We start from the raw sequence: 53,959 nt of genomic DNA on the forward strand, positions 1-53,959 counted from the left end.
CTCGGGGTGGGACGGCCCCGCACCAGCCCCGACCTCGTCCTGGCCGACAAGGCCTACACCAGCCACGGTAACCGCGTCTACCTACGCAAACGCGGCATCAAGGCATGCATCCCCAGCAAGAAAGACCAAGACGTCCACCGCAAAGCCAAGGGCAGCCGCGGCGGACGCCCACCGAAGTTCGACCCCGACCTCTACCGGATGCGACACGCCGTCGAGAACGGCATCGCCCGACTCAAGCGCCACCGCGGCGTAGCCACCCGTTACGACAAGTTGGCTGTCCGGTTCCAGGCCGTCCTGACCATCACCATCATCTGCGAATGGCTCTGACCGGACTTATGAAACACGCCTTAGTTGGCCCATCGACATTCATTTGTGGCACGGAGCGTACCTGGAGCAGCACTAGACCAACCTTCACCCTCAATGTGACGCCCAGTTACCCGGCGTTACCCCCGTTGCGTCGGGTAACTGGGGCCATTGAGGGTGAGGGAGCACGCGCATGATCCGGCTACTCCGCCGACTCCGCCGCCGGCCCGGACGGCTGGACGCGGCCGGTCCTGCCACCGTGTATGCGGCGCGGGCCGGTGCCTACTCCTCGCTGCACAACCAGCCGACGGTCATCTTCGACAACCGTCCGTTGCTAACTCCGCTTGCCCGGCAGCGGGCGGACCGCCGATGATGGCCACCCACGCCCGGCCCCGCCCCGGCTTGTCGACGGTCCAGCTACGCAACCGGATGATCCTGTCCGCCCGGCGGATCATCACCGAGCACTGGCCGCGCGTGGACCGGTGCCCGACCTGCGGGTCCGGGTGGCCGTGCCCGCCCACCGACACCGCCTACGACTACCTCGGCTCCGTCGGGCAGGGCAACTGGGCGCCCCCGCAGCGCCGGGGCCGGCGGTGAAGCCCGCCGCCGGATCTTTGACCAACGTGCTGCCCTGGTCAAAGATCCCCGCCCTGGTGCCCTCTATCTTAGGACGGAACCTCGGCCCTGCGGGTGGTCGCGTCTTGCCTCATGACGGCTGAACTGGTCGTACCCAGGAAGGTGTACGTGGTTGGGTCGAACACCAGCGCTTCGCTGCCGCCAGCGGAGATGCCGATGCCGGGCCGGCCGGCACCGTCTTGGACGTCGGCTATTGCCACGATCCCCGGAATTTGTGCCAGCGCCTTGTAGATCAAACTCCGCTGCTGAGGTGACAGGTACGTTCCGGCCAAGAGCAGCTCCCGTGCCTTTTCGAGGGCAAGGAAATCCGATGAGCTGATCGGGCCGGAGCTTGATGGCTGTGGGTTTGGCTCATCCGTCGACCCGTCTCCGCGGAGCCACGCCAGCACTGCTGCCGAGTCGGTAGGGAAGTCTGCTGACAATACGCCGCTCCTGCAGGACGAGAAGCTGTTGTTGGACTGCACCCGATCCTGTTTTTGCGGGCACGGGTCGATCACCGCCCAGGGTTCCCAGTCGGCGTTGCCCTTTTGAGAGCGCTGCCGTTGCTTCCCGCCCTGATTTGGGTTGAGAGGAAGCCAGACTTGAGTGACGACCGGCGCTTCTCTGACGACCTTGAAGGAGCCGTCGGGCTGTTCGACTTGCGCTGGGTAGCTGCTGACCGTCTCCGTGAAGACGTACCCGTCGTCCTGAAGAGCTGCGGTGGTTGACTGCTGAGCGACAAGGGCCGCGTTAGTGAGGACGGCGGCAGCCTGAGGTGTGGCTGCTTGTATGGGTGGGCTGCTCGGGCTATGCCAGGCGCCCGTCACGATTGCAGCGGCGCCCACCAGGGCAAGCATGGCTAGTCCTAATTGCCATACCTGAGGCGACCGCCTGCGAGGCGAGTCGCGGAAGGCCGGTCCGATAGGGGTAGGCTGCTCGTCTCGCGTTGGGGCGAGATCTTCGCCCAACTGCTTGATCAGATCCAGGTCCTTCATGCCAGCTCCAGGGCAAGTTCGTCGGGTAGAGATTTACGGATCTGTTGGCGGGCGCGGTGCAACCGTGAGCGCACTGTGCCCACCGGAATCTTCAGCGCTCTGGCCACCTCTTCATAGGTCAGGTCTGCCCACGCAATCATGAGAAGCACGTCCCGGTCACGGCGAGAAAGTCCGGCGAGCGCCTCGACCAGCGGCTTTCGCCACGTCTGAGCCGACGCTGCGTCGGCGACCCGATCCGCCAGCTCCTCCTCGCCGCGATCGTGAGCCGAACGGAGAAGGGTGCGGTACCTGGCCTGCTCCACCCGATGGTGACGGGCAATCTCCCTGACCGCGATGGCGAACAGCCAAGGCCGGGCATCGTCATGACGGTGGTCGTATGTCCGCCGGGCTCGGAACGCCCTCAGGAAGGTCTCCGCGACGACATCTTCGGCGACCTCCCGCCCGAGTCGCCGGTATGCGTAGCCGTGCAGCACCTCGGCATGCCGCGTGTACAGCACGCCGAACCGGCCGGGTTCAGCCAGCGACTCCGCGATGACCTCGGCATCAGTGCTCCCATCTGCGGCCGGGGGTCCATGGTCATAGCCTGTCTTGTTGATCACCTGTCTCAATCCGCCTCCCGGATCCTCGCTCGACGTCTTATCTATGCAGGAGGGGCCTAGTAGGTTCACGCCAGCGCAGGTACCGGCAGCACCGTTACCAATCTGTGACCTAATACGGTCGGTCACCCCGTCCTATGTGTAGGGCGTCCGACCTGGTTGATTCCAACTCCTTCCCTAGCGCAGCGTGATGGCGGGAAGCAGCACAGGTAGACCGGTTCAAGAGGGGCTTCGCGGGGCCACTTTACGGGTCGCGCAGTGCTAGCCTGAGATCGCGCCTAAGGCGATAGGCGCTCGCCTTATTCGCGAACCATGGCTATTCGCGCGGTGTCAAGCTAATTGCGCCTTTCAAGAGGTCCGACGGGCACGCGGGGAAGGAACCAAATCGTAATGTCCAAGAGGCTTTTGCGCTTTCTGCTGGCAGCCATTGCTGCCATTTCTGTCCTGGCCCTAGCCAGCGCTCCCACCCACGCGGATCCCGCTTCCACGACCGCCAAGACCTCCGGGATTTCCGTGGCCCTCCAGTCACTGATGGAGCTTTACCCCGGCTCGGAAGTGGTCAGCGAGGACACCCTCCGAATCGCTCCTGGAATTCTCCTCAGCATGCCTGCGGACCAGCCCAGGGACAAGCGCGTGCTTTCCAAAGAGGCCGTAAAGAAGGCCCTCGCGTCTCCCAACCCCGTGCGTGCCGCCGCCCCCGCCGAGCCGGCGAGTCGGGTGAGTAAGCCAACTGAAGGCTCGGCTCTCCTGGCCGACGGTCCTACTATCAAGGACTGTGCGTTCTACTACTTGTGCTTGTATGCCGACGCGAACCAATGGGGTTACAAAATCAGGTTCTATGACTGCAAGTTCGTGGACTTGGGGACCATCAACTTCCCGCTCGGCGGGAAGTGGAACGACAAGATGACCTCCTACATCAACAACCAGACGCGGGGGACCGTCAGCCACTTCTACAACTGGGACGGAACTAGTCAGTGGATCAAGCTCTGGTCCGACACTGCTCTCGGCTACTCCGATCAGGTCCTCTACGACAACAAGGTTGACGCCGTACGCGTCTGTTAACGCATGAACCCTCCCTGAAAGGGCGCGGCGTGAGCGCCGCGCCCTTTCAACTTAGCCTCGGCCCTTCGTGCGCCCAGCGGACCTGGAGGTGAGTGTGTAGCCCATCTGGAGTCGTAAGCTCGTCGTCGCCTGCCGGTGTGAGTCCGGTCCGGGTAGCTGCCAGGAGGCCCGGTAGCAGGCTGGCGGCTCGGTCTGGAAACGGGTCGGGTCGAAGCCCAGCGTCGAAAGCCCTGTCAGGGGGAGCGACTGAGCGGTCCGTAGCATGACGCGAAGCCTGCGGCGTCGTTAGAGGTCTCGCCTGTTGGGTGGGGCAGAGGGAGTGCCGAGCCCCCGGATTCAGGGTGAAGGCCATGGAAGCGGTGTAGCTCCTGGACTGCAGCCGCGAAGGACTCTCCGGCGTATGGGGCGCGGAACGTTCAGATGGTGGCGGCGGGAACTGGGGAGGCCCTCCCCGGCCCGGTGTGCTGCGGATGTGTGCCGGAGTGTCGGGTCCTATTCCCGGTTCACGCCGGGAAGTGGATCTCGTGTCGGGAGGGAGTCGGAGGCGGCCGTAGTACTGCTGGAGCCGGGCGGACAACATAACCGCCGGTGAGGGAAGGGCCGCTACTTTGTCGATGCGTGCCGCTGGTGAAGGGGAGCCCGGTGAGTGCCGGTTCGGCTAGTTCCGCCGCGTTGGGGTCCGTGTTGGACCCGGTTCGTGCTTTGCAGCATGCGCTGTACCGGGCGGCCAAGGCTGATCCCGGGCGTCGGTTCCATGCGCTGCGAGACAAGGTTTTCCGCAGGGACGTCTTGTGGCGGGCGTGGGTCGGGGTGCGCCGTAACAAGGGTGCACCGGGCATCGATAGGACCACTCTGGCCCAGGTTGAGGAGTACGGGGTTGCCCGGCTTCTTGACGAGGTGGCCGTGGAGTTGCAGCGGGGCCGGTATCGGCCGTTGCCGACGCGTGGGGTGTTCATCCCGAAGCCCGGCACGACCGAGCGGCGTCCGCTGTCGATTCCCGCGGTTCGGGACCGTGTCGTGCAGGCCGTGGTGAAGATCGTGCTCGAGCCGATCTTCGAGGCCGACATGTTGCCGTGCAGCTTCGGGTTCCGCTCGAAACGCTCGGCGCACGATGCCTTGCAGGTACTCGTCGATGAGTCCTAGCGGGGCAGGCAGTTGGTGGTGGAGACGGATATCGCCAACTGCTTCTCGGCGATTCCGCATGACAAGTTGATGCAGGCGGTTGAGGAACGCGTCTGCGACCAGGCCATTCTGAGGCTCCTGCGGGCGATGCTGCGCGCAGGGGTGATGGAACACGGTGTGGTCCGGCGGGAAGTGACCGGCACCCCGCAGGGCGGCGTGGTGTCGCCGTTGCTGGCGAACGTCTACCTGCACCGTATCGATCGGGCATGGTCGACGCGTGAGCACGGGGTACTGGTTCGATACGCCGACGACGCGATCGTGATGTGCTCGTCCCGGCAGCAGGCCGAAGCCGCCCTCGGGCGGTTGACGGAACTGCTGGCCGACCTTGGGTTGGAACCCAAGGCGGCGAAGACCCGCATCGTGCATCTGCAGGTCGGCGGGGAGGGCGTGGACTTCTTCGGCTTCCACCACCGGCTGGTGCGCGCGTGGGCGCGGACCGGGACCAAGCAGGTCACCTTCCTGGCCCGCTGGCCCGCGAACAAGGCCATGCAACACGCCCGAGACCGGATCCGGCAGGTAACCGACCGGTCCCGGCTGTTGCTGCCCGTGGAGTGGATCGTGCAGGACATCAACCTGTTCCTGCGCGGCTGGGCCGGGTACTTCAAGTACGGCAGGGCCATACGCCGGTAGTGCGCCGTCTTGAGCCGCTGCACGGCTGCGGCGAGTTCGTCGGGCGGTAGGACGCCCTGCGGGTCGGCCTGCTGCTCCCACTGCCTCAGCCGTGCTATCCGCGCTGGAGCAAGGGCGGCCGTCCGTGCCTCCGCGCTGGTGATGCGTGACCAGCGCGTCAGGCTGCCGATAGATGCGGCGAGCTGCCGCTGAGCCGGACTGGCCATCAGGTGGCCCGCCGGAGCTGTGACGGATCAGCTTCGAGGTCGAGTGCGTCGGCAAGGCGTCGAAATAGGGGTGGGGAGACAGTCGGTTTAATTCCGCGCTCAATCTGGCTCAGGTAGCCGAGGCTAAGGCCAGCACGCTCCGCAAGTATGGTCAACGTCAGTCCCGCGAGCTTTCGGCGCTCCCGTAGGGCTGCCCCGTCGATCTCCACCCCGCTGGGTGCGTAGTTTGGTGTTGCTCGGGTCATGCCGGCGACGCTACCATACTGAGCCAGAATGAGCCATTCGAAGGGCTGAGGTTGAAATGAATGAATGATCCGTGAGCTAGATTGAGCCGGAGTGAGCTGCCATGATGGCGCGTATGGAAGACCGACGCGCCGCGCTAGGAGCCGCGATCCGGCAGCGACGCCTGGCACTCCGCCGCACCGAGCGCGAAGCCGCAAAGCTGGCGCAGATCGCACGTAACACGTGGTCAGGTGCGGAAAAGGCCACAGTCCGTACGTCTGAGCACGTCTGGCCTGGCATTGAGCATGCGCTCGACTGGGAGCCGGGTAGCGTCGCTGCGATCTTGAGCGGTGGCGATCCAACCCTCCGCGCCCGAACTCGGCCGCAGACCGCCGCCCTGTCGAGCGGTGATGAGCTCGCTGAAGAGGTAGACCGCATTCGTAACCTCAAGATTTCCGCCACGGCTCGGCGGCGAATGATCGAGGCACTCATCGCGGTCTACGAGGAAGCCGCGGAGGAGGAAGATCTCGGCCACGTTGACCGGGCTACCTAGAAACCACTCGCTTATCGACTTTGTGCACACGAGCTACCCGCAGAGCAAGCGTGACCGAACGGTGCAAGGACGGTTTCTGCTTGTAAGCGAGATGTCGCCGGTTCGATCCCGGCCGGGGGCTCCAACCTGGCGCTACCGGCGAGTTTGCGATCGTGCCCCGCACCCGCCGGCGACCTCTGACCTGTCACAGGCAGCGACGCCCCGCCTGGCCATGAGGCCGGGTGGGAAGTCGTCAATCGGATGTGTGCCGTCACCGGCGTCACGCGCCCGTCCCCAGACCGCCAGGGCGATGGGGCGGCCGCCCGGGCGAACGGCCTCGATCGGCTCCGGCAGGTCGGGCGGACGGGTGGTGGTGTGGGCTGGTCGCACCGTGTTTCTATGTGGCCCGGTGTGGCGGGCGTCGGCGTGCGGCGTAACTGAGGATGACACCGGCCAGGATGAACAGGACGGCAGCGCCGGTGGTGGTGGTCAGGTTGGGGCCGGTGATGGGTAGGTCGGGCTCATCGGGCTCGTCGGGTGGTGGGGCGCTGGGTAGGTCGGGCTCGTCGGGTGGTGGGGCGATGGTGATGGTGGCGGATGGGGATTGGCTGTTAGGGCAGGTGTTGGTGCTGGTGTAGTGGGCGGTGAGGGTGTGGGTGCCGGTGGGGAGTGTGGTGGTGTGGGCGGCGGTGCCGCTGGCGGTCAGGGGGACGGTGGTGAGGGTGGTGGTGTTGGTGTTGAAGGTGATGGTTCCGGTGGGGGTGTCGACGTTGCAGGTGACGGTGGCGGTGAGGGTGAGGTCCTGATCCGCTGCCGGGTTGGCGGGGGTGACCTGCAGGGTGGTGGTGGACGTCGGTGGTGCGGCTAGGGCCAAGCTGTGGTCGTCGCCGGCGGCGATAGCAGTGATGGTGGTTCCCGGGGGCAGGTTGACGGTGACGGGTGTGCTGCTGTCGGTGGTGGTTCCGTCGCCCAGCTGGCCGTCGGGGTTGTCGCCCCAGGCGAGGACGGTGCCGGTGGAGGTGATTGCCAGACTGTGGTCGCCGGCGGCGGCGATGGCCGTGGCCTCGGTTCCCGGGGGCAGGTTGACGGTGACGGGTGTGCTGCTGTCGGTGGTGGTTCCGTCGCCCAGCTGGCCGTCGGAGTTGTAGCCCCAGGCGAGGACGGTGCCGGTGGAGGTGATTGCCAGACTGTGGTCGCCGGTGGCGGCGATGGCCGTGGCCTCGGTTCCCGGGGGCAGGTTGACGGTGACGGGTGTGCTGCTGTCGGTGGTGGTTCCGTCGCCCAGCTGGCCGTCGGAGTTGTAGCCCCAGGCGAGGACGGTGCCGGTGGAGGTGATTGCCAGACTGTGGTCGCCGGTGGCGGCGATGGCCGTGGCCTCGGTTCCCGGGGGCAGGTTGACGGGTGACCGGGTGGCTGCTGTCGGGTGGGGTGGGTTTCCGTCCGCCCAACTGGCCGGTCGAAGGTGTTCGCCCCAGGCCAGGAACGGTGCCCGGGGGAGGGTGGATGGCCCAGACTGTGGGTGCGTCCGCGGCCGGGGGCCGGCATAGCAGTGGATGGTGGTCCCGGGGGCAGGTTTGAACGGGTGTGCTGCTGTGGTGGCGGTTCCGTCCCCACCCCTGGCCGTCCGGGAGGTTGTTAGCCCCAGGCGAGGACGGTGCCGGTGGAGGTGGATTGCCAGACTGTGGTCGCGTCCCGCGGGCGATAGCAGTGATGGTGGTTCCCGGGGGCAGGTTGACGGTGACGGGTGTGCTGCTGTCGGTGGTGGTTCCGTCGCCCAACTGGCCGTCGGAGTTGTCGCCCCAGGCGAGGACGGTGCCGGTGGAGGTGATTGCCAGACTGTGGTCGCCGGTGGCGGCGATGGCCGTGGCCTCGGTTCCCGGGGGCAGGTTGACGGTGACGGGTGTGCTGCTGTCGGTGGTGGTTCCGTCGCCCAACTCGCCGTCATTGTTTTCTCCCCAGGCCAGGAGGGTGTCCGACGCGGTGCCGGACGGTGCTGGCGTGTTCCGTGCGGCCGCAGGCCACACGCCAGCGACTGCCTGCGTGGCTGCCACCGCCAACACCAGAAAGAACCAGCCGAAGATGGCCCGACTCACCCGGCCTGCGCCGGCGTTTCGGCCTGGCCGCTGGCAGATTCTCCGCATCACTCCGACCTCCACGCAGGCAAGCATCGCCAATAGGACAGACGCTAGTATCAACCAGCTATCCGGCATTGATATGGAGAAACGCCCTTAAAAGGACATCCAGTTGGCGCCGCCGTTCGACAACTGACAAGGTAACGACGGCGAGGGGTCGTTTGGCAACCAGTTCGGATCTGATCTTGGCGGGTGCGCGGAGTGGCGGTGACGCTCCTCTACTTCGCTGTTTTCGCGCAGGATTCGGTACCTGCCCGACACCGACGCCACCTACACGCCCTCGTCGAGCAAGGTGTGGTAGCCGGTTTGGCGTTAATTGGTGGCGAGGCGCGGTAGAAATCAGGGTGGGCCGTTCGTCGGTTCAGGACTGAGCACCGGCATTGAGGCGGGCCGGGTCGGCGTAGGCGGTCGCCACCGCCTACGCCTGCGCCTGCGCCTGCGCCTGCGCCTGCGCCTGCGCGAAGTATCGGCACCCACCTCGTAGGAGGCTGTCCCACACCGGCTGGGTAGTGGGCGCTCTCCTGCGGGTGGCCGTCTTGCCGGTTACGCGGACAGCAACAGCGGCATCGTCAGCACATATGCCGCGAGCAGCACCGAGCCTTCCCGGCGGGTGAGTGAATAGCTCCGGCGGAGCAGCATCCACGCCGCCACCGCGGTCAGGCCCATCACCAGTGCGAGTGCGATATTGGTGCCGGGGACACGGCTCGGGGCGGCCAGGGCGATCACGGCGCCGCCGACGAGGCTGTTGAACAGGTTGGAGCCGAAGAGGTTGCCCACGAGCAGGTCCGACTCGCCCTGTCGCTGAGCCTGAATCGTGGTGACCAGCTCCGGCAGTGAGGTGCCCACCGCAACCAGGGTGATCCCGATGATCAACTGGGGGACCCCCAGGTCGGTGGCGATGGCGGCGGCGTTGACGACCAGCAGCTGCGCCCCGGCCAGGACTCCGATGAGGCCGAGTACGGTGCGGACCGGCTCCCACCAGGCCAACGGTCGTCGCTGCGTCGTCTCGCCACGACCAGCCGGAGCGACCGCGGCGATGTTCTCGCGCTCCACGTGCTCGACCACGTCCCGGCCCAACGGGGTCGCTTCGCCCTCACCCGCCCACCGGACCAGCAGCCACAGCGCGCCAGCGGCGGCGACCAGTAGCACCGCACCGGTCATGACCGTCAGTCCGGTCCAGGCCAGGAGGCCGAAGAGCAGCACTGCGCCGACTGCGAGCCGCGCCTCGCGGTAGATCACCGTCGACTTCACGGTGACGTTGGCGACCAGCGCCGCGACGCCGAGGACCATGGTCAGGTTGAGAATGTTGGAGCCCGCGATGTTGCCCAGGGCGATACTCGTGTCGCCGCGGGCCGCAGCCACTCCGGAGACCAGCAGCTCCGGTGCCGAGGTGCCGAGACCGATCACCACGACGCCGACGACGACGGGTCTGATCCGTAGCCGGTGGGCGAGCCGGGAGGCACCGAGCACGAGATGGTCGGCGGCCACGGTGAGCAGCAGCAGACCGGCGACGGCGAGGATAATTCGGAGCATCATGATGGGCTCATGTACGGCGTTGTCCTCGCTATCCCATTGACCCGGCGCCCGGCGTACCGGAGCCCAACCTACTGCCTGGGCGACTCGTGCGGGGTGTGGGCGGGTGCGGCGGCGACGCGCCCCCTCCGGCCGGTTCCGGAGGGGCTAGCCTCAAGCTGTGATCGAGGCGGTGTTGTGGGACGTTGACGACACCCTTTTCGACTTCTCTGGCTCGGATCGGCGGGCGTTGTCGCGGCACTTCCACGCGGAGGGCCTGCCCGCGTCAGTGGCGTTGGTTGAGCGTTGGCAGCAGGTGACCGAGGTCGCCTACGGTCGGTTGGCTGCCGGGGAGCTCACGTACGAGGAGTGTCAGCGGCAGCGGGTCAACGGGTTCCTGGGGCGGACGCTGGACGACGTGGAGGCGGACGCGTGGCTCCGGCGCTACACCGCGCTGTTCGAGCGTGCGTGGACGGCATTCCCGGATGTCCCGGCGACCCTCGTGGCGCTGCCGTACCGGCACGGGATCCTCTCCAACTCCAGCACCGCGCATCAGGAGCGCAGGCTGACCGTCCTGGGGCTGCGCCACCACTTCGAGGTGTTGCTCTGTGCGGACCGGCTTGCCCGGGCGAAGCCGGACCCCTCGGCGTTCCTGGCCGGCTGCGAAGCACTTGGGCTGCCTCCGAAAGCTGTCGCCTACGTGGGCGACCAGTTGGACACGGATGCGATGGCTGCTCGGGACGCGGGCCTGGTCGGAATCTGGCTTGATCGGGCACGATCGGCGGCCACGGCGACGTCGAGGTCGGCCGTGTCGGTGCCGGTGGGTGTGCACCGGATCCCGGGCCTCGCCGATCTTCCCCGGCTGCTCGCCACACTGAGATGAATGAGGTCACGGGCTATCCGTGTCCACGATTGGAGCCCTCGCGATGCCGTTCGAACTTCAGCCCGTCCTGACCGACGACCTGCTCACAGTAAGGCCCCTCCGGCCGGCGGATTTCGATGAGCTGTTCACTGTCGCCGCTGACCCGCTGCTGTGGGAACAGCATCCGCAGCCGGACCGGTGCCGAGAGGAAGTCTTTCGCGCCTTCTTCTCGGATGCTCTTGCCTCCGGCGGTGCGTTGGCAGTGGTCGACACCAGGGAGTCTCGCCTTATCGGTTCATCGCGGTATCACGGCTACGATGCGGATCGTCGCGAGGTCGAAATTGGCTGGACCTTCCTTGCGCGTTCCCACTGGGGCGGGTTTTACAACAAGTCACTCAAGCAGCTCATGCTGGATCATGCTTTCCAGTTCGTCGATACCGTTGTGTTTCTTGTCGGTACGGATAATCGCCGTTCTCGGCGGGCGGTGGAGAAGCTCGGTGGGGTCCTGACCGGGCCGGCCCAGGACCGGGCGGGGGAGCCCCACGTCCGCTACCGGATCGAGGTTGGTAACTGGTCCGGTGAGCGTGCAGGCGTCGACGGTTCGAGCGGCGTCGGCGGTCTGAGCTGACGGTGGGCTGGAGTGACGGTGGTATGAGCTGACGGCGTTCCGGGGTGACGGTGGCAGGGTGAAAGCGGGCTAGTCCTTCGGTTGGTCCACTCCTATACTCCCCAGTAATGATCTATCTATTCATTGCTTGTCGGCGGGGTGTGGAGTGTTGGACGAGCAGTCACAGCCAGTAGCGCCATCGCGAGGGGCGACCGAGGGGGCGCGGTGCGACGGGCGCGGCTGAGTCGCCGGTGTCGGCGGCTGATCAACGAGCTCAGGATTCCGGTTCCATTTGACCTGGATAAATTTCGGCAGGGTTTGGCCGAGCAGCGGGGTCGTTCACTGAACGTCACCCCGCTGCCGGTATTGGCGGAGCCGGGATTCGCCAGCGGGGTGTGGGTTGCGACGGACGCCACTGATTACATTCTTTACAACGATCGGACAAGCCCACTACATCAGCGGCACATTATTTTGCACGAAGTGGGGCACATGATCTTCAGGCACAACGAGCGGAGGTTGTCGGACCACGTGCTACTGGACGGCGGGTTCCCGCACCTCGACCCGCAGTCGGCCCGGCACCTCATGGGCCGCGTCCACTACTCGGAGCCGGAGGAAGCGGAGGCGGAGATGGCGGCGACGCTCCTGTTGGAGGCGATCGGCGAAGTTCCGGGCCCGAGCCGATTCAGCGGTCTACTCGCCGAGGCCGAGGCGCTGCTTGGCTTTCGGAAGCTGACGGGGGCTCGGTCGTGATGGCGATGCTGCAGGTCGTGGGATTGGGGTCGATGTGGGTGGTGGCGGCCCTGCTGCTCCCGCAGGCCTGGCAGGACGCCAAGCGGCGCATGCTGTGGGCGGTTCTCCTGCTCTTCGCGATCGAGTTGACCCTGTACCGGCCAGAGGTGCAGGCCCCGATCTACGACGTCATAAACGGGCACATCGTCTTCGTAGCCGTGCATCTGGTGAGCGTCGGCAAGGGGATCGGCGTGCTGTACCTGCTGCTCATGCTGGTGCAGCGCCCCCGTTATCGGCTACCGGTCGCGGTAGCGGGGGTGGCGGTCTCCGCCGTGATGATCGCCATCTACGCTGCGGCTCGGCCGGAGCCGGCCACAGTTGACATCCCACCTGAGATACCGCTGATCTATTGGCACATTCTGGCGGTGTTCCACACGGTCGTGCATCTGCTGGCGGTTGTGCTGTGCTGGCGTGCCAGTCGCCTTGTCGCGCCGAAAGCGATGCGCGTCAGCCTGATGGCGTTGACGGGCGGGCTGATGCTGGCGTGCCTGCCGTGGGCGTTCAACCTTGGCTGGCTCCTCACCGATGACACCGCCTGGCTCGAGCCGATCGGGCCAATCGACGCGGTGACCGGTCTCTTCCTCGCCTTCAGCGCCGCGTTGCCGCTGGTGGCGTCGGTGCATCGGGCGGTGCGGCACCGTCGGGCAATACGTGATCTGGAGCCGCTGTGGACGGAGCTGACCACTGCGGTGCCCGACATCGTGTTCGCTCCGGTCCGACCCGGGCTGGGTGTGCGGCAACTGCGGCTGCGGCTGTACCGACGGGTGGTGGAGCTCCGCGACGCGATGCTGACGCTGCGCGAACATGTCACTCCTGGGGAGCTGCGTGCGGCGCAGGAACATGTCGCCGCCGAGGTCTCCGACGAGCAGCGACAGGATGCCGCGGCCACCGCCTGCTGGCTGGCGGCAGCCGTTGCCGCGAAGTCCCGTGGCGACGAACCGATGGTGCAGCAGGAGGACCTGACGAGCGCTCCGGGGGGCGATCTCGACGAGGAGGTCAGGCAGCTGTTGGAGATAGCGCAGTGGTATCGCTCACCGCTGGTTGACCGGTATCGAGCCGGATTGCCGCCGGTCACCACGGCCCAGTAGCCGAGTTACCCGGCAGAAGCGAGAGCTGTATGGGGCTTATCCAGATAATCGAGGCTGTCGATGAGCGGTGACAGCCCCACCATCCCGCTGCCTCGTCACTGAATCGCCCCCTCCCAACTGGAGGAGTAGTGATCGGCCGCTGAACCCACCAGGGCGTCAGCGTTGGTGACAGATCGTGGGTTAGGCCGGGTACCTCTGGTAGTGGCGGGTGGTCGGCAACGGCGTTGGGCAGCCTCGACTACACGACCCGGCTGCGGATCGAGCTGTAGGCAGCTTCAGCTGGGCGCACGTTCCCGTAGCGCTTGCCGGAGACTGTCGGGGAGGCCCTCGACCTCCGCCAGCGCGGGTAGCAACTCTGGCTCGGTCAGGTAGGCGTGGAACACCGCCGCGATTGTTACGCCGTGGGCCGGCCGGTGGAGCACAGAAACCGGATCTCCGGCTGTAACCTCTCCCGGCCTGACGACCCGAAGGTAGGCGCCCGGCCGATTTTCCCGGGTGAACCGCTTCACCCACTGCGGCTCCGCCATCTTGGCCTGGAAGGTGGCGCACGGGATGCGGCCAAAGGTCGGCTGTAGTTCGAGCTGGTCGCCGATGCGCCAGATCTCGCCGATCACCGCATCGTTGACGTCAACGCCGACCGTGGTCAGGTTCTCGCCGAAGATCCCACCCGGCAGCACTCGGCCGAGTTGGGCTTCCCACCAGTCATAGTCCTCTCGGGCGTACGCGTACACGGCCTGGTCGTCGCCGCCGTGGTGCTCGATGTCGAAGATCTGGTCGCCGACCAGGCCGCTGTGGAGACCGGTGGTTTTTGGTCCGGGGGCCCGGACCGCCACGGGTCCGTCAACTGGCTGCTTGTTGATGCCGGTGACCCCGACTCGCTTCGCGGTGCTGCGCTCCGGGACCGCCAGGTTGACCGAGAGGATGCTGCCCATGGGCACAACCTATCGAACGTCTGACGTGGAACGAAGGAGCTTCCGGGCGCGGGTTTATGACGCGGCTTCCAGTACGACGACGGGGATTTCACGCGTGGTCTTGGCTTCGTACTCCGCGAAGCCGGGGAAGGCGTCCTTCTGCGCGCTCCAGATGCGCTCCCGCTCGTCTCCAGCGGCGACTCTGGCCACCAGGTCGAGGGTGTCCGTGCCGATCTCCGCCTTGACCTGCGGATGAGCCCGCAGGTTGTGGTACCAGTCGGGGTGGCTGGGGGCGCCGGCCTTGGAGGCGAAGACGGCGTAGCCACGATCCAACTTCTGGTACATCATCGGGTTCAAGCGGGGCTGGCCGCTCTTGGCGCCCACCGTGTGCAGGAGCAGGAGGGGCGCGCCCGCGAACTGGCCGCCGACCTGCCCGCCGTTTTCGCGGAACTCTTTGATGATCTTTTCGTTCCAGTCGTCCATGATCTCTCCTCGCTGGCGTACGGTCCGATTATCGTCAATCATGCGCCCCCGCAGTGCCATCCGTTGGGCTACTATCCACCCGATATGCGAGTGTCGACTGCGTCGCAAGCGGCGTCGGGGTGTCTGTTCGGGCTGGCCTATGGTGACGCCTTGGGTGGACCGACCGAGTTCATGGCGGTCCCCGACATTCATGCCCGCTATGGGCCCGATGGCCCGCGCGCGTTGGCGGGCGACCCCGCACCGGTCACCGACGACACCCAGCTGACCCTGGCGGTCGGGATGGCGCTGTTGGATGCGCCCACGCCGACGGCCGAGGTGTTGGAACCGCTGCTTCGGGAGCGGTTCGTGCAGTGGGCGGCCAGCCCCGACAACAACCGCGCACCGGGAATGACCTGTCTGCGCGCCTGCGGGAACCTCGCCCTCGGCCAGCCGTGGACCCAAGCCACGATGGTCAGCTCCAAGGGCTGTGGCGCGAACATGCGGGTCGCGCCGGTCGGGCTCATCGCCAGTTACGATCTGGACACCCTCGCCGGGGTGGCGCAGCTGCAAGCCGCGATGACCCATGGGCACCCGACCGCGCTCGTGGCCAGTGAGCTGACCGCGTACGCCGTGCGGCTGCTGCGTGACGGCGTGGAGCTGCCATCTCTGCCCACGCTGCTGCGAGCCCGCACCCACGACCAGCGCACCGTCTATCGTGACGAGTGGCTGGGTGCGCTGTGGCAGCAGCCCGGCGCCACCAGTCCCACCGACTACCTCGCCCGAGGCTGGGATGAGTGTCAGCACATCCTGGATCGGCTCGATCTCGCGCTCGCCTCGGCCGACGACGGTGCGGATGCCTGCCGGGTCACCGGTGCCGGTTGGATCGCCGAGGAGGCCCTGGCCACCGCACTGTTTTGTGCGATCCGGCATGCCGATGCTCCGGTGTCCGCGCTTGCCCGCGCCGCCACCACCTCCGGCGACTCCGACTCCATAGCCTGTCTGACCGGCGCGTTCCTCGGTGCTGCCTTCGGTATGGCCGCCTGGCCGGAGTCCTGGCGTGACCACATCGAGTACACGGGCGAACTCGCCGCGATGGGCGCAGCCTGGGACTGATTTCTCAGCTCGTGATCAGGCTCATCTTGTGCCACCCAGGCACTCTATTTGTAATGATCGATCAATGTGTGCGGCGGCATTTTTGCCGTGCGGGTATCAGCCCGGAGGCGGGCCGCCTCATCTCTATCAGCGATGACGTAGCGAATTGGTAGGAGCCGCCACCAGGTGTCAGCCCCCGCCGCATCGGTGTGCTGTGGGGTCGTCCAACCCGCGTCCACTCCCACCGGTTCGCGCGCCAGCGCGGCTGATTCGTCCAGTTGAGAGGAAGAACCGGCATGCACACCGTCGACCTCGCCCTCCGAACCCGGCCCAACGCCAGCACTCCGTGCAACCACCAGCCGATGTGTCCCGCCGCGAGCGCGGTTGATCACGAGGCGGCCCGCATCATCGCCTCGCACCCGGAGCAGGGCTGGAACCTGCGCTGCAATGGCGTGATCGCATTCGACGACACCGGCGAGTTGATGCCCGACAACAGCCCGGTCGCCCCGCACCGTGGCCCGGCTCGGCACTGGGGGAACTGTAGCGGAGCATGACCCGATGCCGCCGCCCGTACGGCCGGGTCAGGCGCTCGGAACCCAGAACCGAAGCTTCCCGCCGCGCTGGTCGGCGCAGACCCCACCGTTACGCTCGATCACCTTACACGGTGCGACGTTGTCCACGTCGCACGTCACCAGGGCAGATGTTATGTCCAGGTGGTGCGCCACGGAGCACCGCCGCGGTCGGGCTACTGGGCGATCCCGTTACTTTCGGGTGGAGCCCGACTAATCGTGTGCTCCGATGTGGTCTCATCCCCCCGTGGGTGGACGCCCGGGCCGGCGCAGTGCTGGGAGGATCCACATGATCTGTAGGGACGCCACCGGCGTCGGTGGCGATAACAGGAGGATGAGATGGCAGACGGAATGGTGCTGGCCTCCGGCCCACGCATCGGCGTGTTGGCCGACGCGTGGGGTGGCTCCCTGGCGCGGGAGGTCGCCCTGGTTGTCGGTGGGGCCGCTGTCGTCGGTGCCGCCGCGCAGGTGTCAGTGACGATTCCCGGGTCTCCGGTCCCCGTCACCGGGCAGACCTTCGCGGTGCTCCTGGCCGGGACCGCGCTTGGGTCGGCGCGTGGGGTGGCGAGCATGCTGTTCTACGTGGTGGCAGGGGTGCTGGGGGTGCCCTGGTTTGCCGACGGTGCGCATGGCTGGCCATCCGCTACGGCGGGCTACCTGCTGGGTTTCGTGTTGGCCGCGGCGGTTGTCGGCCGGCTGGCATCGGCGGGGGCGGACCGGCGGCCGTGGCGCATGTTCGGGCTGATGGTGTTCGGGAACATGGTGATCTACGCGGTTGGTGTTCCCTGGTTGACGGTTGCCACCGGGATGGACGTACCGACCGCGCTCTTGCTGGGTCTCGTTCCGTTCCTGGCGGGCGACCTGCTCAAGGCGCTGCTCGCTGCGGGCCTGCTACCGGGCTCGTGGCGTCTGGTGCGCCGACTGTCCGGCAGCGCGTGAGCGAGCTCGTGGACCCGGGTGCCGCTCCTCGGCCCAGGACCTGCGCAGGGAGACCGTCGGTCAGGCCGTGACCGTGATCGCTGGCGTCAGTGTGAGAAGGGCTCCAGGCACCCGAACTCGGCAGCGGAGCCGGTAGCCCTGACCATGACTCGCTCGGGCCGCGCATCCCCGATCACGCAGCCCTTGCTCACGAAGTGAACCGCGTACACCGCACCTGGTGGCGGTGTCTCCTGCCGATCGGCGTTCGCATGGCGGTCACCTGGATCGCGTCTGCCTCGATGCCCAGATCGAGCAGCGCTTTCCGGGTGGCCGCTGGCGCGAAGTCCCCAGCCGCGCGTAGCGCCTCGAGCTTGGGCCGGATCTGCGAGTCTCTGCCCGGCGCGTTGGTCCGTGGCGGAGAGTTCGTGCCGTCGCTTCCAGCGGTTGTTGTCGGCATGGTGGGAAGGTGGGTCTGCCCTCACCCCGGTCGATCAGGCCGGCACCGCGGTGACCACGAGGTTGTCGCGGTATCGACGGGTGTCGGCGTCGAAGGGCCCGCCGCAGGTGATGAGGGTCAAGCGCTGGTCGCCGTCGCGGGCAAAGTATCGGTCCAGCGGAATCTTTGTCTTCTGGTACTCCTCCCGGGCAATCACGCGGTAGGCGCGTTCCTGGCCGTCGCTGCCGGTCACGGTCAGCTTGTCGCCCTGGTCCAACTCCCGGAGCCGGAAGAATGCACCTTCGCCCTGCGTGGAGCTGTCCACGTGGCCGGCGATCACCACTGAGCCCGCCGGCGCCGCCAGCCCCGGGCCGTAGCGGTACCAGCCGACCTGGTCCACGCTGGGCGGTACCTCGAACTCATTGGTCTGCGGGTTGATGCCGACAGCGTTCACCGTGGCGGTCACCCCGATTGTCGGGATCCGCAGGCCGACCGGCGGAACAACCTCGGCGCCGGTGGGCAGTTCGCCCTTGCGCACCGGCACTGGCGATCGATCGCCCGCCGCGGAGGGGGTGGTGCTGGCGAGGGCGGTCACCTCGTCCGCGCCGACCTCCGCCGTGGGCCGAGAGGCAATGGTGACCACAGCCGCGACGGTGAGGGCGGCGGCGCCGGCGGCCACCGCCGCCAGCGCCCCGCGGTTGCGCACCGTCACCGGTTGCTCCTCCGGGCGGTCGCGACCCGAGCTCCCCCACCGACCAGCAGGAGGGCACCGGCACCGGCCAGGAGGTACAACCAGGTGTTCGTCCCGGTGGCGGCCTGGCCACCGTTGCCGCTGGGAACCCCGGCCGGGGCGGAGTGCAGGCCGGTGATGGTCTGCGCCACGACCTCGAGGTTGTTCGCCTCAGCGGAGCCGATCGCGTAGACGATCGTCGCGGTGCCCTCACCCAGGTCCAGGTCGGCGGGGCCGATCGCGACGGTCTCGGTGCCGGCGAGCACGACATCGGCGCTGACGCCGCCGGCGTCCACGTCCGCCTTGGCCTCGTTCGGGTTGGTCAGCTCGGTGAAGACCGGGGCGCCGCCGGCCCGGACGTCCACCGCCGGAGCGGCGGCGGTGTGCCGGACGATCAGCCGGGACTTGCCGGCGTCCACCTTCGACGTGTCGTTGACGAACGGCGTGATCTTCGGCTGACCGCTCGCGTCCAGGTGGGCGGCGAGGCTGATGTTGGTTCCGCCCGGCACCTCCGCGTCGTCAACCGTGAGGATCGCGCTGTCCACCGGCTCGCCCGGCTTGGTCAGCGCGATGTCGTACGCGCCCTCCGCCAGGCTCAGCGGGCCCGCCACGTCGCCGGGAGCGAAGTTGTCCAGCGTTTTCTCCCCATTGACGTACACGTCAACCGGGGTGTCCGGGATGCCGTGGACCACCGAGACCTCGGCCGTCGCCGCGTACGCCGGGGTCGCGGTGAGCGCACCGACTCCGACGAGCGTCAGCGCGGCGACCGCGCCGCCGGCGGCGACCCGACGAAAGTACGAGCGTTGCATGTCTGCCTCCTGGTGATTCGTGGTGATTGGTCAGGCTCGGTGTTCGGAACGGGTTACGTCCGCTCCACACCAGCCGGATGCGGCCGGAGGAAATTTTGTTTTTCCGGCGTCGCTGCATCCACGAGCGCCTGAGTCGACGAACAGCCCTGCGAAAGACAGGTACTAGGGGAGTGAGGCGAGGGCTGTGGGGGTTACAGTCGGGCATGCCCCACAGAAGGCGACCCGTCCGGTGACGGCGGCGACACCCCAGGAGCCTCCGGGCCCATCCGAGGACGACCTGGCCGCCCGCTTCCGTTCCGGCGATGAGGCGGCACTGCGGGAGGCGTACGACCGGTTTGGTCGGGCGGTGCTGCACCTGGCCATCAGCACGCTGTCGAATCGCAGCGACGCCGAGGATGTGACGCAGGCGACGTTCGTGGCTGCCTGGCTGGGGCGGGAGACCTTTGATCCGACGAAAGGGTCCCTGATCGGCTGGCTGCTCGGCATCGGCCGTCGTAAGGTGATCGACCGGCTCCGGGCTTCCGCCCGGGAGGCCCGAGTGGTCGAGACGGTGCGTCAGCACCCGGACCCCGCCCCGAGCCGCTCCGACCCGGACACCGTGGTTGACCGGCTGGTGGTGGCCGACGAGTTGGCGCGCCTCCCCGGTGAGCAGCGACGCATGCTGGAGTTGGCGTTCTTCGACGACCTGACCCACCATCAGATAGCGACCATGACCGGCGTGCCGCTCGGCACGGTAAAGAGTCACATCCGGCGCGGCATGCAGTGCCTGAAACGCAGATGGGAGGTGGACGGTGCAACACATGGACCACGACCGGCTGGTCTTCCTGGCGCTCGGTGAGAGTGAGCCGGACAACGGAGAGCGCGCCTACCTCGAGGCCTGCGAGCACTGCCGGTCCGAGTTGGAGAACCTTCGGCGCGTTGCCGACCTGGGTGCCGAGGGGCAGGGTCTGCACGACCTCCCCGACCCCCCGGACCACCTGTGGCAGGGCATCGTCGCGGAGATCCGGGCGGCTGAGCAGTTGCCCACGCTCGTGGAGCCACGTCGGCCGGTCACCGCCCCCGACGCCTCCGCCGATTCACCCGCACGGGTCCTGTCACCACCGGCGCGAAAGCGGGCCCGGTGGTCGGGCTGGATGACGACCGTCGCGACCGCGGCGGCGGCCGCGCTCCTCGGTGTGGTGGGCACCGCCGCCGTGCTGGGCGGGACGGAGCCCGCGCCCGCGCCGTCGCCGCAGCAGCAGACAGTGCGGGCCAGCGCGTCGCTCACGGCGTTCGGTGAGACCCCGCCAGAGGTGAACGGCGCGGCCCGGGTCCTCGACAACGGGCAAATCCACCTTCATGTGGTGAATCTTCCCGATGTGTCGGGTTACTACGAGGTGTGGCTGATCGACCCCGGAACCATGGAGATGTTCTCGGTTGGGGTGCTCGGTGGCGGCACCGACGCGCTGCTGCCGCTGCCCCCGAACGCCGACCTCGAGCGGTACTCGGTGGTGGACATCTCCGCGGAGGGGTACGACAACAACACCGCCCACTCCGGTGACAGCCTGGTGCGCGGCACGCTGACGGGCTAACTCCCACCGCCGGTGGGGAAGAAGATGAAGACCCAGGCCGGCCGTGACATTGCCCGCCCGCCATATGGTGGTCGATGATCGCTGTCTGGCGCAGCGGGCAGCACGCCCCAGCAGCGGGTTCGAGTAGACTGGTCCTGCGGCCCTTCCAGCATGGCGACGGGGCTCGATGCCCACCTCGCGCGCCGCGACCACGACGGTCAGCGCCAAGCGGGACGCCCCCTTCAACCTTCGGAGCCTTCATGGCGGCAAGCCGCCCACGCCAGAACACCCTGCCTGACTCGCTGACCTTCACTGACCTCGGCGTCCCCGACCTGCTCAACCGCCAACTGGCCGCGGCCGGGGTGGAACGGCCGTTCCCGATCCAGGCCGCGACTCTGCCGGACGCGCTCGCGGGACGGGACGTGCTCGGCCGTGGCCGTACCGGTTCGGGTAAGACCTACGCCTTCGTACTGGCGGTGCTGACCCGCCTGGCCGCGACCGCCACGCGCCGTCGTCCCGGGCGCCCACGGGCGTTGATCCTCGCGCCGACTCGCGAGTTGGCCACACAGATCGACCGCGTGATGGCGCCACTGGCCGAGGCGCTGTCGCTGCGCACGATGGCGATCTTCGGCGGCGTCGCCGCCCGGCCCCAGATCGCCAGACTCCAGGCCGGGGTTGATGTCCTGGTGGCCTGCCCGGGACGGCTGACCGACCATGTCGAAGCCGGACACGCGCACCTGGACGCTGTCGAGATCACCGTCCTCGACGAGGCCGACCACATGGCCGACCTCGGCTTCCTGCCCAGCGTACGGCGGCTGTTGGAACGAACCCCGCGCGGCGGGCAGCGGCTGTTGTTCTCCGCGACCCTGGACTCCGGCGTCGATGTCCTGGTGCGGCGGTTCCTCACCAATCCAGTCGTGCACAGCGTTGACTCAACTTTGTCGCCGGTCGCCGCGATGACCCACCACGTGCTGCACGTTCAGGCCGAGGACCGGTTCGCCGTGCTGGTCGAGTTGACTGCCACGTCGAACCGCACCGTGGTGTTCACTCGTACCAAACGGGGTGCGAAGACCTTGGCTCGACGGCTGGCCGCAGCCGGGGTCAGTGCGGTCGATCTGCACGGCAACCTGGCCCAGGGTGCCCGTACCCGGAATCTGCGGGCATTCGCCACCGGGGAGGCGCATACGTTGGTCGCCACCGACATCGCCGCCCGGGGCATCCACATCGATGATGTGGCGCTGGTCGTGCACGCCGACCCGCCGGTGGAGCACAAGGCGTACCTGCACCGATCGGGCCGTACCGCTCGGGCTGGTGCGGACGGGACCGTCGTGACCCTGATGACCGACGCGCAGGTGGCCGAGGTGCGGGCATTGACCCGCAAGGCGGGTATCACCGCGACCACGAGCCGACTGCGCCCGGGTGACGCGCTGCTTCACGAAATCGCCCCGGGCGAACGGCGGTTGGTCCCCCAGGTTGTAGCCGCCCCCGGTGGCCCACGGCCGGAGGCGCGACCCGCTCACGGCAGCCGGAAGCAACGCAGCGGCAAACCGGCGTCGACCACTTCGACCCGGTCTGCACCAACCCGGTCCGGGGCGGCGGCCTTCTCCACCCGGGCCCGTCCGGGCACTCGCCGCAGCGGACGCTAACCGCGGATGTCAGTCGGGTGGCTGCTGGATGTGTGCCTCCACCGCAGGACAAGCATGACTGTCAGTGGCCCTTCCGGTGGCTGCCGCCGAGGGCTTGCAGGCGGGCGACTATCTGTTCCACCAGCCGAGAGTCAGCCGAGGACAAGCCGGTGTCCGCGAGAACCTGCCGCAGTGCCACCTGCGTGACGCCCATTCGTCGCAGCTCACTGAGGAGCCGGATCTGGTCCTGAAGGCGGTGAGTCGCGGCATCGTCCACGAAGTAGCCCGGGTGGACGCCAAAGGCACGGGCTAGGGCGCGGACGTGTGAGGTACGCGGATCACACGCCACGCCCCGGCGTAGCTCTCCGATGTAGGCAGCGCTGATAGACACGCCCGTCTCCGGCTGCTGTCGGTTAATTTTGTCCGCGATGTCTTTGTTTGTGCATTTTAGACCGAGCTCCTCGGAGCCGCCAAGCTCCTCCGGTGCGGGGCGGATGGTCTCGAACAGGTACTCCAGGCGGGCGGCGAGCGTGTCGAGGGGCGGCAGTTCCTGCCCGCCCTGGTGCTCCGCAACCATTGGTCCGCACCCTCCCCGTAACCAATCCCACAGCAGTGTCACACCGCTGACGCCCAGCACGACAGGTGTTGACACATGACCGTTACGTGTCCGTGTGAGGTGCCGACCACGGATGCCCCGCAGCCCTGCTGCACCTGGCGCTGAACCCCGAGGTAGTCGACTGTGGTGTCCTACCTGCTGGTCATGGCTTGTAGCCCACGCCGCAGAACTCGTCCACCTCGGGCCCGCTAGCGGTATCGGCGTCGGGTCGCCATCGGGTCAGTGAGACGATGCCCGGCTCGACCAGCTCAAGGCCACGGAAAAAGCGGCCGATGCCGTCGAGGCTGCGCACCACCATCGGGTCCGAGCCGCCCTCGTTCCAGATCCGGACCGCCTCGTCGGTCGCGGCACCGTGGATGGCGTTGGTGGTATGTGTCAGCGCCAGGTAACTCCCCGACGGGAGCGCCTCCACCAGGCGGTCGACTACTCCGTAGGCCTCGTCGTCATCGGCCAGGAAGATCACGATGCCGAGCATGGTGATGGCGATCGGCTTGGTGAAGTCGAGTGTCTTGGCCGCCGCAGCGAGGATCTTGTCCGGGTCCCGCAGGTCGGCGTCGATGTAGTCGGTCGCGCCCCGGGGGTGGCTGGTCAGTAGCGCCCGTGCATGCACCAGGACCAGCGGGTCATTGTCGACGTAGACGATGCGCGACTCGGGAGCGATCGACTGGGCGACCTCGTGGGTGTTGTTGGCTGTCGGCAGGCCGGTGCCGATGTCCAGGAACTGTCGAATGCCGGTCTCTTTGGCCAGCTGGGTGACTGCGCGTACCAGGAAGGATCGCTGGTGGCGGGCCAGCTCGATGATGTGTGGGTAGGCAGCGATCGTGTGGTCGCCGACCTCGCGATCCACCTTGAAGTTGTCCTTGCCGCCCAGCCAGTAGTTCCAGATCCGGGCCGGGTGCGCGATCGTGGTGTCGATCTTCGAGGAGAGTGACCCGTTCGGTTCGGCGGCCGGTGGCGTGTCTTCCGAAGGGGTGTCTGTCACGGGGAATCTCTTCTCGACTCGCGGCGGGTGACTTCTCCCACACCGTAGCAGGGGTACCGACACGGCTTATCAGACGTCCTTTGTGGAGGGCGTGGCCACCTCGCGGAAGTCGACGTGCCGCCGCGCGATCGGATCGTACGTGCGCAGCGCCAGACGGTCCGGGTCGCTGCGGCGGTTCTTCCGGGTGACGTCCCTGAGCTGGCTGCGGATACCCCCGCTCGTCCGCCGCGCCCGATGGGCCTATACTGACAATCGTTTTCATTAAGAGTTGAGAGGACTGTGATGGCAACGTCTCCACTCGCACCCATCGACCCCGGCGCTCCGGTGATCGACACCCGCCCGTCTCTTACCGTGCTCAGCGGCTTCTGGCCAGCCGCGACGTACGCCATTGCCCGTACGCTGCTGGTGGCGGATCCGACCCTGCTGTTGGTCCAGCACAATCTCGCTGACCTGGGCGCCGGCACCGTGCGGCGGGTCGTGCGTGACAGCGCGGGCATAGTCGAGGACGAGCGGATCACGCTCGTACCCGGATGTGTCTCCTGCACGCTGCGCGAAGATGTGCTGCCCACCCTCGCCCGGCTGGCCCGCGCGCAGCCCAACCGTGATCTGCTGCTGATGCTGCCCGAGGTGGTCGAGCCCGAGGCGGTCGCCGCCGTCTGCGCGCACTGCCTGGTTGACGGCGCCCCGATCACCGATCTGATCCAGATCGACTCCTACGTCACCGTGGTTGATGCCGAACACCTGCTTGACGGCATGGTCAGCACCGACGACCTGAAGCACCTCGGCATCGCCGCGGCCGTCAACGACGATCGGGCGCTGGCCGACGTCATCGTCCGACAGATCGAGTACGCCGACACCCTCGTCCTCCGGGGTCAGTCCCGCGAGGGCGCGTACGACACCAGTCGCCTGTCGGTGCTGCTCGAGCGGATGGCGCCCTGGGCGATGCAGGTCCCCGTCAACGGTGACCTTCTCGACGCCACCGCACTGACCCGCCAGCTGCGCGGCACCCTCCGGCACCGGCCCGAAACCCCCCGCGTCCTCAACCGTGGCCTTGAGGGGTACATCCTCGGTGTGCACGAGCCGCACCCGGACTGTGGCATCGTTTCGGTCGTCTTTCGGGCCCGGCGGCCGTTTCATCCCCAGCGTCTACACGATGTTTTCGAGGACATCAACGACGAAGTGGTGCGCTCTCGTGGGCATCTCTGGCTTGCCAGCCAACCCGACACGGTGATTGCCTGGAGCTTTGCCGGGGGTGGGCTCCGCCTCGGCTCACTCGGCCACTGGCTGGTCGCCCTTCCCGATTCCGGCTGGGACGACGTGTCCAGCCACCGCCGGCTCGCCGCCGCACTCGACTGGGACCCCTACTACGGCGACCGCCACCAGCACCTGGTCTTCATCGGCCTGGACCTCGACCCCGTCTCGCTGTGCCGCACCCTCACCAGCTGCTTGCTCACCGACGACGAACTCGCCGACGGCAGCGACACCTGGCGGCACTACGACGACCCGTTGGCCGGGTGCTTCCCCGTCGTCGAACTTCCCCCCACCGAGGAAGCCGCTTGATTCGGGGTGCGAAGCTCTGCTGCGGCCGTTGACCCTCGGCCGTCGATTCCAGCCGGAGGGCAGCCCTTCATGTGTGGCACGTGGGTTGGATGGCGTAGTGTGTCAGCGGGCCTCACAGTGCGGCTGCGGGAATCTGAAGGAGGAGGTGGCGTTTTCATGCATGTGACTGCTGAAAACCGCCACGCTTCGTGCGCCTGAGCGACATCAGGTGACGATCGGCTCACCCGATCGGATCTCACTCCTTCACGCAGAGGGTTCCTCAGTTGTCTTCTCCCCATAGGGGTCCATCGGAGACCCCAGAATCATCCTTGTCTCTCGCCGCCTTGGGCTGGTCGCACCAATGGCAGGCGGCGCTTGCCGCACACGGTGCTGGCCGTCCGGGCCGCGTTGTCCGCCACGACGGTTCAGCCGTCCTGATCCGCACCGAAGGTGGCACCCGCCACTTCCCCGTACGGTCCTCGGCACCCGCGCTCGCGGTCGGGGACTGGGTCGTCGTCGACGACGATCGCGTCCTCGACCTGCTGCCCCGGGCTTCGCTGCTCCGCCGTCGTGACCCCTCCACCGGAGGGAGCCAGCTCATCGCCGCGAACGTGGACGTGGTGGGCATTGTCTGTGGCCTGGACCGGCCGGTCGTCCACGGCCGGCTGCAACGTTTCACCTCACTCGCCTGGGACGCCGGAGCGACACCGTTGGTGATCCTCTCCAAGGCCGACCTCGTGAGCTCCACCGCACAGATCGAAAGCGGTCTGCTCCAGCAGCATCCCGGCGTTGATGTCATCTCCGTCGCGGCGGCGACAGCCACTGGGGTATCCGATCTCCTCGGCCGGTGCGCGGAGCGCACGCTGGTGCTCGTCGGCGAATCCGGGGCAGGAAAATCGACGCTCCTCAACGCCCTTGCTGGCCGGGAGTTGGGCGCCACCGGAAAGGTCCGCAGCTCGGACGCGAAGGGCCGGCACACCACCACCGCCCGGCAGCTCTTCGCGCTGGAGGGCGGCTGCTGCCTGATCGACACCCCCGGCATGCGCGAGGTCGGCGTTCACGCCGACGTTGCCACCGTTGACGCGGGGTTCGACGACATTGCGGAGTTGGCGCTCGGTTGTCACTTCGGCGACTGCGGTCATGCCAACGAGCCCGGCTGCGAGGTGCTCGCGGCCGTCGCCGACGGGAGGCTGAGCGAGCAGCGACTGCGGGCCTGGAATCAGCTGTGTCGGGAGGCCGCGTGGGCAGAGCTCCGCGCAGATCCTGCGGCCCAGCGTCGCGCGGGTCGGAGACTCGCCCGGGTCATCAAAGACGCCCAGCGGGTAAAGCGGCGCTGACCCGGCTACGAACTGGAGAAACAATTATGTCAAAAAACGCCACTGCGCGCGTCACGCTCCAGAACGCTAGCCATTCGGCCTGTGCAGGACTTCGCAGCGAGCGGCAGCAGAACCTCCTCGGCCCAGAGGACGACATGTGGGCGACCTTCGCCGACATGGCCGAGCCATACGAAATCCTGATCGACGGGCACATCGTCGGATGTTGTTCGATCGATGACGACAATCAGCTTCACGCCTTCCACGTCAGCCACGACTACCAGGAGGTCGCCTCCGAGGTCCTCGCCCACGTGATCGACACCAAGAAGATCTCCGCGGCTGTCGCGTCAACCGTCGATCCCGCCTTTCTCTCCCTCAGCCTCACCACGGGTGGCAAAGCCGACCCCGTTGCCCTGATGTACACCCTCATCGCACCTACTGCACAGCGGGAGTCGGTAGCAGTTCGTCCCGCGTCTCGCGCAGACCACTGCGCAGCCGTCGAGTTCTATCAGGCCGAAATCGGTTTGCCGAGAGACTTCCTCGAGCGCTTTCTGGCCGAACGAGTCGACCGAGGGGAGTTGTACCTCGTCGAGGGGGTGGCCGGTGAGATCGCGGCGACCGGGGAGTGCCGCGTCGATCCCCGATCCCCGGGCCATGCACATCTTGGCCTGGTCGTGGGTGCCCACCACCGGGGTCGGCGTATGGGCAGCCGGCTGATGCACACGCTCACCGAGCTATCCCGGGCGCGTGGACTGACACCACTGTGCTCCACGGAGCCGGCAAACATCCCGGCGCAACGGGTCATCCATCGTGCCGGATTCCGATGCCTCCACCGGGTCTTCCGAATCGCCATGATGCCAACGCAGTAGGCGTCGGTGCGGCTACGCCGGACGGTCCACCAATGAGCTGGTGGACTGTCCGGCGAAACCGTTGCCCACCAGGGCCACCGCGACGGTGGGACCACACGGTACTCGTACCGGATAGACAAGCCCACTATTCCAGCAGAAGACCCCGGCTGCCGGTGTCACGTAGTCGATCCGGCATACCCGCCGTCGGCGATTTCGTCGACCAACGTGGCGCAGAACGCCGGCAGATCGCCGGGCCTACGGCTGGTGATCAGGCCGCTGTCGACGTAGACCTCCTCGTCAACCCAGGTAGCGCCGGCGTTGACCAAGTCGGTGCGCAGGCTCGGCCAGGAGGTGAGGGTGCGGCCCTGCACCACGTTCGCCTCGACCAGCGGCCACAGGCCGTGACAAATGGCGGCTACCGGCTTACCGGATTCAACGAAGGTCCGTACGAAGCGCACCGCGTTGGGGTCAGCCCGCAAGAAGTCCGGGTTGGCCACCCCGCCGGGCAACACCAAGGCGTCGTAGTCGGCGGGGTCTGCGTCGGTAACGACCCGGTCTACCTCGTACGTCGTGGACTTGTCCAGGTGGTCCACTGACTGAATCGGTTCCTCGCCCAAAGAGATCAGTTCGGCGGTGCCGCCGGCGGCTTCCACAGCGGCACGGGTTTTGGTGTACTCCACCTCTTCCACCCCGTCGGTCGCCAGAATCGCCACCCGCCTGCCGTCGAGCTTCGCCGCCATCGCCTCGTTTCCCCTCTTTCGGTGCTGCCAGCATGGGCGGGACGCGGTCCCCGCGGCTGGGGCTACCCGGTGTTCGAATCACCGAAACCCGGCGGTGGGGCTTGGGTTGGGGCTCTGCATCAGTGCGACCATTGCGCCCACGGGGTCCTGTGCCACCTCGATGTCTGGCCCGCCAACCTCATCGACGTGGACGGCAGGTCGGTGCTGGTCGACTGGGCATTCACGGGGGAGGGTGGGGTCGGCGAGGACATCTCCAACCTCATCCTGGACAGCGTCACGGACGGCCTGATGGATCCGGACCTGCTGCCGGAGATCGCCACGTGGCCACGCTCATCACCGACTGGGCACGTTTCGCCGGACCAGGTTGGGCTGGCTGCTCCAACTCCAGGTCAGGCTGGTTGTTGCTGCTCCAGGAACTCCAGCCGGTTGCCCAGCGGGTCGTGGGCGTAGAACCGACGATGCCCGGGAAAGTTGTCGTCCCAGTCGACCTCGACCCCGTGCTCGCCGAGGTGCTTGGCCAGAGCGTCGATGTCATCTACCAGGACTCCCGGGTGCGCCTTGCGGGCCGGCCGGAAATCCTGCTCCACGCCGAGGTGGATCTCGAGCCGGCCGGAGCGGAACCAGCAACCACCGCGCGCGGCGAGGACTGGCGGCTTGTCAATCTCGGCCATGCCGAGCACACCGCCGTAGAACTCTCGCACTGTCGGCTCCGACTCCGGCGGGATGGCCAACTGCGTGTGGTGTAGCCCGTTCAACCTGTAGCCCGGCTGCCGCTGGTCGCTCATCGATGCCCCCCATCGTCGTAGCAGCGCATCCGAATATATGCGCCGGCCGCCGTACCGTCGGGATCCTGTTCTCCGAGGTAGGGCGAGAAGCGTTGCTCATAGGGCCGCCCCGAGGGCGGCGGCCCCGAACTCGATGGCGACCACCACCCCGAACGCGCGGCTGGTGGCCTCGTCGAAGGCGGTGTCGCTGTGCCAGAGCCGCCAGGTCAGTAGACCACCGGCGATCGCGGTGAGTAGGCCGGTCACCGAGCCGGCGGCGAGGAGCCCGCGCCAGCTGCCAGGAGGCGCCTCCTGTGCCCAGCCGAACCAGTTCGAAGCGAAAAGCCGAAGATCACGGCGGTTACCGCAGGGTCCCGCACGTGTTCGGCAAACATGACGCCTCCCTGCCCGATGAGGACAAGCTACGGCAGTTTGCGGCACTCCTCCAGCCTCCGGTGCCGGCGAAGGCGCCAGGTGGTTGCGGCTGTCCGCTGCGGCGCCCGGTGCAGGCCAACGCCCACCGTTCAGCAGTATTTGCGCAGCACGGTTTTGGTGTCGCGGATCCAGTCCGGAAGGTCAGAGCCGAAGTGGGCGAGGACGCTGAGCTGTTCGCGGAGGTTGAGCAGGTCCATCCGGTCGCGCCAACCGGGCTGGGGAGCGGCGGCTTCCTCGTAGGCGGCGAAGAAGGGCTCGGGCGGGCGGTCAACGCTGTAGATCATGCTGAGGTCGGCCTCGGCCCAGTTCCAGTGCACCGCGGGGTCGATGAACACGGGGGTGCCCTGTTCGGTGGCGATGAGGTTGTTGCGCCAGAGGTCGCCGTGGGTGAGCACGGCGGGGGCGGCTGGGAGCAGTTCGGGTAGCCGTTCGCAGATGCGCTCCAGCCGGGCCAGGTCGGTCGAGTCCAGGACCTGCTGGACCTTCGGCTCGGTCGCGTAGCGCAGTAGCCGGTGAGTGGCGAAGAACTCGTGGCCGTTGCTGGTCTGCTCGTTGTGTTGGGGCAGCAGGCCGAGCCAGCCGTCCTCGGGCCAGCCGAAGGCGCGGCCCGCAACGGAGTGCAGCCGGGCGATGGCGCGGCCCGTTTCCTCCCAGTATTGGTCCGTGTCAGGACGGGGAGCCAGGGCGGCGAGGACGAGATGGTGCTCGGTCACCTCGTAGACCTCGGGGGTGTGGACGCCACCGAGGTCGTGGAGGGCGCGCAGCCCCGCGGCTTCCAGCGCGAACATGCCGGGCGGGCTGTGCGAGGACGCCGGGGTCTGCTTGACCACCGCCGGCCGGCCATCGGCGAGCCGGACTCGCTGCACATGGTGGGCGAGCCCGCCGGAGAGGGGTTCCCAGCCGGTGGCACCGTCCAGTACCGACGTGACCGTCCCGGTACGCGTGTCGACCGCGCCAACCTCACCCGAGCTCACGATCAACTCCTCCCACACACGTACCTGCAGAATGCACTATTCAGCCTGCTGGCTACCGGTCGGTGGTAGGGATAGTGACGTGAGCTGGGCCGATCAGCACAGCAACCAGGGTGCCGGTGCTGTTGAACCGGCGCGTACGCCATGAGAAGCGGCTTAGCGGTCGAGGTGGTGGCCTGCCCGGTGGTGATCGCCGTCGTGGCCGTCTGCGGACAACTACGCTGGACTGCCAGTGCCTGGTGATCGCGTGTGGTCTCTGTCTACTCGCGGTGCCGGTGGCCGCCGAGGCGTACCGAGATTTCCACCCGCCCCCGCCCCCGCCTCCAGCACCAACGATCTGCCAGGAGCGGAACGGCGGCGAGGCCTTTACGGTGTGGTGCCACGCGTCGGGGCAGCCGCCGACCGCGTCGGCCAGGAAAAGGTGGTGCGGCGCGGCACTCAGGCCCGCCCGAGCTCGCGAGCGACGACGAAGCGCCCGCGCCGAACAGCGTGCTGTTGCCCGGAGCCCGGGGGCGGGTGATTCGGAGACCCGGCCCGAGGGCCTGGCTGATGAGCAGGTCTGTTCGGTGTTGTCGCACCAGGTCGATCATGGTTGTCGCATCTGCCTGATAGGCAGGGGTGAGGCGGTGATAAGCATCAGTCATTTACGTGACGGGGTTGCTGGCGATACTGAGGAAAGGTAATGAGCTATGCGCGCGTACCGCGAGCTACTCGGCACACCCGGTGCTGCCCTCTTCGTGTCCTCCGGCTTCGTTGGTCGGCTGCCCATGTCGATGCGCGGCCTCGGCTGTCTGCTCATGATCTCCATTCAGACCGACTCGTACGGCCTCGCCGGCGTGGTTACCGCCGCGCTCACCCTGGCGCAGGCGTTTGCCGCCCCAGTGTTGGGGCGGGCCGCCGACCAGTTCGGGCAGCGGATCGTCATCGCCGTCTCGGTGCTCGTGCACGCCTTCGGGCTGGTGGCACTCGTAGTGTTGGCCGGCCGATCCGCACCGGCGTGGACGTTGATCGGTGCCGCCGTGCTCGTCGGGGCGTCAGCCCTGCCGCTCGGCCCGCTGGTCCGGGCCCGGTGGACGGTGCTCGTCGATTCGGCCCGGCTGCCGACGGCGTACGCCCTCGAATCCATCCTCGACGAGGTCATCTACGTGGCCGGTCCGGTGTTGGTCACCGCCCTGACGGTGGGCTGGTTCCCGGCAGCCGGGCTGCTGGGCGCGCTGGCGCTCACCGTGCTCGGCTCGCTTGCGCTCGCCGTCCAAGGGCGCACCGAGCCGCCGCGGGCACCCCAGCAACGGCGGGCGAGTGCGGTCCGGGCCCGGGGTATGGGCGTCCTACTCACCATCTACCTCGGGCTCGGGGTATGTATCGGTGCGGTCGACGTCGCCGTGGTGTCGTTCAGTTCCGAGCGCGGCGCCACCGGCGTCGCGGGCGTGCTGCTCGCGCTGTTCGCGGTCGGCAGCCTCGTCGCCGGGCTGGTGTACGGGTCGGTGCCGGTCGACCGGATCACCTCCCTGCAACGCCTCGTGGGATCGGCCGCCGCGCTGTGCGTGGTCGCCGTGCCGATGGTGTTCGCGGACACCGTGCCGGTGTTGGCCGTCGGCGTCGCGCTCGCCGGTCTAGCCGTGTCACCGATCCTTATCTCCGGAAGTTCGCTGGCCGCGTCACTGGTGCCCCGCGCCTCGTTGACCGAGGGGTTCGCCTGGCTGTCCAGCGCGGTGATGGTCGGCCTCGCCACCGGAGCTGCCGTCGGCGGCCAGGCGGTTGACGCGACCGACAGCACCACCGCGTTCCTGCTCGCGGTGGCCGGTGGCTCCATCGGGGCAGTCGCGGCTGTTCTCGGGCGCCGTCGCCTCCGGCCACGATCGGCTCCGACCCCCGGCACCGGCCCGATCGTGGCCGCTACCGCATCGACTTCGCCTCACAGTCCCGAACATCGGTGAAGGGCGCCAGCTCGGGTATCGCACCGAGCAGGTCACGAAGAAGCGCTCCATCGAGAAGCCGGCCAGCGCCCCGGACAGTTTCGAGATTCTCGAACAGCTCGGTGCCGGCCGCGAACCGCTTTCTCGTAGCACCGTGATCATGGGCGGCGCCATGCCGGATAGACCCGGGCGGGCCGCGGACGAATCCCCGGGCAGCCCGGTTGACGACCACCGGTTGCGCGCCGTCCAGGAACACGGCGGCCACGTCAGCGCGGGAGACGTGGCCGGGCCTGCCGCTCTTCTCCACGCCCAGCGTCCGAGTTGATCTGCTTCGTCATGCTGTCCTCACCTCGTCGCTCTTCTTCGCGCCAGCGAAAGAAGAGCGGACGGGGTCCGTGGACCGGATGCCCTTGATGAGCAGCCACCCGCCGGCGGTGATTTCGAAGGTGAGCATCGGCAGCCACAGCAGGAAGCCGGCGCCCTCGGCGGTGACGGCGCCAGCGGCGCTCTGCACGGGGACGCTGACGGCGAGCAGCAGCGATGCGAGCAGGCCGAGGGTGGCCAGCGGTCGGGGGATCGCGCGGGACCGCAGTAGGAGGTAGGCGAACACGGCACTGCCGACGGCGAAGAAGCAGGCGCCGACGTTCGTGCTCCACGCGGCGATGTCGACGGTCGCCGCGCCCAGTTCCCGGGCAGTGTCCGTTTGTTGCCGGCTGAGTGACAGCAGCAGCATGGCACCGAGGATCTGCACCGCGTAGAGTCCCGACTCCACCGCCCGGCAGGCCAGGGCGAAAGCGGCCAGGGACGGGTCCTGTCGCCGGGTGATGGCATGCAGCATGGCGGCCAGGCCCAGCGTGGCGACGCCGGCGACGGCCAGCAGCACGATGCTGAGCCGTAGCCCGGACGGGTGTGTGGCGATGTCGTCGAGCCGTTCTGCGATCCCGCCGGCGCCGCTGCCGGCAGCCGAACTGGCCAGGACGACCGCGATGACCAGTAGGAAAAGGGCACCGGCGAGGCGGGCGGCGGAGCGTTCGGACATCGTTCCTCCAGCAGTATCGTGGCAACCCCGGGTCGGGCTGCGGCGGGTTCGAGCGGCGGGCGGCGAACTGCGGCCCGTGATCGAGGTGGACCGATCGTGACGGGCATGCGTTGGGGCGGCGTTGTGCGGGCGTTGAGAAGATGTTGAGCTGCGGGTCGGGGCGGGGTTATCGGACGCGGGAGTGGCTATGGCAGGGCCGGCGGTACGCATACGGTTGCTCGGCGGGGTCGAGGTGGTGGATGACAACGGTGCCGCCGTCGACATCGGGGCGGGTAAGTGCCGTGCGTTGCTGGCGGCCCTGGCGTTGCAGCCCGGCGTGGCGGTTCCGGACTGGCGGCTGATCGATCTGCTGTGGGGCGAGCAACCACCCCGGACCGCCGTCCGAACCCTGCAGTCGTACATCGCTCGGCTGCGGGGCGGTCTGGGCGCCACGAGGATTGTGCGATCGGGTGCCGCGTACCGTCTCGATGTGCCCGCCGATGCGGTCGATGTGATCCGGTTCGGCCGGCGGGTCGAGGCCGGCGACCTCGCCGGGGCGCTCGCCGAGTGGACCGGCGATCCGCTGGCCGGGGTGCCGGTGCCCGGCCTGGCTGCGGCCGTGGACGGCCTCGTCGAGCGGTGGCTCGGCGCGGTCGAGGCCGATCTCGCCGCCCGGGTGGACGCGGACGCGGCAGCGACCGTGGGGCCGTTGACTGAGCTGAGCGCGCGGTATCCGTTCCGTGAAGGCATCTGGGCGCTGCTGATGACGGCGCTGTACCGGGTGGGCCGGCAGGCTGACGCGCTGGCCGCGTATCGCACTGCCCGTCAGCGGCTGATCGAGCACCTGGGCGTGGAGCCCGGGCCGCGACTGCGCCGCCTGGAGTTGGCGATCCTCGGCCAGGACCACCGCATCGGCGGCGAGCAGCGGACCGAGCCGGTCGACCGGCTGCCCCGGCGCGCCGTGCGCCTGATCGGCCGCGACGGCGACCTCGACCGTATCGGCCGGGCGTTGGCCGAGAGCCCGGTGGTCACCCTGGTCGGGCCGGGTGGCATCGGCAAGACCGCGCTCGCCGTCGCAGCCGCCCAACGCGCCCGGCTCGAGCACGGCGCCTGGCTGGTCGACCTGACCGAGATCACAACCGACCAGGACGTCCCCCAAGCCGTCGCCGCGGCGATACGCGTCGAGGAGGGCCCAGGCCGGTCGCTGAGTGAGTCCATTGTGCTGGCCCTGAGCTCACTCCGGGCACTGCTTGTGCTCGACAACTGCGAACACGTCGTGGATGGTGCGGCACGCCTGGCCCAGGCTGTCGCCGACGGCTGCCCGCAGGTGCGGGTGCTGGCCACCGCGCGGGAACCGCTCGGCCTCAGTCACGGTCACGAACGGCTGGTCGCCGTGCCGCCGTTGCCGGCGGCCGGGGCCGGCGCCGACCTGTTCGCCGAACGTGCGAACGCGCTGGCCGCCGCGTGTTCAACGGGTGCCGCGCGGGAAGTGATCGAGGAGATTTGCCGCTGCCTCGACGGGCTGCCCCTCGCCATCGAGCTGGCCGCCGCCCAAACCGTCAGTCATACCCCGCAGGAGATCCGCGAGCGTCTCGACGATCAGCTCGGTTTGCTGGTCGGCGGGCGGCGGACCGGGGCGGACCGGCACCGCACTATGCGTGCCGCGATCCAATCGTCCTACCGGCTGCTCACCGTGGCCGAGCAGGACCTGCTGCAACGGCTGTCGGTGTGCACGGGTCCAGTCGACCGGGCCGGAGCTGCGGCCGTTGCCGCCGGCAGCGGCCTGGATGTCAACGACGTGCTGCACAGCCTCGTGCAGCGCTCGATGGTAACCGCCGAACCCGGCCCGTTCGGCCAGCAGTTCAGGTTGTTGGAACCAGTCCGCCAGTTCGCAGCCGAACACCTCACCGCAGGACCGGCGGCCGCACCCGCCCAGGCCGCGCACACCCGTTACGTGCGGGAACGGGTGAACTCGCTGCACGACCAGCTCACCGGACCCGCGGAAGTCCAGGGGGTCGCCCGGCTGGACGAGTTGTGGCCCAACCTGCGGGTAGCGGTTGACCGTGCCTTCACCGGCGGCGACTACCGCCTCGCTCATGATCTGTTCCGGCCGATCTGTACCGAGGCCGCCCGGCGGCACCGGCACGAAATCGGGCAGTGGGCGCAGCGCCTCCTCGAACAGGCACCGGCCGAGGACCGGCCGCGGGTCGTGGCGGGCCTGATCGCCGCCGCACCCCGCTATCACGTCCGTCAGGACCCGGCCGGTTTCGACACCTTGGTCCGACTGCACTGCGATCCGGACAACCCGGTAGCTCGGCACCTGCGGGCCAACGTCCACGACGACTACGCTACGCAGATACACACGGCGCCGCCGGCGCTGGCCGAGCTGCGCCGACTCGGCGCCGATGATCTCGCTGCGCAGGTCGAGGTCGACCTTGGCGTAGCACTGGTCTTTCAGGGAGAGTACGCACGCGGAGAAGCCCAGCTCACCCCGCTCGTCAACCGGTTCCGCAGCCACGGCCCGCCGACCTTGTTGCACTGGACGCTGATGCTGCTCGGCTTCTCCGCCGCCTTCCAAGGTCAACGGGCCGTCGCGGACCAGCTGTTCGACCAGGCGATCGACGTGCCCCTGCCGGCACGCACCCACTCGCCGAACCAATCCGTGCGTGCCCAGGCGCTGTTCCAGCGTGGCGACCGCCGCGCCGCCTATCAGCTACTCCGCGCCCACGTCGATGAACTGCTCGAGGCCGACAACACGCACGCGGCCTGCGCTGTCTTGGTCGGCTTCGTCACGATGATGCCGGCAGCGGCACGCTTCGCCGATGGCGCCCGGATCCTCGCCTTCCTCGACACCACCGGCATGCTCGACAACGCCGCCTGGGCGACCATGGTCGCCGACGCCCGGGACAAGCTCGCCGCCGCCCCCATACCGAACGAATCCGCGATTGTGAATTACCGGCAAGCCCTCGCCACGATCGGCGACACTCTCGACGATCTTCTTATCGCATAGACCAGCCTGGCCGGGTGCTATGGGCTCCGATCATGTACGCGCGTTACGGCGAGCACTGCCGACCACGAGAGCGAGACCGACCAGGACCACGGCGGCGCCGACGAACAGCGCGGGACTCGGCCCGGCCGGGACGCCGTCGACGCGGGCGGTGCCCATGAAGTCCAGGAACGCGATGTCGTTGATCGCGGCGTACCACCACATCACGAAGATCGCCTGGAACAACCGGTGGGTACGGCTCAGCACGCCCAGGGCCAGTGCCAGCGACGGAATGAAGAGCGCGCCGGCGGCCCAGGCGGCCAGGCCGGGCGCGTCCGCCGCGGCCAGCATCCGTATGGCCGGGGCGATGCCGACCAAGGCGGTGAGCACCACACCGGCAGCCCACTCGGCGAGTAGCCTCCGCCGCGCCCACGGGTACGCCCCGAGGATCGCGTCCACGCCGTACTCGTACCGCTGCGTGCCCAGGCGGGACCAGACCAGCATCGGCCAGACCCAGCTCAGCGGCAGGATAGCCAGGATCACCCCGTCGAAGGGCAGGGTGAGGCCGAGCACCGTGATCAGCAGTGCCCCCAGCCACCACCAGCGCGACACTCCCTGGATCAGGATCCGGAACTCGCCGGTGAGTAGCCGCAGGTACCCGCCAGGCCGCCGCACCCCCTTGGCGGGAAGGATGGCCACGCTGGCGGCCGCCGTGGTGGTCGCCGGCCGACCGGCGGCGGACGGCACCACCGCCATCGGGAGGTCCGGACCCTCGACCGCCGGTCCGACCGGGTCCACCGCGTTGCCCGGCACCGGACCGTGGCCGCGGGACGGGTCGAACCGCGCGAACCACAGGGCCGGCACCACGGCCAGCAGCATCGCGAGCACGATCATCGAGAGCCGTCCACCGAGGTAGCCCGCGGTCAGGTCCAGCCCGTCCCAGGTGAAGGTACGCAGCGGGTTGTCGAGATAGACCAGACCGAGGCTGAAGCCACCCTCGGAGTTGTCGATTCCCTGGTTGGCCATCGCCCGTGCCATCGATTCCGCGACGGCGTGCACCCCGATGCCACTGAGCGGGGCGCCCGGCGACTGGCCGCCGATGGCGACCACCAGCCAGACGAAGAACCACAGGATGTTGCCGAGACCTGACCGCAGCAACGGCACACTCTCGAACAGCAGGGCCATGGCGGCTGTGAACGCGACCAACGGGATGGCGATCACCACGAACGGGGTCAGGAGCGCGATCGGATCGATCGACCGGTCCTCACCACGGGCCACCTGCAGGACCATCGCGGTGATCGCCAGCACCCCGACCATCGACGTCAGGGTCAGGCAGCTGCTGAGGAACTTGCCGAGCAGATAGTCGACCGAACGCAACGGCGTGGCGGCGAGCAGCTGGCCGACGCCGGTGCTCTCGTCCCGGCTGATCGCGTTGCGCACCACGTAGAACCCGCCGAGAGTGAGCCACAACGCGCTGGTCAGCGCGATCAGCGTCCCGATGTACGCCGAGTTGTACTCGCCGCGGTGGTGGCCGATGTACATCACCGCCCAGCGCGCGTCGCTGGCCGGCGCAGCGACGTAACCCAGGCCGACGGCGGCCAGCAGGATGACCGCGTAGGCGGGGCGGCGTACCCGGTCCTTGAAATCGGCGACGGCCAGTCCGCCGATCGTCGCGACCCTCATCGGCGCACCGCCCGCTCTTCCACGTACTGACCGGAAGCCTGGTTGATCACTGCCAGGTACGCGTCCTCGAGGTTGGGAGCGGCCGAAACCGATTCCGGACCCGGCGACTCGGGGGAGAGCAGTCGGACCCGTACGCCTTCGGTGGTGCGAACCAGCCGGCTGATCACGAATTGGTCTTGGAGCACCGAGACCTGGCTGGACGGCACGACGAGCTCCCAGACGTGCCCCTCCACCTGGCGGAGCAGCTCCTCGGGGCTGTCGCGGCGCAGCAGCCGGCCCTGCGAGACGATGGCGATGTCGGAGGCGACCGACTCGACGTCCGACACGATGTGGGTGGAGAGCATCACCACCCGGTCGGCGGCGAGATCACTGAGCAGATTGCGGAAGCGGACCCGTTCCTCCGGGTCCAGCCCGGCGGTCGGCTCATCCACGATAATCACTTGCGGGTCGGAGAGCAGGGCCTGGGCGATGCCGACCCGGCGCAGCATGCCGCCCGAGTACTTGCCGAGCGGCCGTTTGAGCGCCTCAGTGAGGTTGACCATCGCGAGCAACTCGTCGATGCGCGCTGTGGCCGTTTTGGCGGACAGTCCTTTGGCGGCAGCCAGGTAGCGCAGGAACTCCCGGGAGGTCAGGTTCGGGTAGACGCCGAAGTCCTGCGGGAGGTATCCGAGGGCCTGGCGCAGCAGGTCCGGCTTGGCCACCACGTCGGTGCCGTTGAACAGCACCTTCCCGGAAGTCGGCTTGGTGACGGTCGCGGCGATCCGCATCAGTGACGACTTGCCCGCGCCGTTCGGCCCGAGCAGGCCCAGCATCCCGGGCTGCATCCGAAGGGTCATGCCGTCCACGGCGCGTTTGCCCTTGGTGTAGATCTTGGTGATGTCGATCAGTTCCAGCATGGTGGGTCCTCCTAGCCTGGGCCCTTCGTTAAGGAGCCGCCTGGTCCATGATCGAACATAAGGAAGCGCCTTCTGATCTTGGATGACCTGGCTTGTCCAAGGCCTGATCGTCCGTCACGGAGGGTGCGTGCCGGGTGCAGGCTACCGGAACGCGTTTGACGGTCATTGTCAGTGTGGACGGACGTGTGTCCGGACACGCAGGTGCCCATCGCTTCGGCTACCACCCACTGTGCTGCTTCCTGGACAACGCCCGTGAGGCCCTGTCGGGGTTGATGCGCGCCGGCCGGGCCGGGTCGAACACCACACGCCGACCACATCACCGTTCGGGACGCGGCCCTGCAACAGGCCCCCGGCGCTCACCGCTACGGCACCGGATCGTACTGGCCTGCGCGGAAGGTGCGTCCGATCAGGATATTGCTGTGGAGCTGGGGATCTGGCCGCAGACCGATGCCACGCACTGGTCGTGGGCGTCGATGGTGGCCGAGTCTGGGCTGTCCGACGGTGGGCCGGATCTGGAACCGGCTCGGGGCGCTGGTCGCCGAGCGGTGCGCGCCCGTCGACCGGGACCGCGCGGGAGTGATCACTGCCGAGGGCGGCGTGGCGCTGTTCCTGGAGAGCCTCGACTCGGCCCATATCCGACGCGCGCTCCGGATCGGCCCGTCGGGGATGTCCGGGCGCTTCCTCGCCCTGCGGGTGCGGATCGCCGGCCGGGTGATCCGACGCGGACCCCAGTGGGGTTCTGCCCACTCTGCCACCAACTCGTCCCAACCTGAGCAAGCACTACTAGCGGGCACTACCGAGGTCCGGTCGTTGACACCAGCGCGGGCCCGGCCGTCGCAAGCGTGTGGAAGGCCGCTCGGTAGGCCGCAGGTGTGGTGTCGAAGCGTCGCCGGAAGTGTCGCCGTAGGTTGACCGCGGAGCCGAGGCCGGTGCGGGCGGCGATCGATTCGACGGTCAGATCGCTGCACTCCAGGAGCCGTCGCGTCTCAAAGAGGCGCTGCTCCAGAAGCCACTGTGTGGGCGTGGATCCCGTTGCCAGCGCGAAGCGCCGGGCTAGTGTCCGCTGGCTGACTGCGGCTTGTTGCGCTAACTCACTGAGAGTGAGGTGCCGATCCAGATGTGCGGTCATCCAGTCCAGTAGTGGAGCGATCGGATCAAACGGATCGGGCGCAACCGGCCGGTCAACGAATTGGGATTGCCCACCTCCTCGGTGGGCCGGGACGACCATCCGCCGAGCAACCTCGTTGGCTGCCGCGCCGCCAAGGTCGTTGCGGAGCAGGTGGAGGCAAAGGTCGATGCCGGCCGCCGTGCCGGCGGACGTTGCCACGTCGCCGTGGTCGATGTAAAGCACATCGGGGGTCAAACGTACGGTGGGATGCCTGCGGCGGAACTCCGCCGCGTAGCGCCAGTGTGTGGTGGCCTCGCGCCCGTCCAGGAGTTTCGCGGCTGCGAGGACGAATGCGCCGCCGCAGATGGAGGCGACCCGCGCGCCCCGCCGCCAGGCTTGATGGACTGCGTCGACAACCTCCGCGGACGGGTCATGATCGACCGGATGCCATCCGGCGACGACGACCGTATCGGCAGTGGCAAGCGCCGCAAGGTCGGCGGAGGTCTGAAGAAGCAGGTGAGGGGCGTTGCGTACCGGCACGGCACTGCGGGGCGCGCACACCTCGAAGTCGTACCACGGACTTGCCACGTCCTCCCGGCTTAGCCCAAACACCTCAGCAACGGCGGCCAGTTCGAACAGCGACATGTGCTCGTGGGCGATCGCTACCACTCGGTGTCGCCGTACGGTCATGGCAAGAAACTATCGCAGTGTGGCGTTCCTGCCACTCCCCTTCCTGTCGGCGACCAGGATTTGATAGCCGCGCGAGGCATCCGGAAGGGATCAGAGAATGATCAACACTCATCACCCAACACCTCACCCACCGCTACGGGTCTGCGTTCTCGGCGACTCGTTGGTCCTCGGCGTGGGTGACCCCGAGCAGAATGGCTGGGTCGGCCGGCTCATGCCACTCGCCGCCGATCGTGGCATCGATCTCACCCTGTACAACCTTGGCATCCGGGCGCAGACGACGGACCTCATCAGCGCCCGCCTACCCGAATGTATGGCCCGCTTGCCCCACCCTCCGGACGGCCGAATCATCATCAGCTCCGGGGTCAACGACACAGATCTCGTCGAGGGCCTGCCACGACTCACCGACGTCGACGCCGGCCGCTCTCTGGCCTGCGCATTGCGATCGGCCACCGCGCATGACATCGCCGTTGCCGTGGTCGGGCCCACCCCCGCCGACAGCCAGGAACCCCAGTCGCGGAGGGTGCTCGTCGACGAACTCGCCCGGCATCAGCGCCGGGTCGAGACCGTGCTGAAGATGCTCACCGCAGCGGGTGAGCGTGCCACCCTGCACCCGACCGAGCAGGCTCGGCTCATAGCCACAGGACACTTTCGCGACTACAGCGGGGAACTGGGCTGGACCGCCCGAGAGATCGCCGGCCATCTGCGCGACAGCGCCCTGATCTTCACCGAGCGGATTCGGCTCCTGTCCAGCGGCCGACCGGATATCAGCCTGTCGAGCTTCGACCCGCTGGATGCCGATCGGGTCGCCACCTATGCCGCCGTGGACTGGGGGGAGCTACGCGACGATCTCGCCGCAGCCCAACAAGACCTCCGACACGCCGTCCGCGCCTGCCCGTCCGCCACCTGGGCTGTGACCGGCCGCAGGCCTAACGGCGCCCCGATCAGCCTGGGCGAGATCCTTCGATTTCTCCCCGGGCATCAGGACGAGCACGCCACCCAGTTGGAGATGATCGTAGCGGCGCGGTGTCTCCGGCCGTAGCGCGTACGCGGGGACTGGAAGTAACAGCTCGTCATCGGTGGACAGGTGAACGACGGGGAACCGTCCGGGTGCAGCTCGACCCGATCGGCGACCAGGCCGTCGCGGCCCAGCAGCCGGGTCGTATCGTCGCCCATGCTCGCAGCTCTTCACGTGTGACCATCCGATCTGGACGCTCCGATGATCAGCGAAGGGCTGCGAGCCTTCATCTCCGGGGCAGACCGATCAACGCACCCCTTCGGCCGCTGGGGCGAGGTCTTCACGGCGCAGCGAGCCCGGACCGTGCACCCGTCGCGACGGTGTGGTCGATGTGCAGCACGAACCGCCGTGCTCCCGCAGCCCCGCGGCGGCCTCCATCGCGCGGAGCCACCGGAACCACTCGCCCCGGCTCATCTTCGCGAGCCGGTGGTGCGCAGATCCGGCGTAAGAGATATCGACAGAGGCGACCGACGGGCCATACCGGCGAACAGTGCGGAAGCCGGGCGTCGCCGGCCAGATAGGCATGATCAGGTACCGGCCGTACCGGCCGCCGCCGACGTGGGTGTGGCGGTGGTAGAGAGACGCCATCCACTGGTGCGTTGCCGATCGTGCCAGAAGGCCGCGTAGCGTCCGCCTGCGGCCATCAGTTGGTCGTGCGTGCCGTATTCGGCGATTCGGCCCTGGTCGAGGACGATGATCTGGTCGGCGGCCCGAACCGTCTGCAGCCGGTGGGCGATGACGAGCAAGGTCTTGTGGGTGGTGAGCGCGGTGAGGGCGTCCTGGATGGCGACTTCGTTGGCTGGGTCGAGGGCGGAGGTAGCCTCGTCGAGCAGAACGATCGGGGCGTCTTTGAGGATGGCGCGGGCGAGGGCGATGCGTTGGCGTTCGCCCCCGGACAGTCGGGTGCCGCCTTCTCCGACGCGGGTGTGGTAGCCGTCGGGCAGGCGGTCGACGATCTCGTCAACTCGCGCGAGGCGGCCGGCTGCTTCGACGTCGGTGTCGGTGGCTTCCGGGCGGCCGGTGCGGATGTTGTCGGCGATCGTGCCGTCAAACAGGTAGACCTCCTGGAACACCAGCGACAGTTGCGCCATGAGCTGTTCGGTGGTTTGCTCGCGCACATCGCTGCCGCCGACCTTGACCGTGCCAGAGGTCACGTCGTGGAAGCGGGCGACGAGCCGGGTGATGGTGGTCTTGCCGGAGCCCGACACGCCGACCAGGGCGGTCATCGTGTGGGGCGGTACGTGCAGGCTGACGTCATGCAGGACGGGCCGGTCGCTGTCATAGCCGAAGCTGACGCGCTCGAGGGCGATACTGCCGTTGTCGGGGTGACCGTCCAAGGCGGTGGCGGGTTCGGGCATAGTCGGTGTTCGCAGTAGTTCGTCGATACGGGACAGGGAGTTGCGGGCGACACGTAGCGCCCCGCCGAGGTCGGCGGCGACGACGAGGGGTTCGGCGAATCGGATGACCAACACGAGCAGGGCGATCAGTTCGGCCACGTCAACGTTGCCGCCAAGGGCGAGAGCGGTGCCGACGGTGAGCACGGCGGTGACGGCGACCTGGACGGTGAGTGCGAACGCGGCCCGGCCGGGAACGGCGCGGTTAAGCTGGGCGCGGCCGGCGTGGGCCTGCTCGCTCAGGGCGGCGTCGAGGTGCGCGAAGCCGTCCCGGGCTCGGCCGTGGGCGCGCAGCACCGCCTGGGTCTGGGCATACTCGACGACCCGAGCGGCGGCTTCGGCGCCGGCGGCGTCAACGGCGTGGTCGCTCGCGGCGATGAGGTTACCGGCCCACCGGTACACGAGGATCAGCACAGGAACGGTGAGCAGACTCGCCGCCGCGAGGCGCCAGTCGAACACGGCCAGGATCGCCACAACCGTGGCCGGAGTGACCATGGCGGATACTACCGGCTGCAGCAGATGTGCCGGAACGCCCATGATGTCGACGACGCCCTGGCTGCTCAGGCGGGCCACACGGCCGACCTTCTCACCGGTGAACCAGCCCAGGGGCAGGGCGGCGAGGTGGTCTCCGGTGCGATGGTGCACCGCCCGGGATAGGGCCATACCGACCCGGTAGCCCAGTTGCGCCTGTACATAGTAGGCGGCTGCGGTCGCGACCACGACGACCGCGAGAATGCTCAGCCACTGCCATGCCGCACTCGTGTCACCAGAGAGCAATGCCCTCAGCACCGGGACGAGGAGGGCGAACGCGACGGCCTGTAGCACGCTGTAGACAACGAGTGCGGTCACGTGCAGGCGCAGTGGCCGGGCGTAGTCGGGGCCGAGGACCCGACCCAACAAGCCGATCATGTCGTCACCTCCAGGGTCTGAGGGGTTTCGGTGCGTGGCGCCCAGCGGCCGGTGCGCTCGTGGGCCTGCCACAGCGACGCGTACTGGCCGCGGGCGGCGACCAGGTCGGTATGCCGGCCGTGTTCGACGATCCGGCCGCCGTCGAGGACGACGATCTGATCTGCGTCGACCACAGTGGACAACCGGTGTGCGATCACGAGCAGGGTGCGTCCGGCGACCAGGGTCGACAATGCGTCCTGGATCGCCGCCTCGGACTCGGGGTCGGCGAACGCGGTCGCCTCGTCAAGAACCAGGATCGGCGCGTCGGCCAGCAGCGCCCGGGCGATCGAGATCCGCTGGGCCTCGCCGCCGGACAGGTGGGCGCTGACGCCGAGAATCGTGTCGTAGCCGTCGGGCAGGGCAATGATCCGGTCGTGGATCTGTGCCGCGCGAGCCGCCGCGTGGAGCTCATCGTCGGTTGCGTCGGGGCGTGCCAACGTGATGTTGTCCCGGACAGTGCCTCGTATGAGCTGCACCTGCTGAAACACAAAACCGACCCGCCGGTACAGGGCTTCGCTGGGAATATCGCGCAGGTCTATCCCGCCGAGGGTGATCACGCCATTGGTAACGTCGTGGAAGCGGGGCAGCAGCGCGGCCAGGGTGGACTTGCCTGACCCGGACGGTCCGACCACCGCGGTCACCGTTCCCGGTTGCAGGGTCAGGTCGATGCCGGTGAGCACGTCGGATTGGCCGTCGTAGCTGAACCCGACGCCGCGGTACTCCACCTGGTTACTCTTCGGCGTCTGCGACGCTGCGGATTCAGGCATCGAAGGAGTGTCGAGGATGGCGAGAACCCGGCCGGCGGCCTGTCGGGCCAGCCGCAGCTCGTCCGCCCCGTGTCCGAGGGTCAGTACCGGCGCGGTCAGGCCAAGGCCGAGCAGTGCGAACGGTAGCACGTCCACCGGCGCTGCCCAGCCCTCAGCAGTGAACCAGGTGCCCCAGCCGAGCACTACCAGCAGCATCACCGGCGGGGCGACCAGGGCACTGGCGACCGCTTCGGCGCGGATTATCCCGGCGGCCCAGGCGCCGAAGAAGTCAGCGAAGTCATCGGTTGCTTCCAGGAACCGCCGGTGCGCACGCCGGGCCTGGCCGAACGCCTTGACCACCGCGATGCCCTGCACGAACTCCACCACGGCGGTGTTGATCCGGGCCAGGGCCGCGTTGTAGCGATCCATCTTCTCCGGATTGCCGCTCATCATCACCGCGTACACGGCGATAAACAGCGGCACCGTCACCAGCGTGAGCAGCGCCAACCGCCAATCAACCCACAACAGGTACGCGAGCGCGGCAAGGGGGGTCACAACCGCGGCGGCAAGGTCTGGCAGCGCATGCCCGACCAGGTGGTGCATGGCCGCCACGTCGTCCTGCACTGCCTTCTTGACCTGCCCGGTCGACCGCTCGGTGAACCAGCCCAGCGGCACCCTGCCCAGATGGGCGGCCAACCGCCGCCGGATCTGCAGTTGCAACTGCACATCGGCGAAGTGCGTGATACCACTCGCGGCGGCCAGGGTCACGAACCTTAACAGCAGTCCAAAGGCTGCCCAGCCAACGATCCTCCACATCCGGCCTTCGCCAACCGGCCCGGCGGCCAGCAGCGCCCGGCCGAGCTCGGCCACGGCAACGAACGGCACCAGCGATGCCACCGACGAGATCACCTGTAGCGCGATCGCCAAGATCAGCCGGCCGCGGATCGGCGCCAGCAGCGCCGCAAGGGCCTTCGCCTCCGAAGGTCCCTGCCGGACGTCACCCGCCGCCTCATCAGCCGCTGCCTGCTGCCCAACGCGCCGGCCGCGGGTGTTCGGTGCTCTGGTCGCCGTGTCCGCGCTCATGCCGGCACCTGCGCGGGGAGCCCACTGTCCACGCCGGTTGTGTTGCCGGTGGCCACGGAACAGCCGTTCGAGTGGTAGCCGAACCAGATCCGTTTGGCCGCAATACCCGCCGTGATGACCACAGCAGCGGCCCCCCGCACCGCGGGGTGGCCGACCTGTCCGGCGACGGCTGTGCTGACTGCACCGCCGAGCATCACGGTCGAGCCGGTGGAAAAGGACCCCATGCCGAGAAGTCGGCTGACGTACGAGCCAGTCAGCCGCACGCCACGCGGGATCGATGGCGCCGCCGTGGCAAGCAGCGATTCAGCGGGAACACTCGGGTAAGCCATCAATATCTGCTCCGTTCCACCACGTACGTGCGTACGGCGTACGCAAGGTTAGGCTTACCCAAACTGAGGCGAACGTCAAGGGACTGCACGGCCGAACTACCGATCAGCCATTCACAGAAGACGCCTAGACGAGTAAGCCCGAAGTCTGGCTAATGGTTGTAGGCGATCAGGGACCTGGTCACGGGTTGGCCGGTGGCCCGGTTGTGCCAGATCGCGGCGGTCATCGCGAGGAGGCGTTGCGCGACACGTGCCGTGACGCCTGGCACGAACCGCAGCCAACGGGCTTCGGAGCGCATGCCGAGCAGGGCCTGAGCCACGGCCAGGGTGAGCAGATCGGCGTCCGAGAGCCTGGGTGGCCGTCCGGGCCTACGCCGCCGTCCGAGCCAGTCATCGATCTTCACGTAAGGTGCCGTCAGGAGGGTGTTGAGGTCGGTCGTCACAAACCGGTCCCCAACACCCTTCGTCTATCTCCACCACCCAGGGTCGTTAGGACCTACTCGTCTAAGGCGTGTTTCATAAGTCTTGGTGGCCGGTGAAGGTCACGGCGTGTCGGTGATCGATTGCTGACGAGGTCTCCGGTAGACGGTTCAGCGACCAAGCTCGAACGTCATACCGGAGACCTCGTGGCTACCTTAGCGGTGACGAGGCGGCACGACCTTACCGACGCTCAGTGGCAGCAGCTCGCCGTACTGCTGCCGGCCGCGTCGGTGAAGGGTCGGCCGCCGAAGTGGGACAAACGGCAGCTCATTAACGGGATCAGGTGGCGGATCCGGATCGGGTCGCCCTGGCGTGACGTGCCGGCCGAGTACGGACCCTGGCAGACGATCTACGGCCTGTTCCGTCGCTGGCAGCGCGACGGCACCTGGGACAAGATCCTGGCCGCCTCGCAGGCCGCCGGCGATGCGCAAGGCCGGATCACCTGGCTGGTCAGCGTGGACTCGATGACCAGCCGCGCCCACCAACACGCCGCCGGCGCTCGTGCAGACGGCCACCTGCAAAAAGAGCCACCCGGTGGTGTGCACGACGAACCCGCCGATCACGCCCTCGGACGATCCCGCGGCGGTCTGAGTACCAAGACGCATCTGGCCTGTGAGCAGGGACAGAAGGTCCTGTCGATGGTCGTGACCGCCGGGCATCGTGGTGACAGTCCGCAGTTCATCCCGGTCCTGCGCCGTATCAAGGTGACCCGTCTCGGGGTGGGACGGCCCCGCACCAGCCCCGACCTCGTCCTGGCCGACAAGGCCTACACCAGCCACGGTAACCGCGTCTACCTACGCAAACGCGGCATCAAGGCATGCATCCCCAGCAAGAAAGACCAAGACGTCCACCGCAAAGCCAAGGGCAGCCGCGGCGGACGCCCACCGAAGTTCGACCCCGACCTCTACCGGATGCGACACGCCGTCGAGAACGGCATCGCCCGACTCAAGCGCCACCGCGGCGTAGCCACCCGTTACGACAAGTTGGCTGTCCGGTTCCAGGCCGTCCTGACCATCACCATCATCTGCGAATGGCTCTGACCGGACTTATGAAACACGCCTTAGGTCACCGAGGCAGCGCACCCCGGATCAGAGCGGCGAGACCGACGGCATAGACAGCCTCGGCATCGAGCCCCTCCAGCAGCGACTGGATCGCCCGCACCCGCGGTAACTCCGCCAACGGCGCCCGCCGCGCCAATTCCTCACGCCCGGCACGCACCACCGGATCTTTCGGATACACCGTCGCCAAATTGCCCATCGTGTAGTGCCACAGCGCGGTGTACACCGTCAGGGCTTCCCGCTCATCCAGACCGCCGACCGCAAGCGCCTCAAGGACAGCCTCGGTGAAAAGCAGCGCCCGCGGCGCAAACAGCTCGCCTTCACGCAGCACGTCCACCACCCATGGGAACCCGCCAAGATACTCACGGAGTGCGTCGAAGAGGCCGAACACCCGCTCAGCAGGCGGACCATCCGGCACCGTCACCGGCATCCCGGCCGCTACGTCGTCCAAGACCAGGACAAGCAGTTCACGTTTGTCCGACACATGCCGGTACAGCCCCATCGGTGAGCAACCCAGTTCTGCCGCCACCCGCCGCATCGACACTGCACCCACTCCGTGCAACTCGGCCAGGCGCCGCCCCGCCGCGACAATCACCGAACGATTCAACACCGACCGAGACTGCATGCCTCGACCATGCCAGGCCCACCCGGTCGGCTCCATACCCGCCCCTGACATCCCGTTCTGCTGCACGCACCCACCGTTCCCCGTCCCGGCCTGGACGGACCTCGACGCCCACCCGCCGGCGGCCGCCTTCGCCGGACAGGCGTGGCTGCCCCAGGTGTGGACGATCCTCACGGCGGTGGAGGCGATCGGACATGCCAGCCCTGACCTGGCCCGAGCAGCTCAGCAGCAGTGGGCGACCGCGCCAGCGGAACTGGACATGCGGCGCGGGCGCCGCAGCCGCGGTCTGGGGTGAGCAGCACCGGACGGTGGCCCAGCCGTCGGCGGGTTGGCTTGCCGAGCTCATCGCCGAACCGTTGGCCGGCTGTCCCATGATCGCCCCGGTCGTGATCAGCGTGGCGTCTCTCTCGTGATCGGTTGATCAGCCGTCAGCTCAGCCCCTCTCCTGGAGTGCAGCGGCGATGCGCCGCGCGTGGCCCACAGTGCCGCGCCGATGTAGAGAACCTGTTCGGGGATGCGCTGCCACAGCGGAGACGGCTGTCCGCCTGCGAACGGGACTTCAGCGACGGCCGCGTAGATGTTCCCAGGGAGTAGAACGACGAACAGCAACGCGAGGCAATATCCGGCAGCACGGCGAGTGCGGGTGATGATGAGGCCGAGTGCGCCGAGGACTTCCAGCACGCCGGTGAGGTAGACCACCAGGGATGGAAACGGCACCAGAGGCGGCACCATCGCCACCAGGTCGTCGTGGGTCGGCATGACGGTGACACCACCCGGCACGAAGTGGGCTGTGGCGGTCATGAACAGCATGATCGCTAGGGCGTGCGCAGCGGCCGAAGGCCAGGTCGCGAATCGGCGCACGCCCAGCACTCCGAGGCCGTACAGGACGGCCAGTGCGACAAGAAGAACGGGGGTTGCCATGGGGAGCTCCGAATCTAGTCACTGTCAAGTCCGGGCTCAGAGTAGCCCCGACGGGCAGTCTTGACAATGACTAGTTGCGCGCTGTGGCGTACGGCATTCCACTCTGGCCGGATTACGTCATGGGTTACATCGCCACACCCATCCGGCGCGGCTTCTGGATATCCACGCGGCACGAGGTTCCCCTCGGGATGTGGACACCGGGTCATGCCGCGATCAGACGCAGCGTAGTCAGTGCGAGGGTCTACTCGTAGTCGGCGGTGCTGAGGCAGTCGAGTGCGGAGTGGCTGCGTCGGTGGTTGTCCGGGCTTCATGCGCCCGGAGTTCCCCGCCTGCCGGGAGGTTCCCGGTGACCGTCTCACCATCGCTGAGGTAGGTTCTGGCCACATGCTCTACGGCGAGTGTCCGCAGGCGGTCAGCACCCTGCTCTCGGTACTTCCTCCGCGACCACTCACCCGAACACCCGGTGTCCCGGCGTTGCCCTGGGGCCTAGCCAAGGGCCACCTGGGATGTTGGCGGACTTCCTCTGGAAGCATCTGGCATGTCCCTGAGGAAGGACAGACGCAGCAACGGAAGTGGTAATCGCTATGAACGAGCCCAGCACGATCGTCGAACGTCAGCTTGACGCCTACAACACCCATGACCTCGAAGCCTTTGTCAACACCTATGCGGTCGACGTGAGGATCGACCGCCGCGACGGATCGCAGATCATCGGGCGGGAAGCCCTCCGTGACGCGTACGCCGATCAGTTCTCCGAAGGACGGTGCCGCGCGGAGATTGCGGCCCGTATGGCGGAAGGTGACTGGGTGATCGACCATGAGATGGCACACGGGCTGGCCGATGAGCCTATCCGTGTGCTGGTGGCGTACCGGGTGCGGGCCGGCCTCATCGACCGCGTCCACTTCTTCGGCTGACGGAGTCCTGATGAGCAGATATGTGATTACCGGGGCCACCGGCGGCATCGGCGGAGCCGTCGCGGAACTGCTGCATGAGGAGGGGCATCACCTGGTCTTGGTGGGTAGCCACCGCGGGCGTCTCGACGCAGCGGCCGGGCGATTGGGCGGATGCGAGACCCTTGTTCTCGATTTGCTGGACGTGGAGGGCATCGCCGCTCACGGATCCCCCCTGGCCACCGGAGACCGCCCCATCGACGGTCTCGTGCACAGCGCGGGTCTGGCCCAGCTGGGCGCCATCGCCGACTCCGATGCCGAAAGTTGGATGGAACAGTACAAAGTCAACGTGGCAGGCCCGGCTGAGCTCACCCGCTGTCTGTTGCCTGCGCTCCGGACTGCTCGCGGTCAGGTGGTCTTCGTCAACTCCGGTCAGGGCCTTCGCACCAGCCCCGGGTGGGGCGCATACTCCGCGAGCAAACACGCGGCCCGCGCGCTCGCGCAGGCGTTGCGCGCGGAGGAGGGCCCGCACGGGATTCGCGTGACGAGCGTCTACCCCGGCAGGACAGCCACCGAGATGCAGCAGGCCATACGTCGACAGGAGGGCGCCCAGTACGTGGCGGACGCGTACATCCAGCCGCGCAGCGTGGCCCGGACCGTGCTGGCAGCGCTCATGTCGCCCCGTGACATGGAGGTCGCCGACGTGTCCGTAACCGTTCCTGGCGCGTGACGTGAGACAGCAGCCCACCGCTGGGACCCTGCGGGTGCCGAAAATCCCGTCCGCGCGCTGGTCAGGCGGCGTTCTCGTATTCGTGGAGGAGCCCACCGAGTCGGTCGCATCGACGAACGTTTAGGTGTGTGTCAGCGGTGGCGCCGAGGATGCGGACCTGGCGGGTGGCGTGGTCGATGACCGCCAGGATGCACCGGCGGGTGCCGGTCAGTGTCGTGGTGTCGAAGAAATCGGCGGCGATGATGGCGTGTGCCTGGGAGCGCAGGAATGTCGCCCAGGTGGTGGCGGTGCGCTGGGTGCCGGGTCGATGCCGGCCTGCTGCAGGATCTCCCAGACGGTGGAGGCGGCGACCTTCACAACCCAGGACGAGGAGTTCGCCGTGGATGCGGCGGTATCCCCAGTTGGGTGTTTTCGCGGGCCAGGCGTAGCACCATCCGGCGGATTGACCGCACGGTTCGTGGCCGGCCGGCCCGCTGAGGTCGGGAGATCTTGGCGTGCCGGCGGGCGATCTGGTCACGGTGCCAGTGCAGCACGGTCTCCGGGCGGACCAGCAGCCGCCGGTCGCGCAGGACGTCGCGGGGGAGCCGGTGGTAGCAGAGCGGCCAGCCAGGCGCGGTCAGCCCGGGTGAACCGCACCCGTTCGCCGTGCAGCTGCCGTTCGAGGACCATGACCTGGTGGCGGAGCGCGAGGATCTCGGCATCCTTGTCCCGGTCGCTCATCGGCAGCAGCCGCAGGAGCGCGAGTGCGTTGGTCACACCGAGATAGGCCAGTCGAAGCAGCACAACAGGACATCTTTCGCGCACCGTTGAACGTCGATTACCCCGCCACGTTCGGTCGAGCGGGGTCACGGCTACAGCCGAGTTCTGATCTCAGCGATCAAGAAGGTCGTGACCAGGACGGACGAGATTTTCGGCACCCGCAGGGTCAAGATCACGCGTAAAATGGTCGGGCGAGCGAGGCGTCCGATGCCGATTCCGATCGGTTTGTGCCGATCAAGTACCGGACATCCGAGCACCAACGGAGCACCATCACGGCAGGCGACCGTGGGCTCGTGCCAGCCGCGGCAGCTCAACCCGTCCGTAGACCAACGAGGCATGTGCGGCAGCCGCTCCGGATCCGCGTTCGCGTCATCGCCGGCATGATATCGTGATATCGCCGCTCAAGGGAGGTGCTAGATGCCCAACATCCTCGTCCGTGATCTCAGTCAACAAGCCGTGGACCGCATCGACGCCACAGCCGCCAGCCTCGGGCTGTCCCGCAACGAGTACCTACGCCGCAAGTTCGAGGAGAACATCAGCCCTGCCAGCGACCGGACGGTCACCACCGAGGATTGGCAACGGTCCGCAGAGGCCTTCGCCGACCTCGCCGACCCTACGGTGATGGAGGCCGCGTGGCGATGACGAGCTGGCTGATCGACAAGTCCGGGTACGTACGCCTTCAACTTGGTCAAACGGCGAACCGCGACGAGTGGAGCTCGCGCATCAGCCGAGGCCTCGTTCGGCTCTCCACCATCACGCGCCTCGAACTCGGCTACTCGGCGCGCTCCGGAGAAGTGGGACGCCGACAGTTCGCTGCCCCACCGCTGTCACTGATGCCGGTCGAACACCTCACACCCGCAATCGAGGACCGGGCGTTGGAAGTGCAGATGCTGCTCGCCGACCGCGGCCAACACCGTGCCCCGTCAATCCCCGACCTGCTGATCGCCGCAACCGCCGAAAAGACCGGACTGACCGTCTTGGCCGTCGACAAGGATTTCGACCTCATCGCCACGGTCACCGGCCAGCCGATCGAAACCCTGCCCAGTTGAGCCGCATCCGCAAAAATCAAAGCCAGCGCCCGCAAGAACCGACCCGACCGCAGACCCGCCACGAGCGCCCCACCCCGGCGAGACCGAAAACAGGTGCTCCGGCCTCGGCCAAGCGGAAGCCGACGGCAAACATCCAGGTCACGAACCGGCCACCTCGCGGCAACGCGGTTCCCACAGCCGCTCCTCCACGAATACGAGAACGCCGCATGACCAGCGCGGACGGGATTTTTCGGCACCCGCAACGTTGACATTAACGGATGTCAGCGACAGGGACATGCTGGCGCCCCCCTTGTAGGACACGAACCGCGTCGCCGCCCGGATCAGGTGCACCACGCAGGTTTGCACGGTGGTGTGCGGCCACACGGCCTCGATCGCCTCGGGTAGGCCGGTCAGGCCGTCGCAGCAGGCGATGAGGACATCTCGTACGCCTCGGTTACGCAGTTCGGTGCAGACCTGCATCCAGAACTTGGCGCCCTCGGTCTGCTGGACCCAGATCCCGAGGACGTGTTTGACCCCGTCGACGCCGACACCGACGACCAGATAGCAGGCCTTGTTGCGCACCGTGCCGCCGTCGCGGACCTTCACCATCAGCGCGTCGACGTAGGCGATCGGGTACACCTGGCGGTTTCTATCAGTGGTTGCGAATCACCTGGTCAATGGGCCTGTGAGGCATTCTCGCATGACCTCGGCTGGGGTCCTGTCGCCAAGGACGAGTCGGGGGCGCTGGTTGAGCTGACGTGCGACCTCACGGAGGTGTCGTGCAGTGTGGATGGACAGGTTGGTGCCTTTGGGAAAGTACTGCCGCAGTAGGCCGTTGGTGTTCTCGTTCGTGCCGCGCTGCCAGGGTGAGTGTGGGTCACAGAAGTAGATCCGAAACCCGGTCAGCGCCTCGATGTCCTCGTGCAGGGTCAGCTCACGGCCCTGATCCCAGGTCAGCGTCCGCCGCAACTGGGGCGGGATGTGCGCGGTCTGCGTGATGAGCGCGTCGCGGACCTGCGGGG

Annotated in this window: 57 protein-coding genes and 7 pseudogenes (1 of these 64 running past the window's edge); 31 read left to right on the top strand and 33 right to left on the bottom strand. The window is 67.8% G+C overall.

Annotated features, from left to right (window positions below):
• The 3 genes from SALPAC6_RS25410 to SALPAC6_RS0106750 form a co-directional block, all read left to right on the top strand.
• On the top strand, positions 1–327 hold a 327-nt coding region (locus SALPAC6_RS25410), incomplete at its 5' end, for an IS5/IS1182 family transposase (protein WP_018252659.1).
• Between the two features lie 169 nt (positions 328–496).
• The gene (locus SALPAC6_RS0106745; protein ID WP_018252660.1) at positions 497–676 is read left to right on the top strand and encodes a hypothetical protein; all 180 of its coding nucleotides are present in this window, start codon (positions 497–499) and stop codon (positions 674–676) included.
• A complete protein-coding gene (locus SALPAC6_RS0106750) occupies positions 676–900 on the top strand; it encodes a hypothetical protein (protein WP_018252661.1) in 225 nt (74 codons plus the stop codon). The genes SALPAC6_RS0106745 and SALPAC6_RS0106750 overlap by 1 nt, the downstream gene beginning before the upstream one ends.
• A 68-nt stretch (positions 901–968) precedes the next feature.
• Here the strand turns inward: SALPAC6_RS0106750 and SALPAC6_RS0106755 are convergent, their stop codons facing one another.
• Entirely contained in the window at positions 969–1,913 is a 945-nt protein-coding gene (locus tag SALPAC6_RS0106755; protein ID WP_018252662.1) for a CU044_5270 family protein, read from the bottom strand.
• The gene (locus SALPAC6_RS0106760; RefSeq protein ID WP_018252663.1) at positions 1,910–2,512 is read right to left on the bottom strand and encodes an RNA polymerase sigma factor; all 603 of its coding nucleotides are present in this window, start codon (positions 2,510–2,512) and stop codon (positions 1,910–1,912) included. The genes SALPAC6_RS0106755 and SALPAC6_RS0106760 overlap by 4 nt, the downstream gene beginning before the upstream one ends.
• A 387-nt stretch (positions 2,513–2,899) precedes the next feature.
• Between SALPAC6_RS0106760 and SALPAC6_RS0106765 the strand changes: the two genes are divergently transcribed.
• The 3 genes from SALPAC6_RS0106765 (at position 2,900) to SALPAC6_RS31160 (ending at position 5,383) form a co-directional block, all read left to right on the top strand.
• Positions 2,900–3,571 (top strand): peptidase inhibitor family I36 protein, encoded by a 672-nt coding sequence (locus tag SALPAC6_RS0106765; RefSeq protein WP_018252664.1) that lies wholly within the window; start codon positions 2,900–2,902, stop codon positions 3,569–3,571.
• Positions 3,572–4,213: 642 nt separating this feature from the next.
• Positions 4,214–4,714: a hypothetical protein gene (locus SALPAC6_RS31155; protein ID WP_397539866.1), complete on the top strand. Its 501-nt coding sequence runs from the start codon at positions 4,214–4,216 to the stop codon at positions 4,712–4,714.
• Between the two features lie 15 nt (positions 4,715–4,729).
• Positions 4,730–5,383 (top strand): reverse transcriptase domain-containing protein, encoded by a 654-nt coding sequence (locus tag SALPAC6_RS31160; protein WP_397539864.1) that lies wholly within the window; start codon positions 4,730–4,732, stop codon positions 5,381–5,383.
• Positions 5,384–5,588: 205 nt separating this feature from the next.
• Here the strand turns inward: SALPAC6_RS31160 and SALPAC6_RS27300 are convergent, their stop codons facing one another.
• Complete coding sequence (locus SALPAC6_RS27300; RefSeq protein ID WP_080636009.1) at positions 5,589–5,834, bottom strand: helix-turn-helix domain-containing protein; 246 nt, start codon at positions 5,832–5,834, stop codon at positions 5,589–5,591.
• A gap of 113 nt (positions 5,835–5,947) precedes the next feature.
• Here SALPAC6_RS27300 and SALPAC6_RS0106775 point away from each other — a divergent pair, with 113 nt between their 5' ends.
• Positions 5,948–6,364 carry a hypothetical protein gene (locus SALPAC6_RS0106775; protein ID WP_018252667.1) on the top strand — a complete coding sequence of 139 codons (417 nt, stop codon included), beginning with the start codon at positions 5,948–5,950 and terminating at the stop codon, positions 6,362–6,364.
• 376 nt (positions 6,365–6,740) lie between these two features.
• On the opposite strand, the pseudogene SALPAC6_RS25425 reads toward SALPAC6_RS0106775, so the two are convergent.
• Both SALPAC6_RS25425 and SALPAC6_RS0106785 read right to left on the bottom strand, forming a co-directional pair.
• A pseudogene (locus SALPAC6_RS25425) lies at positions 6,741–8,484 on the bottom strand (RCC1 domain-containing protein).
• A gap of 534 nt (positions 8,485–9,018) precedes the next feature.
• The gene (locus SALPAC6_RS0106785; protein ID WP_018252668.1) at positions 9,019–10,011 is read right to left on the bottom strand and encodes a calcium/sodium antiporter; all 993 of its coding nucleotides are present in this window, start codon (positions 10,009–10,011) and stop codon (positions 9,019–9,021) included.
• 157 nt (positions 10,012–10,168) lie between these two features.
• Between SALPAC6_RS0106785 and SALPAC6_RS0106790 the strand changes: the two genes are divergently transcribed.
• From SALPAC6_RS0106790 to SALPAC6_RS0106805, 4 genes are all read left to right on the top strand, one after another.
• Entirely contained in the window at positions 10,169–10,870 is a 702-nt protein-coding gene (locus SALPAC6_RS0106790) for an HAD family hydrolase (protein WP_018252669.1), read from the top strand.
• Positions 10,871–10,913: 43 nt separating this feature from the next.
• The gene (locus tag SALPAC6_RS0106795; protein ID WP_018252670.1) at positions 10,914–11,477 is read left to right on the top strand and encodes a GNAT family N-acetyltransferase; all 564 of its coding nucleotides are present in this window, start codon (positions 10,914–10,916) and stop codon (positions 11,475–11,477) included.
• A 204-nt stretch (positions 11,478–11,681) separates the two neighbouring features.
• A complete protein-coding gene (locus SALPAC6_RS0106800; RefSeq protein WP_026189379.1) occupies positions 11,682–12,206 on the top strand; it encodes an ImmA/IrrE family metallo-endopeptidase in 525 nt (174 codons plus the stop codon).
• Positions 12,206–13,333: an MAB_1171c family putative transporter gene (locus SALPAC6_RS0106805; protein ID WP_018252672.1), complete on the top strand. Its 1,128-nt coding sequence runs from the start codon at positions 12,206–12,208 to the stop codon at positions 13,331–13,333. The genes SALPAC6_RS0106800 and SALPAC6_RS0106805 overlap by 1 nt, the downstream gene beginning before the upstream one ends.
• 275 nt (positions 13,334–13,608) lie before the next feature.
• Here SALPAC6_RS0106805 and SALPAC6_RS0106810 read toward each other — a convergent pair whose 3' ends face one another.
• Both SALPAC6_RS0106810 and SALPAC6_RS0106815 read right to left on the bottom strand, forming a co-directional pair.
• Positions 13,609–14,265, bottom strand: coding sequence for an MOSC domain-containing protein (locus SALPAC6_RS0106810; protein ID WP_018252673.1), 657 nt, complete (start codon positions 14,263–14,265; stop codon positions 13,609–13,611).
• Between the two features lie 54 nt (positions 14,266–14,319).
• On the bottom strand, positions 14,320–14,727 hold the full coding sequence (locus SALPAC6_RS0106815; protein ID WP_018252674.1) for a nitroreductase family deazaflavin-dependent oxidoreductase: 408 nt from the start codon (positions 14,725–14,727) through the stop codon (positions 14,320–14,322).
• A gap of 84 nt (positions 14,728–14,811) precedes the next feature.
• Between SALPAC6_RS0106815 and SALPAC6_RS0106820 the strand changes: the two genes are divergently transcribed.
• Together SALPAC6_RS0106820 and SALPAC6_RS0106825 are read left to right on the top strand one after the other, a co-directional pair.
• The gene (locus SALPAC6_RS0106820; RefSeq protein ID WP_026189381.1) at positions 14,812–15,819 is read left to right on the top strand and encodes an ADP-ribosylglycohydrolase family protein; all 1,008 of its coding nucleotides are present in this window, start codon (positions 14,812–14,814) and stop codon (positions 15,817–15,819) included.
• A 275-nt stretch (positions 15,820–16,094) separates the two neighbouring features.
• A complete protein-coding gene (locus SALPAC6_RS0106825; protein ID WP_018252676.1) occupies positions 16,095–16,352 on the top strand; it encodes a DUF5999 family protein in 258 nt (85 codons plus the stop codon).
• A gap of 27 nt (positions 16,353–16,379) precedes the next feature.
• Here the strand turns inward: SALPAC6_RS0106825 and SALPAC6_RS27305 are convergent.
• A pseudogene (locus SALPAC6_RS27305) lies at positions 16,380–16,553 on the bottom strand (GNAT family N-acetyltransferase); the annotation flags it as partial.
• A 153-nt stretch (positions 16,554–16,706) separates the two neighbouring features.
• Here SALPAC6_RS27305 and SALPAC6_RS0106830 point away from each other — a divergent pair.
• Entirely contained in the window at positions 16,707–17,306 is a 600-nt protein-coding gene (locus SALPAC6_RS0106830) for a biotin transporter BioY (RefSeq protein WP_018252678.1), read from the top strand.
• A gap of 470 nt (positions 17,307–17,776) precedes the next feature.
• Here SALPAC6_RS0106830 and SALPAC6_RS0106840 read toward each other — a convergent pair whose 3' ends face one another.
• Both SALPAC6_RS0106840 and SALPAC6_RS0106845 read right to left on the bottom strand, forming a co-directional pair.
• Positions 17,777–18,433 carry a class F sortase gene (locus SALPAC6_RS0106840; protein WP_018252680.1) on the bottom strand — a complete coding sequence of 219 codons (657 nt, stop codon included), beginning with the start codon at positions 18,431–18,433 and terminating at the stop codon, positions 17,777–17,779.
• A complete protein-coding gene (locus tag SALPAC6_RS0106845; protein ID WP_018252681.1) occupies positions 18,430–19,260 on the bottom strand; it encodes a DUF4397 domain-containing protein in 831 nt (276 codons plus the stop codon). Before SALPAC6_RS0106845 ends, SALPAC6_RS0106840 begins: the two co-directional genes overlap by 4 nt.
• A 229-nt stretch (positions 19,261–19,489) precedes the next feature.
• Here SALPAC6_RS0106845 and SALPAC6_RS0106850 point away from each other — a divergent pair, with 229 nt between their 5' ends.
• From SALPAC6_RS0106850 to SALPAC6_RS0106860, 3 genes are all read left to right on the top strand, one after another.
• Positions 19,490–20,098 (top strand): RNA polymerase sigma factor, encoded by a 609-nt coding sequence (locus SALPAC6_RS0106850; RefSeq protein WP_018252682.1) that lies wholly within the window; start codon positions 19,490–19,492, stop codon positions 20,096–20,098.
• The gene (locus SALPAC6_RS0106855; RefSeq protein ID WP_026189382.1) at positions 20,052–20,831 is read left to right on the top strand and encodes an anti-sigma factor; all 780 of its coding nucleotides are present in this window, start codon (positions 20,052–20,054) and stop codon (positions 20,829–20,831) included. Before SALPAC6_RS0106850 ends, SALPAC6_RS0106855 begins: the two co-directional genes overlap by 47 nt.
• Positions 20,832–21,070: 239 nt before the next feature.
• Positions 21,071–22,456, top strand: a complete 1,386-nt coding sequence (locus SALPAC6_RS0106860; RefSeq protein WP_018252684.1) for a DEAD/DEAH box helicase — start codon at positions 21,071–21,073, stop codon at positions 22,454–22,456.
• A 61-nt stretch (positions 22,457–22,517) separates the two neighbouring features.
• Here the strand turns inward: SALPAC6_RS0106860 and SALPAC6_RS0106865 are convergent, their stop codons facing one another.
• The 3 genes and pseudogenes from SALPAC6_RS0106865 to rpmG form a co-directional block, all read right to left on the bottom strand.
• Complete coding sequence (locus tag SALPAC6_RS0106865; protein ID WP_018252685.1) at positions 22,518–23,012, bottom strand: hypothetical protein; 495 nt, start codon at positions 23,010–23,012, stop codon at positions 22,518–22,520.
• Positions 23,013–23,193: 181 nt separating this feature from the next.
• Positions 23,194–24,033, bottom strand: coding sequence for an SAM-dependent methyltransferase (locus SALPAC6_RS0106870; protein WP_018252686.1), 840 nt, complete (start codon positions 24,031–24,033; stop codon positions 23,194–23,196).
• 69 nt (positions 24,034–24,102) lie between these two features.
• Positions 24,103–24,222: pseudogene (gene rpmG / locus SALPAC6_RS27320) on the bottom strand (50S ribosomal protein L33); the annotation flags it as partial.
• Positions 24,223–24,315: 93 nt separating this feature from the next.
• On the opposite strand from rpmG, the gene SALPAC6_RS0106880 reads away from it, so the two are divergent.
• The 3 genes from SALPAC6_RS0106880 (at position 24,316) to SALPAC6_RS0106890 (ending at position 27,754) form a co-directional block, all read left to right on the top strand.
• The gene (locus SALPAC6_RS0106880) at positions 24,316–25,593 is read left to right on the top strand and encodes a CobW family GTP-binding protein (protein WP_018252687.1); all 1,278 of its coding nucleotides are present in this window, start codon (positions 24,316–24,318) and stop codon (positions 25,591–25,593) included.
• 323 nt (positions 25,594–25,916) lie between these two features.
• Entirely contained in the window at positions 25,917–26,909 is a 993-nt protein-coding gene (rsgA, locus tag SALPAC6_RS0106885) for a ribosome small subunit-dependent GTPase A (protein WP_018252688.1), read from the top strand.
• 26 nt (positions 26,910–26,935) lie between these two features.
• Positions 26,936–27,754 carry a GNAT family N-acetyltransferase gene (locus SALPAC6_RS0106890; protein WP_080636011.1) on the top strand — a complete coding sequence of 273 codons (819 nt, stop codon included), beginning with the start codon at positions 26,936–26,938 and terminating at the stop codon, positions 27,752–27,754.
• 155 nt (positions 27,755–27,909) lie between these two features.
• Here the strand turns inward: SALPAC6_RS0106890 and SALPAC6_RS0106895 are convergent, their stop codons facing one another.
• From SALPAC6_RS0106895 to SALPAC6_RS0106915, 4 genes and pseudogenes are all read right to left on the bottom strand, one after another.
• Positions 27,910–28,473 carry a type 1 glutamine amidotransferase domain-containing protein gene (locus SALPAC6_RS0106895; RefSeq protein ID WP_018252690.1) on the bottom strand — a complete coding sequence of 188 codons (564 nt, stop codon included), beginning with the start codon at positions 28,471–28,473 and terminating at the stop codon, positions 27,910–27,912.
• Positions 28,474–28,862: 389 nt separating this feature from the next.
• Positions 28,863–29,258, bottom strand: coding sequence for a VOC family protein (locus SALPAC6_RS0106905; protein WP_018252692.1), 396 nt, complete (start codon positions 29,256–29,258; stop codon positions 28,863–28,865).
• 99 nt (positions 29,259–29,357) lie between these two features.
• Positions 29,358–29,632, bottom strand: a pseudogene (locus SALPAC6_RS25435) (hypothetical protein); the annotation flags it as partial.
• 129 nt (positions 29,633–29,761) lie between these two features.
• Entirely contained in the window at positions 29,762–30,646 is an 885-nt protein-coding gene (locus tag SALPAC6_RS0106915; protein ID WP_026189383.1) for a fructosamine kinase family protein, read from the bottom strand.
• 686 nt (positions 30,647–31,332) lie between these two features.
• Between SALPAC6_RS0106915 and SALPAC6_RS0106920 the strand changes: the two genes are divergently transcribed.
• Positions 31,333–32,580: an MFS transporter gene (locus SALPAC6_RS0106920; protein WP_018252695.1), complete on the top strand. Its 1,248-nt coding sequence runs from the start codon at positions 31,333–31,335 to the stop codon at positions 32,578–32,580.
• Here SALPAC6_RS0106920 and SALPAC6_RS29335 read toward each other — a convergent pair.
• Together SALPAC6_RS29335 and SALPAC6_RS0106930 are read right to left on the bottom strand one after the other, a co-directional pair.
• Positions 32,540–32,866 carry a hypothetical protein gene (locus tag SALPAC6_RS29335; RefSeq protein WP_018252696.1) on the bottom strand — a complete coding sequence of 109 codons (327 nt, stop codon included), beginning with the start codon at positions 32,864–32,866 and terminating at the stop codon, positions 32,540–32,542. The two genes, SALPAC6_RS0106920 and SALPAC6_RS29335, sit on opposite strands and share 41 nt — an antisense overlap.
• A 27-nt stretch (positions 32,867–32,893) precedes the next feature.
• Positions 32,894–33,598 (bottom strand): DUF4386 domain-containing protein, encoded by a 705-nt coding sequence (locus tag SALPAC6_RS0106930; RefSeq protein WP_018252697.1) that lies wholly within the window; start codon positions 33,596–33,598, stop codon positions 32,894–32,896.
• A gap of 187 nt (positions 33,599–33,785) precedes the next feature.
• Between SALPAC6_RS0106930 and SALPAC6_RS0106935 the strand changes: the two genes are divergently transcribed.
• Entirely contained in the window at positions 33,786–36,587 is a 2,802-nt protein-coding gene (locus tag SALPAC6_RS0106935) for an ATP-binding protein (protein ID WP_018252698.1), read from the top strand.
• Positions 36,588–36,617: 30 nt separating this feature from the next.
• Here the strand turns inward: SALPAC6_RS0106935 and SALPAC6_RS0106940 are convergent, their stop codons facing one another.
• Both SALPAC6_RS0106940 and SALPAC6_RS0106945 read right to left on the bottom strand, forming a co-directional pair.
• Positions 36,618–38,246, bottom strand: a complete 1,629-nt coding sequence (locus SALPAC6_RS0106940) for an ABC transporter permease (RefSeq protein ID WP_018252699.1) — start codon at positions 38,244–38,246, stop codon at positions 36,618–36,620.
• On the bottom strand, positions 38,243–39,142 hold the full coding sequence (locus SALPAC6_RS0106945) for an ABC transporter ATP-binding protein (RefSeq protein WP_018252700.1): 900 nt from the start codon (positions 39,140–39,142) through the stop codon (positions 38,243–38,245). Before SALPAC6_RS0106945 ends, SALPAC6_RS0106940 begins: the two co-directional genes overlap by 4 nt.
• A gap of 212 nt (positions 39,143–39,354) precedes the next feature.
• Between SALPAC6_RS0106945 and SALPAC6_RS28870 the strand changes: the two are divergent.
• Positions 39,355–39,514: pseudogene (locus SALPAC6_RS28870) on the top strand (IS1380 family transposase); the annotation flags it as partial.
• Between the two features lie 421 nt (positions 39,515–39,935).
• On the opposite strand, the gene SALPAC6_RS25440 reads toward SALPAC6_RS28870, so the two are convergent.
• A complete protein-coding gene (locus tag SALPAC6_RS25440; protein WP_018252701.1) occupies positions 39,936–40,940 on the bottom strand; it encodes a helix-turn-helix domain-containing protein in 1,005 nt (334 codons plus the stop codon).
• A gap of 97 nt (positions 40,941–41,037) precedes the next feature.
• Between SALPAC6_RS25440 and SALPAC6_RS26870 the strand changes: the two genes are divergently transcribed.
• The gene (locus SALPAC6_RS26870) at positions 41,038–41,979 is read left to right on the top strand and encodes a DinB family protein (RefSeq protein WP_018252702.1); all 942 of its coding nucleotides are present in this window, start codon (positions 41,038–41,040) and stop codon (positions 41,977–41,979) included.
• Positions 41,980–42,201: 222 nt separating this feature from the next.
• Here SALPAC6_RS26870 and SALPAC6_RS0106960 read toward each other — a convergent pair whose 3' ends face one another.
• The 5 genes and pseudogenes from SALPAC6_RS0106960 to SALPAC6_RS31380 all read right to left on the bottom strand — a co-directional run.
• On the bottom strand, positions 42,202–42,480 hold the full coding sequence (locus SALPAC6_RS0106960; protein ID WP_162561501.1) for a hypothetical protein: 279 nt from the start codon (positions 42,478–42,480) through the stop codon (positions 42,202–42,204).
• Positions 42,481–42,482: 2 nt separating this feature from the next.
• Positions 42,483–44,258, bottom strand: a complete 1,776-nt coding sequence (locus SALPAC6_RS0106965) for an ABC transporter ATP-binding protein (RefSeq protein WP_018252704.1) — start codon at positions 44,256–44,258, stop codon at positions 42,483–42,485.
• Positions 44,255–46,126, bottom strand: a complete 1,872-nt coding sequence (locus tag SALPAC6_RS0106970; protein ID WP_018252705.1) for an ABC transporter ATP-binding protein — start codon at positions 46,124–46,126, stop codon at positions 44,255–44,257. Before SALPAC6_RS0106970 ends, SALPAC6_RS0106965 begins: the two co-directional genes overlap by 4 nt.
• A complete protein-coding gene (locus SALPAC6_RS0106975) occupies positions 46,123–46,455 on the bottom strand; it encodes a hypothetical protein (RefSeq protein ID WP_080636012.1) in 333 nt (110 codons plus the stop codon). The genes SALPAC6_RS0106970 and SALPAC6_RS0106975 overlap by 4 nt, the downstream gene beginning before the upstream one ends.
• Positions 46,456–46,715: 260 nt before the next feature.
• Positions 46,716–46,895: pseudogene (locus SALPAC6_RS31380) on the bottom strand (hypothetical protein); the annotation flags it as partial.
• A 183-nt stretch (positions 46,896–47,078) separates the two neighbouring features.
• On the opposite strand from SALPAC6_RS31380, the gene SALPAC6_RS0106985 reads away from it, so the two are divergent.
• Positions 47,079–47,972 (top strand): IS5 family transposase, encoded by an 894-nt coding sequence (locus SALPAC6_RS0106985; protein ID WP_026189385.1) that lies wholly within the window; start codon positions 47,079–47,081, stop codon positions 47,970–47,972.
• Between the two features lie 25 nt (positions 47,973–47,997).
• Here the strand turns inward: SALPAC6_RS0106985 and SALPAC6_RS0106990 are convergent, their stop codons facing one another.
• Positions 47,998–48,666 (bottom strand): TetR/AcrR family transcriptional regulator, encoded by a 669-nt coding sequence (locus SALPAC6_RS0106990; protein ID WP_317888984.1) that lies wholly within the window; start codon positions 48,664–48,666, stop codon positions 47,998–48,000.
• Here SALPAC6_RS0106990 and SALPAC6_RS27340 point away from each other — a divergent pair.
• Together SALPAC6_RS27340 and SALPAC6_RS30940 are read left to right on the top strand one after the other, a co-directional pair.
• Positions 48,614–48,907: a hypothetical protein gene (locus tag SALPAC6_RS27340; RefSeq protein ID WP_223874360.1), complete on the top strand. Its 294-nt coding sequence runs from the start codon at positions 48,614–48,616 to the stop codon at positions 48,905–48,907. The two genes, SALPAC6_RS0106990 and SALPAC6_RS27340, sit on opposite strands and share 53 nt — an antisense overlap.
• On the top strand, positions 48,807–49,025 hold the full coding sequence (locus tag SALPAC6_RS30940) for a hypothetical protein (RefSeq protein ID WP_018252710.1): 219 nt from the start codon (positions 48,807–48,809) through the stop codon (positions 49,023–49,025). Before SALPAC6_RS27340 ends, SALPAC6_RS30940 begins: the two co-directional genes overlap by 101 nt.
• Here SALPAC6_RS30940 and SALPAC6_RS0107000 read toward each other — a convergent pair.
• Positions 49,003–49,533: a DoxX family protein gene (locus tag SALPAC6_RS0107000; protein WP_018252711.1), complete on the bottom strand. Its 531-nt coding sequence runs from the start codon at positions 49,531–49,533 to the stop codon at positions 49,003–49,005. The genes SALPAC6_RS30940 and SALPAC6_RS0107000 overlap by 23 nt on opposite strands.
• Positions 49,534–50,105: 572 nt before the next feature.
• Here SALPAC6_RS0107000 and SALPAC6_RS0107005 point away from each other — a divergent pair.
• Positions 50,106–50,444 carry a nuclear transport factor 2 family protein gene (locus tag SALPAC6_RS0107005; RefSeq protein WP_026189386.1) on the top strand — a complete coding sequence of 113 codons (339 nt, stop codon included), beginning with the start codon at positions 50,106–50,108 and terminating at the stop codon, positions 50,442–50,444.
• 7 nt (positions 50,445–50,451) lie between these two features.
• Complete coding sequence (locus SALPAC6_RS0107010) at positions 50,452–51,150, top strand: SDR family oxidoreductase (RefSeq protein ID WP_026189387.1); 699 nt, start codon at positions 50,452–50,454, stop codon at positions 51,148–51,150.
• Between the two features lie 61 nt (positions 51,151–51,211).
• Here the strand turns inward: SALPAC6_RS0107010 and SALPAC6_RS29970 are convergent, their stop codons facing one another.
• Positions 51,212–51,667 (bottom strand): hypothetical protein, encoded by a 456-nt coding sequence (locus tag SALPAC6_RS29970; protein ID WP_223874361.1) that lies wholly within the window; start codon positions 51,665–51,667, stop codon positions 51,212–51,214.
• Positions 51,664–51,933: a hypothetical protein gene (locus tag SALPAC6_RS29975; RefSeq protein WP_223874362.1), complete on the bottom strand. Its 270-nt coding sequence runs from the start codon at positions 51,931–51,933 to the stop codon at positions 51,664–51,666. Before SALPAC6_RS29975 ends, SALPAC6_RS29970 begins: the two co-directional genes overlap by 4 nt.
• Before the next feature lie 393 nt (positions 51,934–52,326).
• Between SALPAC6_RS29975 and vapB the strand changes: the two genes are divergently transcribed.
• Positions 52,327–52,551, top strand: coding sequence for a type II toxin-antitoxin system VapB family antitoxin (vapB, locus tag SALPAC6_RS0107025; protein ID WP_018252715.1), 225 nt, complete (start codon positions 52,327–52,329; stop codon positions 52,549–52,551).
• A complete protein-coding gene (locus SALPAC6_RS0107030; protein WP_223874363.1) occupies positions 52,548–52,958 on the top strand; it encodes a PIN domain nuclease in 411 nt (136 codons plus the stop codon). The genes vapB and SALPAC6_RS0107030 overlap by 4 nt, the downstream gene beginning before the upstream one ends.
• Before the next feature lie 252 nt (positions 52,959–53,210).
• On the opposite strand, the pseudogene SALPAC6_RS0107035 reads toward SALPAC6_RS0107030, so the two are convergent.
• Both SALPAC6_RS0107035 and SALPAC6_RS0107040 read right to left on the bottom strand, forming a co-directional pair.
• Positions 53,211–53,576, bottom strand: a pseudogene (locus SALPAC6_RS0107035) (transposase); the annotation flags it as partial.
• Between the two features lie 27 nt (positions 53,577–53,603).
• Positions 53,604–53,959, bottom strand: partial view of an IS30 family transposase gene (locus SALPAC6_RS0107040; protein ID WP_018253839.1) — the end only. 805 nt of this gene lie beyond the right edge of the window; the window shows 356 of its 1,161 coding nt (coding positions 806–1,161); the start codon falls outside the window, past its right edge — the gene reads right to left on this strand; its stop codon occupies positions 53,604–53,606.

The sequence above is a fragment of the Salinispora mooreana genome (assembly GCF_000379065.1).
Lineage (GTDB): Bacteria > Actinomycetota > Actinomycetes > Mycobacteriales > Micromonosporaceae > Micromonospora > Micromonospora mooreana.

Coding starts and splice junctions, on each gene's coding strand:
- SALPAC6_RS0106745 (WP_018252660.1), top strand. CDS start 497: ATGATCCGGCTACTCCGCCGACTCCGCCGCCGGCCCGGACGGCTGGAC.
- SALPAC6_RS0106750 (WP_018252661.1), top strand. CDS start 676: ATGGCCACCCACGCCCGGCCCCGCCCCGGCTTGTCGACGGTCCAGCTA.
- SALPAC6_RS0106755 (WP_018252662.1), bottom strand. CDS start 1,913: ATGAAGGACCTGGATCTGATCAAGCAGTTGGGCGAAGATCTCGCCCCA.
- SALPAC6_RS0106765 (WP_018252664.1), top strand. CDS start 2,900: ATGTCCAAGAGGCTTTTGCGCTTTCTGCTGGCAGCCATTGCTGCCATT.
- SALPAC6_RS27300 (WP_080636009.1), bottom strand. CDS start 5,834: ATGACCCGAGCAACACCAAACTACGCACCCAGCGGGGTGGAGATCGAC.
- SALPAC6_RS0106775 (WP_018252667.1), top strand. CDS start 5,948: ATGGAAGACCGACGCGCCGCGCTAGGAGCCGCGATCCGGCAGCGACGC.
- SALPAC6_RS0106785 (WP_018252668.1), bottom strand. CDS start 10,011: ATGATGCTCCGAATTATCCTCGCCGTCGCCGGTCTGCTGCTGCTCACC.
- SALPAC6_RS0106795 (WP_018252670.1), top strand. CDS start 10,914: ATGCCGTTCGAACTTCAGCCCGTCCTGACCGACGACCTGCTCACAGTA.
- SALPAC6_RS0106805 (WP_018252672.1), top strand. CDS start 12,206: ATGGCGATGCTGCAGGTCGTGGGATTGGGGTCGATGTGGGTGGTGGCG.
- SALPAC6_RS0106810 (WP_018252673.1), bottom strand. CDS start 14,265: ATGGGCAGCATCCTCTCGGTCAACCTGGCGGTCCCGGAGCGCAGCACC.
- SALPAC6_RS0106815 (WP_018252674.1), bottom strand. CDS start 14,727: ATGGACGACTGGAACGAAAAGATCATCAAAGAGTTCCGCGAAAACGGC.
- SALPAC6_RS0106820 (WP_026189381.1), top strand. CDS start 14,812: ATGCGAGTGTCGACTGCGTCGCAAGCGGCGTCGGGGTGTCTGTTCGGG.
- SALPAC6_RS0106825 (WP_018252676.1), top strand. CDS start 16,095: ATGCACACCGTCGACCTCGCCCTCCGAACCCGGCCCAACGCCAGCACT.
- SALPAC6_RS0106830 (WP_018252678.1), top strand. CDS start 16,707: ATGGCAGACGGAATGGTGCTGGCCTCCGGCCCACGCATCGGCGTGTTG.
- SALPAC6_RS0106845 (WP_018252681.1), bottom strand. CDS start 19,260: ATGCAACGCTCGTACTTTCGTCGGGTCGCCGCCGGCGGCGCGGTCGCC.
- SALPAC6_RS0106860 (WP_018252684.1), top strand. CDS start 21,071: ATGGCGGCAAGCCGCCCACGCCAGAACACCCTGCCTGACTCGCTGACC.
- SALPAC6_RS0106865 (WP_018252685.1), bottom strand. CDS start 23,012: ATGGTTGCGGAGCACCAGGGCGGGCAGGAACTGCCGCCCCTCGACACG.
- SALPAC6_RS0106880 (WP_018252687.1), top strand. CDS start 24,316: ATGGCAACGTCTCCACTCGCACCCATCGACCCCGGCGCTCCGGTGATC.
- SALPAC6_RS0106890 (WP_080636011.1), top strand. CDS start 26,936: ATGTCAAAAAACGCCACTGCGCGCGTCACGCTCCAGAACGCTAGCCAT.
- SALPAC6_RS0106895 (WP_018252690.1), bottom strand. CDS start 28,473: ATGGCGGCGAAGCTCGACGGCAGGCGGGTGGCGATTCTGGCGACCGAC.
- SALPAC6_RS0106905 (WP_018252692.1), bottom strand. CDS start 29,258: ATGAGCGACCAGCGGCAGCCGGGCTACAGGTTGAACGGGCTACACCAC.
- SALPAC6_RS0106920 (WP_018252695.1), top strand. CDS start 31,333: ATGCGCGCGTACCGCGAGCTACTCGGCACACCCGGTGCTGCCCTCTTC.
- SALPAC6_RS0106930 (WP_018252697.1), bottom strand. CDS start 33,598: ATGTCCGAACGCTCCGCCGCCCGCCTCGCCGGTGCCCTTTTCCTACTG.
- SALPAC6_RS0106935 (WP_018252698.1), top strand. CDS start 33,786: ATGGCAGGGCCGGCGGTACGCATACGGTTGCTCGGCGGGGTCGAGGTG.
- SALPAC6_RS0106940 (WP_018252699.1), bottom strand. CDS start 38,246: ATGAGGGTCGCGACGATCGGCGGACTGGCCGTCGCCGATTTCAAGGAC.
- SALPAC6_RS0106945 (WP_018252700.1), bottom strand. CDS start 39,142: ATGCTGGAACTGATCGACATCACCAAGATCTACACCAAGGGCAAACGC.
- SALPAC6_RS25440 (WP_018252701.1), bottom strand. CDS start 40,940: ATGACCGTACGGCGACACCGAGTGGTAGCGATCGCCCACGAGCACATG.
- SALPAC6_RS26870 (WP_018252702.1), top strand. CDS start 41,038: ATGATCAACACTCATCACCCAACACCTCACCCACCGCTACGGGTCTGC.
- SALPAC6_RS0106960 (WP_162561501.1), bottom strand. CDS start 42,480: ATGCCTATCTGGCCGGCGACGCCCGGCTTCCGCACTGTTCGCCGGTAT.
- SALPAC6_RS0106965 (WP_018252704.1), bottom strand. CDS start 44,258: ATGATCGGCTTGTTGGGTCGGGTCCTCGGCCCCGACTACGCCCGGCCA.
- SALPAC6_RS0106970 (WP_018252705.1), bottom strand. CDS start 46,126: ATGAGCGCGGACACGGCGACCAGAGCACCGAACACCCGCGGCCGGCGC.
- SALPAC6_RS0106975 (WP_080636012.1), bottom strand. CDS start 46,455: ATGGCTTACCCGAGTGTTCCCGCTGAATCGCTGCTTGCCACGGCGGCG.
- SALPAC6_RS27340 (WP_223874360.1), top strand. CDS start 48,614: ATGCCTCGACCATGCCAGGCCCACCCGGTCGGCTCCATACCCGCCCCT.
- SALPAC6_RS0106990 (WP_317888984.1), bottom strand. CDS start 48,666: ATGTCAGGGGCGGGTATGGAGCCGACCGGGTGGGCCTGGCATGGTCGA.
- SALPAC6_RS30940 (WP_018252710.1), top strand. CDS start 48,807: ATGCCAGCCCTGACCTGGCCCGAGCAGCTCAGCAGCAGTGGGCGACCG.
- SALPAC6_RS0107000 (WP_018252711.1), bottom strand. CDS start 49,533: ATGGCAACCCCCGTTCTTCTTGTCGCACTGGCCGTCCTGTACGGCCTC.
- vapB (WP_018252715.1), top strand. CDS start 52,327: ATGCCCAACATCCTCGTCCGTGATCTCAGTCAACAAGCCGTGGACCGC.
- SALPAC6_RS0107030 (WP_223874363.1), top strand. CDS start 52,548: ATGACGAGCTGGCTGATCGACAAGTCCGGGTACGTACGCCTTCAACTT.